General features: G+C 60.1%; 60 protein-coding genes, 1 tRNA gene and 2 pseudogenes (1 of these 63 running past the window's edge). 41 read left to right on the top strand and 22 right to left on the bottom strand.

Annotated elements, in window-relative coordinates; all coding sequences use genetic code 11:
* Together IV098_RS11235 and IV098_RS11230 are read left to right on the top strand one after the other, a co-directional pair.
* Nucleotides 1–903 carry the 3' portion of a V-type ATP synthase subunit B gene (locus IV098_RS11235; protein ID WP_296889134.1) on the top strand. 480 nt of this gene lie to the left of the window's left edge, so 903 of the gene's 1,383 nt are visible here — the last part of the coding sequence; the start codon falls outside the window, past its left edge; it ends in the stop codon at nt 901–903.
* Between the two features lie 94 nt (nt 904–997).
* Nucleotides 998–1,612, top strand: a complete 615-nt coding sequence (locus IV098_RS11230) for a V-type ATP synthase subunit D (RefSeq protein ID WP_296889133.1) — start codon at nt 998–1,000, stop codon at nt 1,610–1,612.
* Here the strand turns inward: IV098_RS11230 and IV098_RS11225 are convergent.
* The gene (locus IV098_RS11225) at nt 1,587–2,558 is read right to left on the bottom strand and encodes a L,D-transpeptidase family protein (RefSeq protein ID WP_296889131.1); all 972 of its coding nucleotides are present in this window, start codon (nt 2,556–2,558) and stop codon (nt 1,587–1,589) included. The genes IV098_RS11230 and IV098_RS11225 overlap by 26 nt on opposite strands.
* Nucleotides 2,559–2,606: 48 nt before the next feature.
* On the opposite strand from IV098_RS11225, the gene IV098_RS11220 reads away from it, so the two are divergent.
* Nucleotides 2,607–3,242 carry a L,D-transpeptidase gene (locus IV098_RS11220; RefSeq protein ID WP_296889130.1) on the top strand — a complete coding sequence of 212 codons (636 nt, stop codon included), beginning with the start codon at nt 2,607–2,609 and terminating at the stop codon, nt 3,240–3,242.
* Nucleotides 3,243–3,278: 36 nt separating this feature from the next.
* Here the strand turns inward: IV098_RS11220 and IV098_RS11215 are convergent, their stop codons facing one another.
* The gene (locus tag IV098_RS11215) at nt 3,279–3,617 is read right to left on the bottom strand and encodes an alanine-zipper protein (protein ID WP_296889129.1); all 339 of its coding nucleotides are present in this window, start codon (nt 3,615–3,617) and stop codon (nt 3,279–3,281) included.
* A 233-nt stretch (nt 3,618–3,850) separates the two neighbouring features.
* A tRNA-Ser gene (locus IV098_RS11210) sits at nt 3,851–3,940 on the bottom strand.
* Between the two features lie 69 nt (nt 3,941–4,009).
* On the opposite strand from IV098_RS11210, the gene mltF reads away from it, so the two are divergent.
* Nucleotides 4,010–5,422 (top strand): membrane-bound lytic murein transglycosylase MltF, encoded by a 1,413-nt coding sequence (gene mltF / locus IV098_RS11205; protein WP_296889128.1) that lies wholly within the window; start codon nt 4,010–4,012, stop codon nt 5,420–5,422.
* 52 nt (nt 5,423–5,474) lie between these two features.
* On the opposite strand, the gene serS is transcribed toward mltF, so the two are convergent.
* Complete coding sequence (gene serS, locus IV098_RS11200) at nt 5,475–6,758, bottom strand: serine--tRNA ligase (protein ID WP_296889127.1); 1,284 nt, start codon at nt 6,756–6,758, stop codon at nt 5,475–5,477.
* A gap of 175 nt (nt 6,759–6,933) precedes the next feature.
* On the opposite strand from serS, the gene purU reads away from it, so the two are divergent.
* The 4 genes from purU (at nt 6,934) to IV098_RS11180 (ending at nt 10,559) form a co-directional block, all read left to right on the top strand.
* On the top strand, nt 6,934–7,794 hold the full coding sequence (gene purU, locus IV098_RS11195) for a formyltetrahydrofolate deformylase (RefSeq protein ID WP_296889125.1): 861 nt from the start codon (nt 6,934–6,936) through the stop codon (nt 7,792–7,794).
* 6 nt (nt 7,795–7,800) lie between these two features.
* Nucleotides 7,801–9,369, top strand: a complete 1,569-nt coding sequence (locus IV098_RS11190) for a hypothetical protein (RefSeq protein WP_296889123.1) — start codon at nt 7,801–7,803, stop codon at nt 9,367–9,369.
* A 235-nt stretch (nt 9,370–9,604) separates the two neighbouring features.
* The gene (wrbA, locus tag IV098_RS11185; protein ID WP_296889121.1) at nt 9,605–10,195 is read left to right on the top strand and encodes an NAD(P)H:quinone oxidoreductase; all 591 of its coding nucleotides are present in this window, start codon (nt 9,605–9,607) and stop codon (nt 10,193–10,195) included.
* A gap of 4 nt (nt 10,196–10,199) precedes the next feature.
* A complete protein-coding gene (locus tag IV098_RS11180) occupies nt 10,200–10,559 on the top strand; it encodes a DUF2069 domain-containing protein (protein WP_296889119.1) in 360 nt (119 codons plus the stop codon).
* Here IV098_RS11180 and IV098_RS11175 read toward each other — a convergent pair.
* Nucleotides 10,556–10,774 carry an RNA-binding S4 domain-containing protein gene (locus tag IV098_RS11175; RefSeq protein WP_296889117.1) on the bottom strand — a complete coding sequence of 73 codons (219 nt, stop codon included), beginning with the start codon at nt 10,772–10,774 and terminating at the stop codon, nt 10,556–10,558. The two genes, IV098_RS11180 and IV098_RS11175, sit on opposite strands and share 4 nt — an antisense overlap.
* A gap of 186 nt (nt 10,775–10,960) precedes the next feature.
* Here IV098_RS11175 and IV098_RS11170 point away from each other — a divergent pair, with 186 nt between their 5' ends.
* The 21 genes from IV098_RS11170 (at nt 10,961) to IV098_RS11070 (ending at nt 28,292) form a co-directional block, all read left to right on the top strand.
* A complete protein-coding gene (locus tag IV098_RS11170) occupies nt 10,961–12,004 on the top strand; it encodes a MoxR family ATPase (RefSeq protein WP_296889115.1) in 1,044 nt (347 codons plus the stop codon).
* A gap of 16 nt (nt 12,005–12,020) precedes the next feature.
* The gene (locus IV098_RS11165) at nt 12,021–12,362 is read left to right on the top strand and encodes a hypothetical protein (RefSeq protein WP_296889113.1); all 342 of its coding nucleotides are present in this window, start codon (nt 12,021–12,023) and stop codon (nt 12,360–12,362) included.
* A 65-nt stretch (nt 12,363–12,427) separates the two neighbouring features.
* Nucleotides 12,428–13,684 (top strand): VWA-like domain-containing protein, encoded by a 1,257-nt coding sequence (locus IV098_RS11160; RefSeq protein WP_296889111.1) that lies wholly within the window; start codon nt 12,428–12,430, stop codon nt 13,682–13,684.
* A gap of 14 nt (nt 13,685–13,698) precedes the next feature.
* Nucleotides 13,699–14,571 (top strand): Hsp33 family molecular chaperone HslO, encoded by an 873-nt coding sequence (locus tag IV098_RS11155; protein WP_296889109.1) that lies wholly within the window; start codon nt 13,699–13,701, stop codon nt 14,569–14,571.
* Nucleotides 14,572–14,629: 58 nt separating this feature from the next.
* A complete protein-coding gene (locus tag IV098_RS11150; RefSeq protein WP_296889106.1) occupies nt 14,630–14,914 on the top strand; it encodes a hypothetical protein in 285 nt (94 codons plus the stop codon).
* Nucleotides 14,915–14,966: 52 nt separating this feature from the next.
* Entirely contained in the window at nt 14,967–16,670 is a 1,704-nt protein-coding gene (locus IV098_RS11145; protein ID WP_296889104.1) for a GspE/PulE family protein, read from the top strand.
* A gap of 2 nt (nt 16,671–16,672) precedes the next feature.
* Entirely contained in the window at nt 16,673–17,902 is a 1,230-nt protein-coding gene (locus IV098_RS11140) for a type II secretion system F family protein (RefSeq protein WP_296889102.1), read from the top strand.
* A 134-nt stretch (nt 17,903–18,036) separates the two neighbouring features.
* Nucleotides 18,037–18,600 carry a type II secretion system protein gene (locus IV098_RS11135; protein ID WP_296889100.1) on the top strand — a complete coding sequence of 188 codons (564 nt, stop codon included), beginning with the start codon at nt 18,037–18,039 and terminating at the stop codon, nt 18,598–18,600.
* Nucleotides 18,601–18,611: 11 nt separating this feature from the next.
* On the top strand, nt 18,612–19,112 hold the full coding sequence (locus tag IV098_RS11130; RefSeq protein ID WP_296889098.1) for a type II secretion system protein: 501 nt from the start codon (nt 18,612–18,614) through the stop codon (nt 19,110–19,112).
* The gene (locus IV098_RS11125; RefSeq protein ID WP_296889096.1) at nt 19,102–19,683 is read left to right on the top strand and encodes a prepilin-type N-terminal cleavage/methylation domain-containing protein; all 582 of its coding nucleotides are present in this window, start codon (nt 19,102–19,104) and stop codon (nt 19,681–19,683) included. The genes IV098_RS11130 and IV098_RS11125 overlap by 11 nt, the downstream gene beginning before the upstream one ends.
* A complete protein-coding gene (locus IV098_RS11120; RefSeq protein ID WP_296889095.1) occupies nt 19,680–20,204 on the top strand; it encodes a prepilin-type N-terminal cleavage/methylation domain-containing protein in 525 nt (174 codons plus the stop codon). Before IV098_RS11125 ends, IV098_RS11120 begins: the two co-directional genes overlap by 4 nt.
* Nucleotides 20,201–20,614, top strand: a complete 414-nt coding sequence (locus tag IV098_RS11115) for a hypothetical protein (RefSeq protein WP_296889093.1) — start codon at nt 20,201–20,203, stop codon at nt 20,612–20,614. The genes IV098_RS11120 and IV098_RS11115 overlap by 4 nt, the downstream gene beginning before the upstream one ends.
* Before the next feature lie 52 nt (nt 20,615–20,666).
* The gene (gene pilM / locus IV098_RS11110; RefSeq protein WP_296889090.1) at nt 20,667–21,590 is read left to right on the top strand and encodes an agglutinin biogenesis protein MshI; all 924 of its coding nucleotides are present in this window, start codon (nt 20,667–20,669) and stop codon (nt 21,588–21,590) included.
* A complete protein-coding gene (locus tag IV098_RS11105; RefSeq protein ID WP_296889088.1) occupies nt 21,587–22,201 on the top strand; it encodes a hypothetical protein in 615 nt (204 codons plus the stop codon). Before pilM ends, IV098_RS11105 begins: the two co-directional genes overlap by 4 nt.
* Nucleotides 22,201–22,881 (top strand): type II secretion system protein GspM, encoded by a 681-nt coding sequence (locus IV098_RS11100; RefSeq protein ID WP_296889086.1) that lies wholly within the window; start codon nt 22,201–22,203, stop codon nt 22,879–22,881. Before IV098_RS11105 ends, IV098_RS11100 begins: the two co-directional genes overlap by 1 nt.
* Nucleotides 22,866–23,186, top strand: coding sequence for a hypothetical protein (locus IV098_RS11095; RefSeq protein ID WP_296889084.1), 321 nt, complete (start codon nt 22,866–22,868; stop codon nt 23,184–23,186). Before IV098_RS11100 ends, IV098_RS11095 begins: the two co-directional genes overlap by 16 nt.
* A 45-nt stretch (nt 23,187–23,231) precedes the next feature.
* Complete coding sequence (locus tag IV098_RS11090; protein ID WP_296889082.1) at nt 23,232–24,884, top strand: pilus (MSHA type) biogenesis protein MshL; 1,653 nt, start codon at nt 23,232–23,234, stop codon at nt 24,882–24,884.
* Nucleotides 24,881–25,774 carry an AAA family ATPase gene (locus IV098_RS11085; RefSeq protein WP_296889080.1) on the top strand — a complete coding sequence of 298 codons (894 nt, stop codon included), beginning with the start codon at nt 24,881–24,883 and terminating at the stop codon, nt 25,772–25,774. The genes IV098_RS11090 and IV098_RS11085 overlap by 4 nt, the downstream gene beginning before the upstream one ends.
* Before the next feature lie 270 nt (nt 25,775–26,044).
* Nucleotides 26,045–26,845, top strand: a complete 801-nt coding sequence (locus tag IV098_RS11080; protein ID WP_296889078.1) for a tetratricopeptide repeat protein — start codon at nt 26,045–26,047, stop codon at nt 26,843–26,845.
* 294 nt (nt 26,846–27,139) lie between these two features.
* Nucleotides 27,140–27,367, top strand: a complete 228-nt coding sequence (locus tag IV098_RS11075; RefSeq protein ID WP_296889076.1) for a hypothetical protein — start codon at nt 27,140–27,142, stop codon at nt 27,365–27,367.
* A gap of 46 nt (nt 27,368–27,413) precedes the next feature.
* Nucleotides 27,414–28,292 carry a PEP-CTERM sorting domain-containing protein gene (locus tag IV098_RS11070; RefSeq protein ID WP_296889073.1) on the top strand — a complete coding sequence of 293 codons (879 nt, stop codon included), beginning with the start codon at nt 27,414–27,416 and terminating at the stop codon, nt 28,290–28,292.
* Here the strand turns inward: IV098_RS11070 and IV098_RS11065 are convergent, their stop codons facing one another.
* The 3 genes from IV098_RS11065 to IV098_RS11055 are packed head-to-tail and all read right to left on the bottom strand — an operon-like array spanning nt 28,293 to nt 31,521.
* Nucleotides 28,293–29,447, bottom strand: a complete 1,155-nt coding sequence (locus tag IV098_RS11065; RefSeq protein ID WP_296889071.1) for a pyridoxal phosphate-dependent aminotransferase — start codon at nt 29,445–29,447, stop codon at nt 28,293–28,295.
* Entirely contained in the window at nt 29,444–30,229 is a 786-nt protein-coding gene (locus IV098_RS11060; RefSeq protein WP_296889068.1) for a zinc-dependent peptidase, read from the bottom strand. The genes IV098_RS11065 and IV098_RS11060 overlap by 4 nt, the downstream gene beginning before the upstream one ends.
* Nucleotides 30,226–31,521: a DNA recombination protein RmuC gene (locus IV098_RS11055; protein ID WP_296889066.1), complete on the bottom strand. Its 1,296-nt coding sequence runs from the start codon at nt 31,519–31,521 to the stop codon at nt 30,226–30,228. Before IV098_RS11055 ends, IV098_RS11060 begins: the two co-directional genes overlap by 4 nt.
* Before the next feature lie 98 nt (nt 31,522–31,619).
* Between IV098_RS11055 and IV098_RS11050 the strand changes: the two genes are divergently transcribed.
* A complete protein-coding gene (locus IV098_RS11050; RefSeq protein WP_296889064.1) occupies nt 31,620–32,279 on the top strand; it encodes a hypothetical protein in 660 nt (219 codons plus the stop codon).
* A 75-nt stretch (nt 32,280–32,354) separates the two neighbouring features.
* On the opposite strand, the gene typA is transcribed toward IV098_RS11050, so the two are convergent.
* From typA to purT, 4 genes are read right to left on the bottom strand one after another with little or no spacing between them, the layout of a single operon-like run.
* Nucleotides 32,355–34,181: a translational GTPase TypA gene (gene typA, locus IV098_RS11045; RefSeq protein ID WP_296889062.1), complete on the bottom strand. Its 1,827-nt coding sequence runs from the start codon at nt 34,179–34,181 to the stop codon at nt 32,355–32,357.
* Between the two features lie 53 nt (nt 34,182–34,234).
* Nucleotides 34,235–35,491 (bottom strand): hypothetical protein, encoded by a 1,257-nt coding sequence (locus IV098_RS11040; RefSeq protein WP_296889060.1) that lies wholly within the window; start codon nt 35,489–35,491, stop codon nt 34,235–34,237.
* Nucleotides 35,488–35,868 (bottom strand): group II truncated hemoglobin, encoded by a 381-nt coding sequence (locus tag IV098_RS11035; protein WP_296889332.1) that lies wholly within the window; start codon nt 35,866–35,868, stop codon nt 35,488–35,490. The genes IV098_RS11040 and IV098_RS11035 overlap by 4 nt, the downstream gene beginning before the upstream one ends.
* Before the next feature lie 15 nt (nt 35,869–35,883).
* Complete coding sequence (gene purT, locus IV098_RS11030) at nt 35,884–37,080, bottom strand: formate-dependent phosphoribosylglycinamide formyltransferase (protein ID WP_296889058.1); 1,197 nt, start codon at nt 37,078–37,080, stop codon at nt 35,884–35,886.
* Between the two features lie 502 nt (nt 37,081–37,582).
* On the opposite strand from purT, the gene IV098_RS11025 reads away from it, so the two are divergent.
* Nucleotides 37,583–37,993, top strand: coding sequence for a DUF4279 domain-containing protein (locus tag IV098_RS11025; RefSeq protein ID WP_296889055.1), 411 nt, complete (start codon nt 37,583–37,585; stop codon nt 37,991–37,993).
* A 371-nt stretch (nt 37,994–38,364) separates the two neighbouring features.
* Here the strand turns inward: IV098_RS11025 and ampD are convergent, their stop codons facing one another.
* Nucleotides 38,365–38,925, bottom strand: a complete 561-nt coding sequence (gene ampD / locus IV098_RS11020) for a 1,6-anhydro-N-acetylmuramyl-L-alanine amidase AmpD (RefSeq protein ID WP_296889053.1) — start codon at nt 38,923–38,925, stop codon at nt 38,365–38,367.
* A 78-nt stretch (nt 38,926–39,003) separates the two neighbouring features.
* Between ampD and IV098_RS11015 the strand changes: the two genes are divergently transcribed.
* The 5 genes from IV098_RS11015 to IV098_RS10995 all read left to right on the top strand — a co-directional run bounded on the left by IV098_RS11015 (nt 39,004) and on the right by IV098_RS10995 (nt 42,531).
* A complete protein-coding gene (locus IV098_RS11015) occupies nt 39,004–39,549 on the top strand; it encodes a hypoxanthine-guanine phosphoribosyltransferase (protein WP_296889051.1) in 546 nt (181 codons plus the stop codon).
* Between the two features lies 1 nt (nt 39,550).
* Nucleotides 39,551–40,312, top strand: coding sequence for an S-methyl-5'-thioinosine phosphorylase (locus IV098_RS11010; protein WP_296889049.1), 762 nt, complete (start codon nt 39,551–39,553; stop codon nt 40,310–40,312).
* A gap of 3 nt (nt 40,313–40,315) precedes the next feature.
* The gene (locus tag IV098_RS11005) at nt 40,316–41,038 is read left to right on the top strand and encodes a pseudouridine synthase (protein ID WP_296889047.1); all 723 of its coding nucleotides are present in this window, start codon (nt 40,316–40,318) and stop codon (nt 41,036–41,038) included.
* On the top strand, nt 41,017–41,550 hold the full coding sequence (gene def / locus IV098_RS11000; protein WP_296889044.1) for a peptide deformylase: 534 nt from the start codon (nt 41,017–41,019) through the stop codon (nt 41,548–41,550). Before IV098_RS11005 ends, def begins: the two co-directional genes overlap by 22 nt.
* A 267-nt stretch (nt 41,551–41,817) precedes the next feature.
* Entirely contained in the window at nt 41,818–42,531 is a 714-nt protein-coding gene (locus IV098_RS10995) for a DUF1566 domain-containing protein (RefSeq protein ID WP_296889042.1), read from the top strand.
* Between the two features lie 50 nt (nt 42,532–42,581).
* Here the strand turns inward: IV098_RS10995 and IV098_RS10990 are convergent, their stop codons facing one another.
* The 7 genes from IV098_RS10990 to IV098_RS10960 all read right to left on the bottom strand — a co-directional run bounded on the left by IV098_RS10990 (nt 42,582) and on the right by IV098_RS10960 (nt 46,811).
* Nucleotides 42,582–43,733: a hypothetical protein gene (locus IV098_RS10990; protein WP_296889039.1), complete on the bottom strand. Its 1,152-nt coding sequence runs from the start codon at nt 43,731–43,733 to the stop codon at nt 42,582–42,584.
* A 59-nt stretch (nt 43,734–43,792) separates the two neighbouring features.
* Nucleotides 43,793–43,996 (bottom strand): hypothetical protein, encoded by a 204-nt coding sequence (locus tag IV098_RS10985; RefSeq protein WP_296889037.1) that lies wholly within the window; start codon nt 43,994–43,996, stop codon nt 43,793–43,795.
* A gap of 2 nt (nt 43,997–43,998) precedes the next feature.
* Complete coding sequence (locus IV098_RS10980; RefSeq protein WP_296889035.1) at nt 43,999–44,493, bottom strand: hypothetical protein; 495 nt, start codon at nt 44,491–44,493, stop codon at nt 43,999–44,001.
* Between the two features lie 153 nt (nt 44,494–44,646).
* Nucleotides 44,647–44,865, bottom strand: a complete 219-nt coding sequence (locus tag IV098_RS10975; protein ID WP_296889033.1) for a hypothetical protein — start codon at nt 44,863–44,865, stop codon at nt 44,647–44,649.
* Nucleotides 44,866–44,867: 2 nt separating this feature from the next.
* The gene (locus IV098_RS10970; protein WP_296889031.1) at nt 44,868–45,323 is read right to left on the bottom strand and encodes a hypothetical protein; all 456 of its coding nucleotides are present in this window, start codon (nt 45,321–45,323) and stop codon (nt 44,868–44,870) included.
* Nucleotides 45,320–45,478, bottom strand: coding sequence for a hypothetical protein (locus tag IV098_RS10965; RefSeq protein ID WP_296889029.1), 159 nt, complete (start codon nt 45,476–45,478; stop codon nt 45,320–45,322). The genes IV098_RS10970 and IV098_RS10965 overlap by 4 nt, the downstream gene beginning before the upstream one ends.
* 349 nt (nt 45,479–45,827) lie before the next feature.
* Nucleotides 45,828–46,811, bottom strand: coding sequence for a site-specific integrase (locus IV098_RS10960; RefSeq protein ID WP_296889027.1), 984 nt, complete (start codon nt 46,809–46,811; stop codon nt 45,828–45,830).
* 86 nt (nt 46,812–46,897) lie between these two features.
* Between IV098_RS10960 and IV098_RS10955 the strand changes: the two are divergent.
* The 3 genes and pseudogenes from IV098_RS10955 to IV098_RS10945 all read left to right on the top strand — a co-directional run.
* Nucleotides 46,898–46,993: pseudogene (locus IV098_RS10955) on the top strand (peptide deformylase); the annotation flags it as partial.
* Nucleotides 46,994–47,109: 116 nt separating this feature from the next.
* On the top strand, nt 47,110–47,493 hold the full coding sequence (locus tag IV098_RS10950) for a flagellar biosynthesis regulator FlaF (protein WP_296889025.1): 384 nt from the start codon (nt 47,110–47,112) through the stop codon (nt 47,491–47,493).
* Nucleotides 47,490–47,711 (top strand): hypothetical protein, encoded by a 222-nt coding sequence (locus tag IV098_RS10945; protein WP_296889023.1) that lies wholly within the window; start codon nt 47,490–47,492, stop codon nt 47,709–47,711. The genes IV098_RS10950 and IV098_RS10945 overlap by 4 nt, the downstream gene beginning before the upstream one ends.
* Before the next feature lie 39 nt (nt 47,712–47,750).
* Here IV098_RS10945 and IV098_RS10940 read toward each other — a convergent pair whose 3' ends face one another.
* Nucleotides 47,751–50,303 (bottom strand): [protein-PII] uridylyltransferase, encoded by a 2,553-nt coding sequence (locus IV098_RS10940; RefSeq protein ID WP_296889021.1) that lies wholly within the window; start codon nt 50,301–50,303, stop codon nt 47,751–47,753.
* Nucleotides 50,300–51,109 carry a type I methionyl aminopeptidase gene (gene map / locus IV098_RS10935; protein ID WP_296889019.1) on the bottom strand — a complete coding sequence of 270 codons (810 nt, stop codon included), beginning with the start codon at nt 51,107–51,109 and terminating at the stop codon, nt 50,300–50,302. Before map ends, IV098_RS10940 begins: the two co-directional genes overlap by 4 nt.
* A 499-nt stretch (nt 51,110–51,608) precedes the next feature.
* On the opposite strand from map, the gene IV098_RS10930 reads away from it, so the two are divergent.
* Together IV098_RS10930 and IV098_RS10925 are read left to right on the top strand one after the other, a co-directional pair.
* The gene (locus IV098_RS10930) at nt 51,609–52,079 is read left to right on the top strand and encodes a helix-turn-helix transcriptional regulator (protein ID WP_296889017.1); all 471 of its coding nucleotides are present in this window, start codon (nt 51,609–51,611) and stop codon (nt 52,077–52,079) included.
* Nucleotides 52,080–52,491: 412 nt separating this feature from the next.
* Nucleotides 52,492–54,492: pseudogene (locus tag IV098_RS10925) on the top strand (hypothetical protein); the annotation flags it as partial.

The following is a 54,492-nucleotide window of genomic DNA, read 5'->3' as shown; positions in this document are numbered from 1 at the left end:
GTGGCGGCGCAGATCGTGCGCCAGGCTAGGCTGCTGGGCGAGGAGGCCGCCGAATTTGTGGTGGTGTTCGCCGCCTTTGGCGCCTCGCACGCCGACGCGCGCTTTTTCCAGGAAAGTTTCGAGGAAAGCGGGGTGCTGAACAAGGTGGTGATGTTCCTCAACCTGGCCGACGAGCCGGTGATCGAACGCCTGCTGACCCCGCGCGCCGCGCTCACCGCCGCCGAATACCTGGCCTTCGACCTCGACTACCACGTGCTGGTGGTGATGACCGACATGACCGCCTACGCCGAAGCGTTGCGCGAAGTGGCGGTGCTGCGCGGCGACGTGCCGGCGCGCAAGGGCTATCCGGGTTATCTGTATTCCGATCTCGCCGAGCTTTACGAGCGGGCCGGGCGCATCAAGAACCGGCGCGGCTCGATCACCATGATCCCGGTGCTGTCGATGCCGTCCGACGACATTACCCACCCGATCCCCGACCTCACCGGCTACATCACCGAAGGACAGATCGTGCTCGGGCGCGAGCTCGCCAACCAGGGCGTGTACCCGCCGGTGACCGTGTTGCCGTCCCTGTCACGATTGATGAAGGACGGCATCGGCAAGAACTTCACCCGCGAGGATCACCCGCACGTCGCCAGCCAGCTGTTTTCCAGTTATGCCAAAGCGCTGGAAGTAAGGGGGCTGGCTGCCATCATCGGCGCCGAGGAATTGAGTGACGCCGACCGCCGTACCCTGGAATTTGCCGACGCCTTCGAGCGCCGTTTCATCGGCCAGGGCGAGGACGAGGACCGCAGCATCCATGAAACGCTTAATCTCGCCTGGGATCTGTTGTCGATGCTGCCGCCGGACACGTTGATCCGTGTTTCGGAAGTCGAGCTGGCGAAGTATCACAAGGGGGCAGCGTGAAACGGGTGAGCAGTGAGCGGGTAGGGGGGAGCGGAAGCCCCAATCTCGGTGCCGCCCTTTCCGCTCACCGCTCACCGCTTACCCTTCACCAACAATGAAAAAACGCCTCTCCGTTCCGCCGACCAAAAGCGCGTTGCTGCAGGTGGGCCGCCAGGCACGCTTCCTGGATCAGGGCCGGCAGATGCTGGAGAAAAAACGCGACTTGCTGACCCGCCTGGTGTACGAGCGGCTGGCGCAATACCGCGAGCTGCGCGCGCAGACCCAGCGTGAACTCACCGAGGCCTATCACTGGCTTGGCATCGTGCAGATGCGCATGGGCGAACAGATGCTGCATCAGGCATCGGTAGGGCTGAAACAGGCGGTGACGATCAAAGTGGTGGCGCGTTCCAGCGTCGGCGTCGAATACCCCAGCGTGACGGCCGAACCGCTGCCTTTGCAGCCCGTGGGACTGATGTGGACCGACGTCAGTTTCGACGAAGCGCGTCTGTGCCTGCGCGATTTGACCGTCACGCTGGCACGGCTGGGCGAGGCGGAAAATGCGTTGTGGCGTTTGCTGGCCGCCAGCCGCAAGACGCAGAAACGCGTCAACGCGCTGAAGTACAACATCATCCCGCGCTACCAGGCGACGGTGCAGCACATCCGCGCTGCGCTGGAAGAAGACGAGCGCAATACGCTGTTCCAGATCAAGGTGCTGCGGGCGCGTCAGTAACCGGTCTGCGCGGCATGTCGGGCGGCATGGCGTCGTTGGCCTCGATGCCGTAGGGCTCGAAGTCGTATTGCGCCGGCTGGATTCGCGCCAGGCTTTCGTCGAGGCTGGGGGCACCCACACTGACAGGCATGGGCACAACACGCTTGGCATCGATCGCCTGTTCCACGCGCTTCCAGTCGACCGGCGCATCGTGAATGGCCAGCGCATCCATCGCCTGTGCGAGCAGGCTGACCTGGCTTTCGGGATAACCATCGACGGGTTCGAACACGCTGAGATACAGCTGCCCGTCACGTGCGCCGGCCAGCACCGCCTGGTTGATGAAGCGCACCGGCGTGCCGACCGCAATCTGCGCAAAGAAATCGGCGGCATGCTCGGGATACAGATGCAGGCAGCCGTGACTGACGCGCATGCCCACGCCCCATGGGCGGTTGGTGCCGTGGATGAAAATCTTTGCGAAGCCGGTTTCCAGGGCCAGCATGCCCATGGGATTGTTGGGACCGGGCGGAAAATATTCCGGAAAATCCAGCTCGCCCTGGCTGTGTTGTTCCGCCTGGATGCTTTTGGGCACGAACCAGGCAGGGTCCTTGTGCTTGCCGGTGATGCGGGTGGTGCCCAGCGGCGTCGGCCAGCCCGGGCGTGCAATTCCGATCGGGAACGTCACCACGGTCGCCGGCTGCTTGCCCGTGCGGCGGGGAAAATAGAACAGCCGTCGCTGCGGGATGTTGACGATGATGCCGGTCCAGGGCGGGGGCGGCAGGATGAATTGGCCGGGCACGACGATCGGGGTGCCTTCACCTGGCAGCCAGACCGAAACGCTGGGGTTGGCGAGGGTGATTTCCTCGTAGCCGAGCTCATAATGTCGGCCAATGTCCAGCAGGGTATTGCGGGCGTCGGCGGTCACGACCTGCAGCTGTCCGACGATATTGCTGCCATCGGTGGGCAGCACAAAGGTCGCGCTCCGGGCGGGGGAAATCCAACATGCAAGCAGCAGAATATGCAGACTGAAAAGTATTCGCACCGCGTTTGCTGCGCCTGGAAGGCATGGCATTTTCATCGTCAAATCACGCAAGCCCTCAAACATGGGCTCGTCGCCCTGATTGTCGCAGCCAGCTTGTGGGCGCCCGCAGCCAGCTGGGCTCAGGCGCCGCAGCCCTGGATTCAGGTGGATACCCGGACGCTGACCCTGACGGTTTTTTCCGCCGGCAATCAAGTCCTGGCCCGTTTCAGCAATATTTCCATCGGCAGCGGCGGCGCTGCCGAAATCCATCGCCGCGGCGACGAAACCACGCCGCTCGGTGTTTTCCACGTAGCCTGGGTCGATCGCCACAGCCGTTACGGCACCTTCTACGGTTTCGATTATCCTTCGGAGGCCATCGCCCGCCGCGCCCATGCCGAAGGCAGCATCAGTCAAGCGCAGCGCGATGCCATCATCGAGGCCCTGCAGCAGCATCGCGTTCCGCCCCAGAACACCCCGCTTGGCGGCCGCCTGGGCATTCATGGCCTCGGCAACGGCGACCCCGATATCCATCGAGCCGTCAACTGGACCGACGGTTGCGTGGCATTGACCAATCCGCAAATCCGGCAGCTTGCGCGCTGGGTGCGCATCGGCACCCGGGTCGTCGTCAACTGAAGCCGGCCGGCCTGCTGCATCACGCAGGCCTGACTGCTACTTCTGCATCGTCTTCTTGAACATGCGGTCGATTTTCTCGGCCAGCCTGTCGACTTCGGCTTTTGCCGCATCGGCCGTCGCTTTGGCTTCGGCGGCCGTCGACTCGGCAGCGGCGGCAGAGGTTTTTGCCTGATCCGCTTTCTGCGATGCCTGGGCGGCGTCTGCCTTGGCTGCACTGGCGCTGGCGCTGGCTTCATTGGCCTTGCTTAATGCGCTGTCTGCCGTGGCTTGCGCCCGGGTCACGCTATCGGTTGAGGCGCATCCGCCCAGCAATGCAACAAAAAGTGCCGAAGCAGCCAGCAGGGAAAGGGATTGGTACGAGCGTGCCTGTTTCATGATGGACTCCGATTTGAGTTGGCTGGGAAATCACGCACGACCTCTGTGAGGCATAGGGCTGGACCGTGCGATCCTGAGTATCGATCATGGGATCAATTCGAACACTGTCTAATAAAACTAGACGAGTTCGGCATGGAAGTGAAGGTACGACAGCACGCGGCCGCAATTTTGGCTGGCGCTAAAGAATGGAGCCAATAAAAAAGCGCCCCGAAAGGCGCTTGATTATTGAATGTTGGCGGAGAGGGTGGGATTCGAACCCACGGTGAACTTGCGCTCACGCCTGATTTCGAGTCAGGTACATTCGACCACTCTGCCACCTCTCCGGGACGCGCATTGTACCCGAGCCGGGCGCTTTACTGGACGAAAAAATCACTCTCGTTCAGACTGCGTGCATGCCCCTGATAAAAATAACGGGATTGTTCGGGAGACTGGCTGCACTGGTGCTGATTGTCGCACTGGCTGGCTGCGGTCGTCCCGCGCCTGCGCCGGAGACAACCGGCGTGTTGCAGGCAGGGGTGCGCAATTCACCGACAACGTATTTTGTGGCGCCCGACGGTGAGCCGGCCGGGTTCGAGCACGATCTGCTGGTGGCGTTTGCCCGGTCACAGGACTGGTCGATCGAGTGGACCGAAGAGCCGCATCCCAATGATTTGTTCGAGCTGCTTGACGCCCATCGCATCAATCTCGCGGCAGCGGCGTTGCCGCGCGCGGTGGTCCGGGATCGCCACCTGATCGCGGGGCCGATTCTGTTCGAGTCGCCGGTGCATATCGTGACCCGCGCCGGCGAGAGGCCGCCGCGCAACGTGGCCCAATTGGCGGGTAAAAAAGTTGCGCTGATCATTGGATCCGGCCACAGCCCGATGTTGATGCGGCTGAAGCGCAAGCATCCCAAGCTGAGCTGGGCCGCGCTGGAAAACGTCTGGCCTGAGGAATTGCTGGTGCAGTTGCAAGCGGGCAAATACGACGCGGTGGTGATCAACGGCATGGATTTCGACCCGATGCGCCATGTCTACCCGGAACTTGGGGTGGCGTTCGATCTGCCCGACAAGCAGCAGATCGTCTGGGCCCTGCCGAAAACCAGTTCGCAAGCGCTGCGCAACGGGCTGGCGCGCTTTATCGAAAAGGCGCGCGCGGATGGCACGATCAAGCGCATTTACGAACGCTATTTTGGCCATCTCAAACGGCTCGACAGCAGCGACATTCTCGGCATTCTGGAGCGCCGCCCGACGCGCCTGCCCGGGCTGCGGCGACATTTCCAGGAAGCGCAAACGCTGACCGGAATCGACTGGCGACTGCTGGCCGCGATCGGTTATCAGGAATCGCAGTGGAACGCGTTCGCCACCTCGCCGACCGGGGTGCGCGGTCTGATGATGCTGACCGGGGAAACCGCCGATCGCATGGGAGTGAGCGACCGCCTGGATGCGCGGCAGAGCATTCTGGGGGGCGCGCGTTATCTGGTGATGATGAAAGAAGCCCTGCCGCCCCGGATTCCCGAGCCGGACCGCACCTGGCTCGCGCTGGCCGCGTATAACCAGGGTCAGGGCCACATGGAGGATGCGCGCCGCATCACGCAGGCGCGCAAGGGCAGTCCCGACAGCTGGGCGGACGTGAAAGAAGCTCTGCCTTACCTGAGCCGGGGCACCTATGCCGCGGCGATGAAATACGGCTATGCGCGCGGCGGCGAAGCGCTGCATTTTGCCGAGAACATCCGCAGCTATTACGACATCCTGCTGCGGCTGGAGCCGGAGTACAAACCCCTGTTCAATCTGGGCCGGCGCAGCGACGCGGACGCGTCGCCGGGTTAATCCAACCAATGCAGCGACGCTGACGCGCCGCCGGGGTGATCCCGTTCAGGGTTCAAGCGGGCGTGAGCTGTTCGATGCCGCCCATCCACGGCCGCAAGGCTTCCGGCACGGTCACGCTGCCGTCGGCGTTCTGGTAGTTCTCCAGCACTGCCACCAGCGTGCGTCCCACCGCCAGCCCCGATCCGTTCAGCGTATGCAGCAATTCCGGCTTGCCCTGGCCGACGCGGAAGCGCGCCTGCATCCGCCGCGACTGGAAAGTCTCGAAGTTGGAGCAGGAAGAAATTTCGCGATAGGTGTTCTGCGCCGGCAACCACACTTCGAGGTCGTAGGTCTTGGCCGCCGAAAAACCCATGTCGCCGCTGCACAAGGCCATTTTCCGGTAGGGCAGGCCGAGCTTTTGCAGAATCGTTTCGGCGTGCGCGGTCAGCGCTTCGAGCGCGGCATAGGAATCTTCCGGGCGTACCATCTGCACCAGCTCCACCTTGTCGAACTGGTGCTGGCGGATCATGCCGCGCGTATCGCGGCCGTAGGAACCCGCCTCCGAGCGGAAGCAGGGCGTGTGCGCGACGAAGCGCAGCGGCAGGCTTTCCGCAGCGACGATTTCGTCGCGCAGCAGGTTGGTCACCGGGACTTCGGCGGTGGGGATGAGGTAGAGCTTTTCGGCGTCGGTACGAGGGACGTGGAACAGGTCTTCCTCGAACTTCGGCAGTTGCCCGGTGCCGCGCATCGAGTCGGCGTTCACCAGATAGGGCACGTAGACCTCGGTGTAGCCGTGCTCGGCGGTATGGGTGTCGAGCATGAACTGCGCCAGCGCCCGGTGCAGCCGCGCCAGGCCGCCGCGCATCACCGAAAAGCGGCTGCCGGTGATTTTGACTGCGGCGGCGAAATCGAGCTGGCCCAGGCTTTCGCCGATGTCGACGTGGTCGCGCACGGCGAAGTCGAAGTTGCGCGGCGTGCCCCAGCGGCTGACTTCGACGTTGGCGGTTTCGTCCTTGCCGGGAGCGACCGATTCGTGCGGCAGGTTAGGCACGCCCATCAGGAAGTCGTTGATCTCGGTTTGCAGCGCCGCCAGCCGTTCTTCCAGCTGCTTGAGTTCGTCACCCAGTCCCGCCACTTCGGCCATCACCGCCGTGGTGTCTTCGCCCTTGCCCTTCATCATGCCGATCTGTTTCGACATGCTGTTGCGATGGCTTTGCGCTTCCTGGGTGCGGGTCTGGATGGTTTTGCGCTCGGCTTCCAGCGCGTCGAAACGCGCGGCATCGAAGGCAAAGCCGCGCGCCGCGAGGCGCTCGGCGACAAGGGCTGCGTCTTTGCGCAGCAGCTGGATATCAAGCATGGGAGTAGGGAGGAAGCGCCAAAACCGCTATTTTCCACGATAGCCGCCGCCTGCGGCTAGGGGGCGCCGAATTTTGCGCAGGCAGTGACGCATTTCACCCGCCCAAGCGCCCCTGCGCATGCCATGGGATTATGGTTATGATTGCGCAAACCCTGTCTATATATGTCCTGCCGCCATGTCCCAGCCCCACACCGCCGTCCTGCTGATTTCCTGCCCCGACCAGAAAGGCCTGGTAGCCGCGATTGCGGAATTCCTGCTGCGCCACGATGCCAACATCCTGCACGCCGACCAGCACCAGGATGCCGAGCTGAAGCTGTTTCTGATGCGGGTGGAATGGGATCTGCATGGCTTCCAGCTGGCGCTGGACGCGTTTTCTGCGGCATTCCAGCCCATCGCCGAACGCTTCGGGATGACCTGGCGCCTCGCCGAATCCAGCCGCAAGCCCCGGCTGGCCGTGTTCGTGTCCAAGTTCGATCATTGCCTGGCCGATCTGCTGTATCGCTACCAGAGCGGCGAACTGCACTGCGAGCTGCCGATCATCGTGTCCAACCACGAAGACACGCGCTGGCTGGCCGAGGCGTACCACATTCCCTATCAGTATCTGGAAGTGAAAAAGGACGCCAAGCATGAAACCGAGCAGATCCAGCTGGCGATCCTGCGCGACCAGAAAATCGATTTCATCGTGCTGGCGCGCTACATGCAGGTGCTGTCACCCGAGTTCATCCGGCATTACCCCAACCGCATCATCAACATCCACCATTCTTTCCTGCCGGCTTTCCACGGCGCCAAGCCCTACCACCGCGCCTTCGAGCGCGGCGTCAAACTGATCGGCGCCACGGCGCACTACGTCACCGAAACCCTCGACGACGGCCCCATCATCGAGCAGGACGTGGCGCGCATGTCGCATCGCGACAGCCTCGGCGACCTCATCAACAAGGGCGCCGATCTGGAAAAGGTGGTGCTGTCGCGCGCGGTGAAATGGCATCTGGACAACCGCGTGCTGGTGTACGCCAACAAGACGGTCGTGTTCGACTGAGGACGCATGCTCACGCTCGGCGTTCCCCGCATCGATCTGTCGATTTCGCGCACGGTCGACACCCGGCCGAAGGCGGTGGCGGCATGGCTGGAGTGCCTGCCTTTCGCCAGTCCGATGGAAAGCGCCCAGCAGCTGGTCACCGCTTTGTACGCGCTCAATCGCAGCCCGCTGGGCGAGACCGTGCGTTACACCCTGATGCAGCTGTATCGCCCAGTCGTGGTGCGCGTGTGCAGGAATCTGGAAACGCTGCTCGCCGGCTTTGGCGTGCCGCCGCGTACCCAGCAACGGCAGCTTGGCGTATTGCTGCGCGAATTGCAGATCGAACACAGCATCGGCTACAAACACCTGCTGCTGGCGCAGATCCAGCCGCGCTCGGGCCGTGTCAACGCCAGACTGCTGGCCGAAATCTCGGCGCAGCTGATGGCTGCGTTGCGCGACATCCAGACCGCCTGCCAGCTGACCCGTACCCTGACCACGCCCGGGCTGTGGCAGGAACTGCATGCGCTTTACGCCTATGCGCAGACCGCCAGGCTGGCCGACAGCGCGACAAACGATACGCCTGCCCTCAGTCTGGCTTACCGGCAGGCTGTGTTGATGGCGTTGGCCGATCCGCCACGCATGCGTCACGCCGAGATTACCTTCACCCGTCACGTGCTGGATCGATTCGCCGGGCTGGCGCAGTTGTGCGACGCGCCCGTCGACCGGCATCGCGGTTTTGCGGTTCCGACCGCGGGCGACGCCGCCCCCAGCCATTACGCACCGGGCCGCCATTCCGGCAGTGCCTGGCTCGACACCGAGACGCTGTGCTTCCAGTTGCACGAAACCGTCCTCGAACTGCGTGACGGCGCGTCGCTGCGCCGGGTGGGGCTGGCGCCGGAAATGGAAGCCGAATTCAGCCTGAGCACCTGCATCCGCTTGCTCAAGCAATGGAGCAGCGGGGCCGCGCGCACTTACAAGCGCTACCCCACGCCTGGCCGCGCGGCACAGACGGTGGCGGGGGTGAGCGCCATACACCGTCTGCTGGAAAAAGCGGCGCAGGCGAGACGGCCCGCATCGCTGGAATCGGATGCGCACCATATCCACATCATCGAACCTTCGTTCGCCGGAGCGGCTGGCGCCAGCACGGCCCACTGGATCAGCAGCAACGACAGCGCCGTGGGGCTGGCCCTCAACGGTGCGCCGGACGTGCCTTTGAACCTGAAAGTGGGCGATGCGCTGGCGGTGCGCGTAGGCAATGCCGCAGACTGGTCGCTGGGCGTGATTCGCTGGAGCCGGATGCGCGACGCGCAGCAGGTCGAGCTTGGTGTCGAGCGGCTTGCGCCGCAGGTCGAGCCGGCGTGGGTGCGCCCCTTGCGTGGCGGCAAACTGGCGGAGCCCGCTTTATTCGTTCCCGGACTTGCCGCACTCAGGCAAAATGACCGCCTGTTGCTGCCCCATCATCTCTATCAGGTCGGGATGGACGCCGAGGTCGTGCACGCCCACCATCGCTACATGCTGACTTTCGGCAAGCGTTTCGAACATACGCCGAGCTTCGACCTGATCGACTTCACGATTTTTGCCGACCTTCCTACATGATCCTAGAAACCGCAGTTGACCGCGCCCTTGTCTTGCGAGACCAGCATGAATACTGACTTTTTTGCCTTCGATGACGTTCACCGCCTAGGTGAGAGCGCTACGCACCCGCTGGCGCGCCAGCTCGTGCGCCTGTCTTTGTCGCGCCTCCTTGCGGGCCCCGGCCCGCAGCGTCGTTGCTTCGCGACAGCCACCCGATCTAACGCACCATCGAGTGCGTTCAACTGCGGTTTCTAGGATGATCGAAATTCTAGTGTTGTATTACAGCGCCCACGGCAGCGTGCGCGAAATGGCGCAGCTGGTTGCGCGCGGCGTCAACCAGGCCGGTGCAGTGGCGCGGCTGCGCAGCGTGCCGCCGGTGGCCCCGCGCACCCAGGTGGCCGAGCCGCCGGTGCCGGAGGATGGCGCGCCCTATGTCGAACTGGCCGATCTCGAGCAGTGCGCGGGACTGGTACTGGGCTCGCCGACGCGTTTCGGCAACATGGCGGCGCCACTGAAGTATTTTCTCGACACCACCGGCGCGCTGTGGGCCAAGGGCGCGCTGGTCGGCAAGCCGGCTGCCGTGTTTACCTCCACTGCCAGCCTGCACGGCGGCCAGGAAACCACGCTTACCAGCATGATGACCCCGCTGCTGCATCACGGCATGCTGATACTCGGCTTGCCGTACACGCTGCCCGAAGTGAATCTCACTGCCAGCGGCGGCACGCCCTACGGCGCCAGCCATTGGGCCGGGCCTGCCGACGACAAGCCGCTGACCGACGACGAGCGCAGCCTGTGCATCGCGTTGGGCAAACGGCTGGCCGAAACCGCCATGAAGCTGGCAGCGTGAACGCATGAAAGCCTTGCAAATGATTTCAAGCGTCAGCCTGATCGGGCTGATCTTTCTCTGCCTGGCATGGGAGTTGTGGCTGGCGCCGGTGCGCCCGGGCGGCTCCTGGTTGGTGCTGAAAACCCTGCCCTTGCTGGTGCCGCTGATGGGCATCCTCAAAGGCCGCCGCTACACCTACCAATGGGCGCCGATGCTGCTGCTGTTCTATTTCAGCGAAGGCGTGATGCGTGCCTGGAGCGATAGTGGCTTGTCGGCGCAACTGGGCTTGGCCGAGGTCGTGCTGTCCGTGGTGTTTTTCTTTGCCGCGATCTACTACGCCAAATTCAGCGCGCCGTCGCGGCAAGCATCGCCGCATCAAGTTTAAGCAGCGACGACCCGAATCTCCTGTCCGAGGCAGCGCACGGTCTGGTTGGCGCGGATTTTGGCGGTTTTGCGGCTCTCGGGCTGGCCGTCGACCGTCGCTTCGCCGTTGGCGATCATGAGCTTGGCCTGGCCGCCGCTGTCGGCGATGCCGATCAGTTTGAGCAGATCGCACAGCGCGATGTATTCGCCGCTGAGTTTGAATTCCTGGGTGTTCATGCTGGATTCTGCTGTCGGGCGGGTGGGGCAGCGAGTTTAACCCCGTCGGGCGCGGGCTGGATGATCGACATGCCAGTGGGTGTTACCCGTACCGGCCGGCGGGTTTTGGGTTCCACCCAAACCGGCGAGCGTTTATCATTCGGCACACCTTTGCTGTCCTGACCCTCGCTGTCTTGAACCGATACCATGCGCCCCTCACATATTGAAATCATCCTCGACCGCGAATTCGAAAGCGCGGCCGACGGCCACCATACGCCCGTGATGCTGTGGGGTCCGCCCGGCGTTGGCAAGTCGCAGATCGTCGCCAAGATTGCCCAGCAGCACAGCGTGCCGTTGATCGATATCCGGCTGTCGCAGATGGAGCCGACCGACCTGCGCGGGATTCCGTTTCGCAACGGCGATCTGGTCGAATGGTCGATCCCCTCGGTGCTGCCGGATGCCGAACGCCACGGCCCGGCCGGCATTCTGTTTCTCGACGAGATCACCTCGGCGCCGCCGACCGTATCGGCCGCCGCGTATCAGCTGATCCTCGACCGTCGCCTCGGCGAATACCGGGTACCCGACGGTTGGGTGATCTTCGCGGCGGGCAACCGTCAGGGCGATCGCGGCGTGACCTACGCCATGCCGGCGCCGCTGGCCAACCGCTTCACCCACTACGAAGTCGAAGTGAACCTCGACGACTGGGTGGACTGGGCGAACAGCGAGGACATCGATCCGCGCGTGATCGCTTTCCTGCGCTTCCGCCCCGATCTGCTGTTCAGCTTCGATCCGGCGCATACGCCGATCGCCTTTCCCAGCCCGCGTTCGTGGGAATACGCGCACCGCGCGCTGCAAAAATTCGACAAGACCACCTTGCTCGCCGATTCGCTCGTCGCCTGCGTGGGGCAATCGGCCGGACTGGAGCTGAAAACCTTCGTCGACAACATGGCGCAGATGCCCGACATCGACGCGATCATCGACGGCCAGGACGCCGAGGTGCCGCAGGGTGTCGACCTGCAATACGGCGTCGCCGCCGCGCTGGTGCGCAAGGCGGTGCAGGCCGCCGACAGCGGCAATGCGGCGACCATCTACGGCAACATCCTGAAGTACGCGCACCGGTTCCCGCAGCGCGAACTGGGCGTGATGCTGGTGTCCGACCTCCATCGCGCTGTCGGCCGGCCGCTGTTCGCCGTGCCGGCCTTCGCCGAATGGGCGAACAGCATTGCCGACCTCGTTCTCTACGAACACTGAGTGAGTCGCCACACTCATGGCCATTGTTGATCGAATCACCTACGCACTCATTGGGGCCCTGTTTGGGGCTCTCGTTGGTGTTGCTTGTTGGTGGCTCTATGGCCTCGCACACTCCCTGAATTACCATGGCCCAAGTATCGATCCAGTCCTACGGCATTGGGTCACATACGCCGGGTGGGCCTTTGCGGCTATTGGTTTTTTATTTCGCCAACGCTTAGCCAATGTAATCGGCGACACGATCAACGCCATCTTTCACTTTGAGGTCGATATAGCGCCTGATGAGCGGCGTGGCCTTGTTGTCGGCTTGGTGTTCTTGGTAATTATCGTCGCAGCCATTTGGTTTACTGTGCCAACGTGAGCTATGCCTGCTAACTCATCATTTTTCAAGCGGGACGCGCTAAAGCGCGCCCCTTAACTCAAACGATGTCTGACGCTGACGACGCCGCACTCGCGCCGATCCTCACCAAGCTTGCGGCCGCCCGCACGCGGCTCATCATGGAGCGGCCTTTTCTCGGTTCGCTGGTGATGCATCTGCCGCTGAAACCCGCGCCCGAGTGGTGCAAAACCACCGGCACCGATGCCAAGGCGTTCTATTTCAATCCCGTTTTCATCGACAACCTCAGCCTCGCGCAGACGCAGTTCGTGCTGGCGCATGAGGCCATGCACTGCGCGATGGGTCACGACCACCGCCGCAACGGGCGCATCAAGCGGCGCTGGGACGTGGCGTGCGAACACGCGGTCAACCTGATCCTGATCGAGGACGGCATGAAGCCGCCGCTGCACGGCATTCTCGCCGACCAGAATTTCATGACGCTGTCGGCGGAGGAAATCTATCCGCTGATCCCCGAAGACACGCCGGAAGAATCCTTCGACGAGCATCTGTTCGACAGCGACAACGAGACTGGCGCCAGCCCCGACGAGAATCAGCGCCAGGACGATCCGGACGCCGGCAGTTCGGGCGGGCAGGGCAAGGAAGGCCAGAGCGAGGCCGAGGAACGCGAGGGCAGCGGCAGCCAGGTTTCGCAAAAGCCCGATCCGCTGTCGCAAAGCGAGCGCGAGGAACTGGCCGAGCAGTGGAAAAACCGGCTCGCCGCCGCTGCGCAGTCGGCACGCCAGGCGGGCAAGCTGTCACAGTCGATGCAACGCTGGGTCGACGGCCTGCTGGCGCCCAGCTTGCCGTGGCGCGCACTGCTGGCGCGTTTTTTCGCGGTCAACCAGCGCGACGATTATTCGTGGCGGCGGCCTTCGCGCCGCGAAGGCGCAGCGATCCTGCCGCGGCTGTCGAGCGAAGGACTGGAAGTGATTGCCGCGATCGACACCAGCGGCTCGATCAACGACGACGAACTGCGCGAATTCGTCAGCGAACTCGATGCGCTCAAAGGCCAGGTACGCGCCAGGGTCACGCTGCTGGCCTGTGACAACCATGTCGCCGACAATGCACCGTGGGAATTCGAACCCTGGGATGCCATGCAGCTGCCGAACGATATCGAAGGCGGCGGCGGCACCGATTTCCGCCCGGTGTTCGAGTGGGTCGAAGCCGAAAACCGCAGCCCCAACATCCTGGTGTATTTCACCGATGCAGAAGGCGATTTTCCGAAAACGCCGCCAAACTACCCGGTGATCTGGCTGGTGAAGGGCAAGGGCGGCGTGCCCTGGGGCGAACGGGTACAACTCAATTGAACGCAGAAAACCTGATGCCAGAATCCACACACGCGATCGCTTCGTCCAGTCGCGTCCGCAGCTTCTTTTTCGAGCAGCTCGACATCCGCGGCGCCTGGGTGCAACTGGGCCCGGCCTGGCGCGAGATGACTGCCGGACGCAATTATCCGGAACCTGCGCTGGATCTGCTGGGCCAGCTGGCGGCCGTGACGACGCTGCTCGGCGCCAATCTCAAGCAGCGCGGGCGGCTCGGTTTTCAGCTGCGCGGCGCAGGGAAAATCTCCCAGCTGGTGATGGATTGCGACGAGCAATTGCGTCTGCGCGGCATGGTTCATACGGCGGCGCGCCTGCCGGCCGGTAGCCTGTCCGCCTTGCTGGGCGACGGCGCGCTGACCCTGACGCTCGATACCGAAGGCATGCGCCAGCCTTATCAAAGCCATGTGCCCCTGCAGGGCGATACCCTGGCGGCGGTGTTCGAACATTACCTGGAACAATCCGAACAGCAGCCCACCCGTTTGTGGTTGGCGGCCAACCATGAAACGGCAGCGGGCCTGTTCCTGCAGGCCTTGCCGGGCGCCGCGCTGCGCGATGCCGACGGCTGGAACCGGGTGCAGATCCTGGCCGGCACGGTGCAGCCGGAGGAATTGCTGGGCTTGGGGTCGATCAAGTTGATCGAGCGCCTGTTCCCGGAAGAGGACGTGCGGGTATACGACCCGCGCCCGGTCAGTTACCACTGCCCGTATGATCTGGCCAAGGTGGAGTCGATGCTGCAAAGCGTGGGGCAGGCCGAATGCGAATCCATCCTGGCCGAACAGGGTGAAATCCGCGTGCATGACGATATTTGCAACCATTCCTACGTGCTGGATGCGGCCGCGGTGGCTGCCCTGTTCGCGCCGGCACCCGATTGATTCGCCATCCCGGACAGGCCGCACAGGCTGCAGCCGGACTTGAACGAAAGGACGCGCGATGCTTAAACATGGGCTGATGTTGGGATTGCTGGCACTTGCAACTCAAGCGCTGGCTGAAGATGGACGTTATGAAGCCTTGCCGCTGGCAGTTGCCGACGGCGGCAAAGGCGGCGGACGGGCGCTGATTGTCGATACCCGTGACGGCCATGTCTGGGTCTGGAGCGAAAACGAGCTCCTGACCTCGCCAGGCGGCCAGCGCCGTTACGGCTCGGGCTTTATTTACCAAGGCAAGTTGCGCCCGGGTACGCATCCCGGCGAGATTATCGAACAGCAGTCCCGCTAACCGGATGGCGCGCGTTTCGCGGCCATTCATCACAATGATCTGGATCTGATGCATGGCGCGCCCCGAAAAAATTCGTCTTGGTGATTTGCTGGTTAAGGAAGGCCTGATTTCGTCGGCCGTTCTGGACACGGCGCTGGCCGAGCAGAAAAAATCGGGACGGCGGCTGGGGCGGGTGCTGGTCGATTCCATGCTGGTCACCGAAGAGGCGATCGGCAAGGCGCTGGCGCGCCAGCTGGGCGCGCCCTTTGTCGACCTCAAGCAATCGCCGGTCGATCCGGCTGCGCTGAAGCTGCTGCCCGAAAGCCCCGCGCGGCGCTTGCGCGTGATGCCGCTCAAGGTGCTGCCGGAAGGCCTGCTGGTCGGCATGTCCGATCCCGGCGACCTGTTCGCCTACGACGAGCTGGCGCGCCTCACCAATCTCGACATCCATGTCGCCGTGGTCACCGAAAGCGACCTGCTGACCGCCTACGACCGACACTACCGCCGCACCGAGGAAATCGGCGGCTACGCCAAGGAACTGGAGCAATCGCTCAAAGGCAGCGACGACACCCTGCTGGATGCGCTGAACGCCGAAGCCGGTTCGCTCGACGCGCCGGTGGTGCGCCTGATCCAGACCCTATTCGAGGATGCACTGCAGGTGCGCGCCTCCGACATCCATATCGAACCCCAGGAAAAGAAGCTGATCATCCGCTTCCGCATCGACGGCATCCTGCATGTGCAGACCGAGGCCGAGCCCACCGTGGCACAGGCCTTGTCGATGCGCCTGAAAATCATCTCGGGGCTGGACATCTCGGAAAAGCGCCTGCCGCAGGATGGCCGCTTCCACCTCACCATCAAGGGGCGGCCGCTCGATATCCGCCTGTCGACGCTGCCGACCCAGCATGGCGAATCGATCGTCATGCGCCTGCTGGCAACCGATGGCGGCATGCTGGATCTGGAACGCATCGGCATGCCCGATGCCATGCTGGCCCGCTATCGCAGCATCATCGCCCGCCCCAACGGTCTGGTCCTGGTGACCGGCCCCACCGGCAGCGGTAAAACCACCACGCTCTACGCCTCGCTGAACACGTTGAACAAGGTGGATAGCAAGCTCATCACGGTCGAAGACCCGGTCGAATACCGCCTGCCCGGCGTGATGCAGGTGCAGGTCAACGAAAAAATCGACATGAGTTTTTCGCGCGCGTTGCGCTCCATCCTGCGGCAGGACCCCGACGTCGTGCTTATCGGCGAAATGCGCGATGCGGAAACTGCGCAAATCGGTTTGCGCGCCGCACTGACCGGTCACCTGGTGTTTTCCACCCTGCACACCAACGACGCCGCCAGCACCCCCGTGCGGCTGATCGACATGGGCGCGCCGCGTTTCATGGTGGCCACAGCCCTGCAGGCGGTGGTGGCGCAGCGGCTGGTGCGGCAAGTGTGCTGGCATTGCGGGCAGCCGCATACACCCACCCCGCATGAAATGAACTGGCTCGAAAGCATGGGCGCAGGAGCTGATCCCACCGGATTCACGGTGGGCGCCGGTTGCCAACAATGCAATCACACCGGCTATCGTGGCCGCATGGCGGTGTACGAAATGCTGGAAATGACGTCTGCCTTGGCGCAAGCCGCCAACCAGCCCGATCCGCGCGAGTTTCTTACCGCCGCACGGCTGGCAATGGCAGGGCAGACCCTTGGACACCACGCGCTGGCGCTGGCGCGCAGCGGAAAAACCAGTCTGGCCGAAGCCGCTAAGGTCAGCAATCAGGGTGACGATTGAGTATGGGGCTGTTTCATTATCAGGCACGCACGGGTAAGGGAGAACTGCAAAAAGGCCGTTTTGAGGGTGCCAATTCGGCCGAAGTGGCCGACCATTTGCTGGCTGCCGGCCTGATTCCAGTCGATATCAGTGCCTTGCCCGATCCGGTTGAATTCAACCTCGGCGAAGTGCTGGGCAAGAACCGCGCGCAGTCGATCGGCATCGTCGAATTGCAGCTGTTTTCGCGCCAGCTTCACACCATGCTGCGCGCCGGCGTGCCGATCTTGCGCGCGCTGACCAGCTTGCGCGAGTCCAGTATCAATCCCGGGTTCGCCCGCGTGCTGGCCGACATCAACGATGGTCTGGGGCAGGGGCGCGAACTGTCGATGTGCCTGGCGCGCCACCCCAAGATTTTCGACAGCTTTTATCTGGCGATGGTCCGCGTCGGCGAAATGACTGGCCGCCTCGACAACGTGCTGGACCGTCTCGCCGTGCATCTGGATTTCGAACGCCGCGCACGCGAAATGGTGAAAGGCGCGATCCGCTATCCGCTGTTCGTCGTCATCGCGCTGATGGTGGCCATGCTGGTGATCAATCTGTTCGTCATTCCCGCGTTTTCCAAGGTCTATGCCGGGATGAATGCCGAACTGCCGCTTATGACGCGCTTCCTGATCGCCACGTCCACGTTTACCCGGGAATACATTCATTTCCTGATTGCCGGGGCAGGCATGGCGCTGCTTGGCTTCATCGGCTGGAGAGGCACCGACCGGGGACGCTACAACTGGGACCGCTTCAAGCTGAGGATACCCATCGTCGGCAAAATCCTGCGCAAATCGGCGCTGGCACGTTTTGCCCGCAGCTTCGCGCTGGCCTCCAAATCGGGCGTGCCGATCCTGCAGGTGCTGACCGTGGTCGCCGCCGTCGCCGACAATCGCTACTACGCCGACAAGATCGGCAACATGCGCGAAGGCATCGAGCGCGGCGAATCGCTGCTGCGTACCGCTACCCTGACCGGCGTCTTTACCCCGGTGGTGCTGCAGATGCTGGCCGTCGGCGAAGAAACCGGCGAACTCGACAACCTGCTGCAGGAAATCGCCGTCATGTACGAGCAGGAAGTCGAATACGAAATTTCCACCCTGTCGCAGCAGATCGAGCCCATTCTCATCACCGCGCTGGGCGCGATGGTGCTGGTGCTGGCCTTGGGGGTTTTCCTGCCGATCTGGGATATGGGATCGAAAACCTTCGGTCATTAAACCGTTTCGAATGCAGGCACGCATTTTCCGTGCCTGTTTTGCCGGAGCGCACTGAAAAAGCCTCAAGTCCCTTGCAGCGTCGCCGATAAGACTTCCATGCACCGTATGGGTGTGGATAAATTTCGGAGAACGCAATGAAGATTCAATCGCTTACTCAAGGCCATCGGATGCGTGGTTTCACCATGATCGAACTCATCGTGGTGATCGTCATTCTCGGTATTCTGGCTGCGGTCGCATTGCCGCGCTTTACCAACATCCAGCGCGATGCGCGGATTGCCAAGCTTAATGCGGCACGCGGTGCGGTGCAGGCGGCGGCGGCGATGGTTTATGGCACGGTGCAGGCACGCGGCGGGATTCCTGATGCGGGAGCTTGCGCTGGGGCGGGTTTCGCAGGTTTGGCTAACAATGCCGCAAACGGCACGGTCTGCACCCAAAGCGGCCGGGTTCAGCTTGCTAACTTTTACCCTACTCGCGCAGGATGGAACGGTATCGTCAACGCTGCCGGGCTGACTTCGCAATGGGTTACGGCTAATGCCGGCGCCGGTGGCCTCAATAATGAGGGTTACAACTATGCACCCGGTACCGGCACATTTCAGGTATTAGGCGGCCCAGTCCCGGCCAACTGCTCGTTTACGTATACCAACGCGCCGCTGAATGGTGCACCTGCAATCAGTGCAGTCAACATCGCTGGCTGCTGACCGAGGCTGTCATGTTCAATCTGAACCGCGGCGCATGCCGCGGTTTTACCTTCGTGGAACTGGTTCTGGTGCTGACCATCGCAGGTGTGCTGGCGGCGGTAGCGGGGCCGCGCATGGTCGATCGCACGGCATTCCAGACGCACGGTGGTGCAGCTGAAATCCGCACCGCCTTGCGCTATGCGCAAAAACTGGCGCTGGCAAAAAATCGCGAGGTGTGCGTGACCCTGATGCCCACGGGTTTGGCACTGATGCTGGAGGAACCCGTGGTGCCTGGGGCCACTATCTGCACTCAGGATGTGCAACGTATCGGTGGCAATCCTTCCCCTACGCCCCCTCCGCCTTCTGTGACAACCTATACGGTGACGCTGCCTGCCGGGATTGGTCTGACCTATTCTGTGCCCAATTTCAGCTTCGACCGCATGGGGAGCCCCAACCCCAATGGCATCGTAAATTTGACCGTGGGCGGTAGCGCGCCGGTAACAGTGGAGCCGGATACCGGTTATGTGCACTGATTCGCCGATCCGGAAAGTTGTCCAGCGCGGTCTTACGCTGATCGAGCTACTCATATTCATTGTCATCGTCGGCGTTGCGGCGACGGCTATTTTGGGTGTGTTCGGCAACCTCACCCGCAGTTCTGCTAGCCTGCTGCCGGACAAGCAGGCGCAAGCCATCGCCGCCAGCATGCTGCAAGAAGTCCTGGCACAGCCATTTACCTTTTGCGATCCAAACGATCCGGCTGCGCCTACCGCTGCAGCACCTGGCGGTTGTGCCGATCCGGAAACCCCTATGACTTCAGAGCCTGGTGAAACCCGCACCGGGCCATCACGCTTCGATAATGTCAATGATTACAACAGTGGGGTAGATCTTCCCGTTGTTCTTCCAAATCAACTGCCAGCCACGGGCGCAACGGCTTTGGCGGGCTTACCCAATTACACCTATCGGATAACAGTTGCGCCTACCAATGCACTGCCCAATGTAGCGCCGAATGACGCTTTGCGGGTCACCGTAGTCGTTACCGGGCTGAATGGGGCGACAGCACAACTCCAAGGCGTGCGCATTCGCTATGCGCCCAACTCGATATGAAGCGCGTGATGAGGCGATTTGACTCCAAACGCTGCGCTGGCTTTTCGCTCATCGAAATGGTCGTGGCGATCACCGTACTGGGGGTTCTGAGTGGCTCCGCGGCGGTATTCCTGCGTGGGCCGATAACCAGTTATTTCGATACTGAACGACGGGTCGATCTTTCGGATGCGGGGGGGCTGGCAATGGAGAAACTGACGCAGGATATTGCTCGTGCAGAACCTGCAAACAACGTCAACGTTACGGTTGCAGGCGCGAGCGGCTTCCCTTTGACTTTTGTTCCACGCTTGAACCCGGCTCAGCCAATAACTTATAGCTGTGTTGCAAGTGCGATCAACCCGGGGCGACGCGATCTACGCCGAAATCCAGGTAACGCATTGCTGGCTACCAACCTTGTCACTTGTCAGGCACGTCGCTTCCCCGCTGCCGGTACGCCTGCGCGCTGGGTCACGCTCGTGCTCGGTTTCGATAGCGCGGGAGATCGTTTGACGCTTTATCACACCATACGTATTGATTTGCCATGAAGCTTCGACAATTGAAACGCTCCGAGCAAGGATTTGCGCTGATTGCTGCCATTGTGCTGATCGTGATTCTGGCCGCAATGGCTGGTTTTGTGGCGACGATGGTGTCCGGGCAAAGTGCTGGACAACAACTCGAACGCATGTCTGGGGTGGCGGATCGAGCTGCACAAACCGGGGTGGAGTGGGGAGCGTATCAGGTGTTGCGACAGTCTCCTGGCGTTTGCCCCTTTGTACCTGCCGTGCAACCGCTTTCCGTGCCGGGCACGCCCGTTGGAATGACGGTTGCGGTGAGCTGCGCGCCGGGGGCGGTGCCAGCGACTTACCAGATTACCGCCACTGCCATCTTTGACGCGCCTGCGAGTCCGGCGGGTCTGAATTACGTGGAACGCGTCAAAACGGCGGTCTTCCCGTGAAGGACGCAAACCTGATCATGCTTGTTATACTCGCCAGCACTTATCCCCATCCATGACTTCTCGTTTGTTGACCTGGTTCAAACGCAAGCAGCAGAACGGCTATCTGGCGATTCAGGCCGGGGCGGGTTTGCTATCCCATGCTGAACTGAGTTGGCAAAATGGCCGCCCGAATCTGAATTCATGCATCAGCCGTCCGGAAGATGGCGATTTGGTGAAAAGCTGGAGCGTGTTCGGCAGTTCGCCGGTGCCGGTTGGGGTGGTGCTGTCGGCGGGCGAGTATCAGCTGCTGCCGATCGATGCGCCGCCGGTTCCGCCGGAAGAAATGAAAATGGCGGTGCGCTGGAAAATCAAGGATCAAATCGAATTCCCAGTCGACGACGCCACGGTGGACGTGATCCGCCTGGAATCGGGCGCGGAGGCGAGCGGCAAGCTGCTCGCCGTGGTAGCGCACAACCGCGTGCTGAAAAAATACATGGAACTGTCCGAGCGCGCCCACTTCAATCTGGTGGCGATCGATATTCCCGAACTGGCACAGCGCAATATCGCGGCGCTGCTGGAAACCCCGGACCGGGTGCTGGCGCTGCTCTCGTTCACTCCGCAGGGCGGCCTGCTGACGGTGACCCGTAACGGCGAGCTGTGTTTCCACCGCCGGCTGGAGTGCAATCCGGTTGAGTTGATGGAGCAGGATGCCGAGCGCCGCAGCGTGGTGTTCGATCGCCTCGCGCTGGAGCTGCAGCGCAGTCTCGATCACATCGAACGGCAGCACAGCGGCTGGCACCTCGACAAGATCGTGCTGGCGCCGCCGCCCGTCGTCCCCGGGATGGCAGACTACCTGCGGCAGCAGCTTTATTTGCCGCTCGAACTGGCCGATCTTGCTGCGCTGTTTCCCGGCCAGCTCCCGGACGATGCAGACAAGCTTTCAGCGTGCTGGTTTGCGCTGGGCGGTGCATTGCGACGCGAGGATAAGGCGCTGTGAGCCTGCAACAGATCAATCTGCTGAACCCGCAGCTGCTCACGCCGCAGGTTGCCTTTTCCAGCAAAACCATCGCGTGGATGCTGCTGGGCGTGGTGGCGGTTGGCCTGCTGGTTTACGGCTGGGTGGAGCGCAATGCCGGCGACATCCAGCAACAGCAGGACAAGGTGCAAGCGGTGCGCGACGAATTGCAGGCCAAGATCGATGCGCAAAGCCAGCCATCCGAGGAGGGCGTCACGCCGGAAGACCAGCACAGTCAGGCGGTTGCTGAAGAAAAGCGCCGGCTGGTGCAATTGCAGAAGTTGCAGATGGCGCTGGGCGGAGTGAAGGGCGAAGTCGGGTTTTCCGCGCGTTTGCACGCTTTGGCCAACGAGGGTTTAACCGGCGTGTGGCTGACCGACATCGAATTCGGCCGTGCGGATTTTCACCTGATGGGGCGCGCACTGGAGCCGGCACGCATTCCCGATTACCTGGCGTTGCTGTCACGGCAGCCGGGCTTGCAGGATTTGCCGCTGAGCCGCTTCGACATTCTGCCGCGCAATGAGGAGACCGGCGAGACGGTGGCTGTCCCGGGCGTTGCCTTTGCGGTCAACCAATCAGGGGAAGCCGAATAATGGATTCGCTCAAGCTGGCCTGGAAAACCTGGTCGATGCGGATCGACGCGATGAGCTTTCGCGAACGCATCCTGGTGTTTGTGGCGGTGGCGGGCGTGGCCATGAGCCTGATGTTTGTCGGCTTGATCGAGCCTGCGCTCAAGCGCCAGGAGCAGATGCTGATGAACAGCGCGGCCTTGCAGGAAGAAATTTTCACCCTGCGCGGGCAACTGGCCAGTCTTGATCCGGCGAATCAAAGCGGCGCCAATACCGAACTGGGACGCTTGCGCGCGCAGGCCAAACTGATCGAGCAACAGGTCAAGGCCCGTGAAAGCGGCCTGATCGGGCCGGAAAAAATGATTGCGGCGCTCAAGACCTTGATGTCAGACCAGTCAGGTTTGACGCTCGTTTCCCTGGAAAACGTGCCCGGCAAACCTGCCGTGACGACAAGCGATACTGATGCGACCACCGACACGCCTGCTCCGCCCCCGCTTCCCGTCGAACTGTACTACACGCACGGCGTCACCTTGCGCCTGCAAGGCAGCTATGCCGAACTGACGCGTTACGTGGAGCGGCTGGAGGCCTTGCCCTGGACCCTGCAATGGGAGTCGGTGCGTCTGGATGCGAATGCGCATCCGCGGATCGAGCTCACGCTCAAACTGAATACGCTGAGCCGGGAGGCGACATGGGCGCGGCTGTGAAGCAGTCAAGCCGGCAATTCCATTTGGCGCTGCTGCTTGCGCTGGCAACGGCCTGGGCTGAGGCGGCATTCGACCCGATGGCGCCGCCCACGACTTCGGCAACAGCCGCCGCGGTCCCACAAGACAGTACGTTGGCCTGGATACGGATGAATGGACGGCAGTCCATCGCCTGGTATGGCGGGGCAGCGGTCAGGGTGGGGGATGCGGTCAACGGCGGTCGGGTAAGCGCCATCCGTGAAGATCATATTGTCATTTCGGGTAAGGGCGGAAGCCGCACAATCTATCTGCTCGAACGCATGCATTGATACGCGCAGATGGATACGCGCAGAAGAAACGGGGAACTGAACATAATGAATAAATACATCGTCTTGGCTTGTCTGGTTTTGACGGGATGTGCCACCCCGGTCGGGCAGCAAGGTGCTGAAGCCATCCAGGCAGCGCTTGACCTGCCGGCAACAGCGCCGGTTGCCGCGCCGCCGGCTTCCGTGCAGCAGGCGGTGATGGACGCCGTGCGCGACAAGCCGGTTGCTGCAAAACCCGCTGGCAGCGAGCCGCGCTTTAGTTTGAACGTGAACAATGCCAAGGCGTCCGAGGTTTTCATGGGGATGGTGACGGGCACGCCTTACAGCATGCTGGTCCACCCGGATGTAAGTGGCAACCTGACGCTCAATCTGAAAAACGTGACGGTGCCCGAGGCGATGGAAGCCGTGCGCTCTCTGTATGGCTACGAATACGAGGTTCAGGGCAAGCGCATCATCGTGCCATCGCCCGCCATGCAGGCCCGCGTGTATCAGTTGAATGCCCTTGCGATGCTGCGCCAGGGCAAATCGGACACGCGCGTGGTGTCCGGCTCGGTCAGCCTGAGCAATGGCGGGGGTGGGGGCGGCGGAACCGACTCAGCACCTGCCAGTGCGTCCAAATCACTGGAAACCAGCAGTGTGCAAACCTCGACTGATTCCAAGTTTTGGGAAGAGATCACCAACTCACTGCAAACGCTGGTCGGCGAAGCGGGCAGCGTCGTGGTCAGTCCGCAGTCCGGCATCATCATTGTGAAAGCGGCACCGGCCAACCTGTTCATGGTGGAGAAATATTTGCGCGCATCAGAACTGATAAGTGCCCGCCAGGTAATGCTGGAAGCCAAGATTCTGGAAGTGGAATTGAACGATGGCTTCCAGTCGGGCATCAACTGGGCAGGACTGAATAACAATGGCCAAACCGCAGTCGGTCAGGATGGACTCAATGTGGGGACGGTGAACGGGGTGACCGTTAGCGGGTCCATCACGAACATGCTGGCGGGTGCGATACCGGGTGCCGCTGGCAGCTTGTTTGGTGTGTCCTTCAACGATGGAAATTTTGGCGTGGTCATCAATTTGTTGAAAACCCAAGGTGCGGTGCATGTTTTGTCCAGTCCGCGTATTGCGACCATCAACAATCAGAAAGCCGTGTTGCGCGTAGGAACCGATGACTTTTTTGTCACCGAGGTGACAGTGGGTACGGCGGGAACCCAAACCGTTACAGCCACGCCTTCGACGGTAACGGTTGAACCGTTCTTTTCGGGGGTTGCGCTGGATGTCACCCCGCAAATCGACGACAAGGACAACATTACGCTGCACGTGCGCCCATCGGTCAGCAAGGTTGTGGAGAAGACTAAAACAGTCAACTTGGGCGTGCAGGGCGGCACGCTTGTCCTGCCATTGGCATCCAGCACCATTTCTGAAACCGATAGCGTGGTGCGTCTCAAGGACGGTCAGATCGTGGCCATAGGCGGTCTGATGAGTCAGGTTAACGACGATAGTGACAACCGGGTTCCGCTACTGGGCGATATCCCCTATTTTGGCCAGCTGTTCGGCAATACCAGCCGCGCCAACCGCAAACGCGAGATGGTGGTATTGATTAAAACCACGCTGATTCGTGACAGTCAGGATTGGAACCGCGACCTGAATGACACCCAGCGGCGCTTCAAAACCTACGATCTTCCGGATTCCCAGCCCTTTCCCGAATGACCAGCTGGTGGGGGCATTTTGGCCTGCGTGAGCCGGCGTTTGGACTGACTCCGGATACCAGCTTCTATTTTCCGGCACTGCCGCATCGGGATGCCCATGAAACCCTGCTATACGCATTGAATGCAGGGGAAGGGTTTCTGGTCGTCGAGGGCGAAGTCGGAACCGGGAAAACCCTGCTGCTGCGGCGCTTGTTGAACAGTCTCCCGCCGCGCCTGCAGGCGGCTTTCGTTCCCAATCCCGGACTTGATCCGCGCGGTTTATACGCCGCCATCGCACTTGAATTCGGCTTGCCGGGCGAAGGAGGCAGCGAAGTGTTGCTGCATCGCCTGGAACGCCATTTCATCTCGCTGGCGCAAAACGACCGGCAGCCGGTTGTGCTGATCGATGAAGCGCAGGCCCTGCCGGCCGATACGCTGGAGGCCGTGCGCTTGCTGACCAATCTGGAAACCGAAAAACGCAAGCTGTTGCAAGTCGTGCTGTTTGGCCAGCCTGAGTTGATGGTGCGCCTGAGCGGGCAAAGCACCCGGCAGATACTGACCCGAATCAGCTTTCATGCGGCTTTGCGCCCACTCGTGAGACATGAAGTGGCGGCGTATGTACGGCATCGCTTGCAGGTGGCAGGCAGCGATCATGCCGTGTTTACCCGTTGCGCCCTGTTCGCGCTCTGGCGCGCATCGAGGGGCTTGCCGCGCCTAATCAACATCCTCGCGGCCAAAGCCATGATGCTGGCGTACGGGCGTGGGGTAGCGCAGGTCAATTGCAGACATGTGCTCGGCGCAGCCCGCGACACTCTGGCTACCCGCAAGCACGCTTGGTTGCCGTGGTTGTGGATGGCGGGTTTGCTCGGTTTGACGGTTGCAATGCTCAGCATCATGCGTGCGTTGGGATAGGAGCGGGACGAGGCGATGAGCGTCATCAATCAAATGTTGCGCGAGCTGGATGCCCGCGGGAGCGCGTCCAGCGATGCGCCAGAGACGCTGGCACGCGCTCCGGCGTCTCCCCGCAGTTCACGCAAACTGGCGGCTATGGGGTTGTTGCTGGCGCTAGTCGTGGGCCTCGGATACTGGATGCTGAATCCACCCCCGCAACGGCATGAGTCCGTCGCAGCCATACCGACCTTGCCCCATCTGCCGGATGCGCCGCCCGCACCGCGTGCACGCGTGCCGCCAGCAGACAGCCCGAATCCCTCACCTGTGCCGCGTGCTGTGAAGAGAGATACGATCGGAAAGCCCGGGCCGGCGAATATTCCGCTGATCCAGATGGCCACTTCACTGTCTATTGTCCCGTCCCAGCCTGCCGCCAAAGCAGGGCTGCCTGTTTCGTCGCCTGCATATTTGCCTGTCCGGGCGCAATCCGAGCCTGCAGACAGCAAAAAATCCTCGGTGGTCAAGAAAATGACCGAGCTGTCTCCAGAGGCGGAGGCGCAGCAGTTGTTCGACGAGGCCCAGGTTTTGCGCCGTGCCGGTCAAACCGAAGCCGCCATCGGCAAATACCGGAAGGCCCTGATACGCGATCCCGGGATGCGTTCCGCACGGCTCCAACTGGCAGGACTGCTACAGGATGCGGGTCAGTTCGATAAGGCCTTACTGGTTCTGACGACCGGTTATGAGCAACAGCCCGATGACGCATTGGCTATTGCGGCAGGGCGCATGCTGGCGGATCAGGGGCAGCGCGAAGAAGCGCTGAACTGGCTGAAGCGCGGGCAGGCGGGCATGCGTCCGGCGGATATTGCCTTGATGGGTGCCTTGCTTTCGCAAATGCAGCGCTACGAAGAGTCGGCGAGGGCCTATCAGCGTGCACTGGCAGCCGACCCCAGCCAGGGTGGGTGGCTGCTGGGTCTGGGCTTGGCGCTCGAAGCGCTGGGACGGATGGACGAGGCGCGGGTGGCTTATCGAAAAGCACTGGAACGGGGTGATTTCAAGCCCGAAGTGATCGATTTTTTACAGAAAAAAACCGCTTGATCGGAATCGCAACCAGACCTATTTACCCAAAAAGCGTTTTTGAGTTGTAATAAAACAACGCATTCGCGGTGAAGCAGAAGAAGTTCAATAGATAGTGGAATTGTCGGGCCGATTTGTTAAAATTCCGCGCGTCGGCTGGATCTCAAGTCCCGGACCGATCTCTGGTGTGGGTTTTTATATATGTGTACGAAAAGGGAAATACAATGAAATATTCCGTCCTCCTGGCTGCTCTGCTGGCTGTTTCCATGACCGCTTGTTCCAAAGAAGAAGCGCCTGCTGCTGAAGCGCCTGCTGTTGAAGCGCCGGCTGCTGAAGCTGCTGCTCCGGTGGAAGCTGCACCTGCTGAAGCTGCTCCCGCTGAAGCTGCACCTGCTGACGCTGCTGCACCTGCTGCTGATGCCGCTGCACCTGCTGCTCCCGCTCCCGCTGCCCAGTAATTCCGGGCTAAGGAATAAAGAAACCGGCCTTTGGGCCGGTTTTTTTTTCGTCTGTACGCCGGGTGAAGATCAACGTTTCTGCTGAAAGCCCAACGCTTCTTGCCATGCCGTGATCGATACGGCAGAAGCACATGGCAGCAATATCCCCAAACGGCAAGTTTGGCAGTTCATTCTCGTCTGGCCTGCGTTTCGCTGAGCCCAAGCTATCAATCACATTGACTCAAAGGGCTGCCATGCGCCTGCTTTCCATTTTGTCCGCTGTGCTCACCATGGCCTTTGCGATGCCGGCTGCGGCTTATACGATCGATGCCGATCTGTCTGACTGGGGTTTGCAGCGAAACGGCAACGTAGCGGACTGGACGCCTCATGCGCTGGCCAAGGCCTGGACGGTTGAGGACCAGACTGGCGGCCGGGGGATATATCTGACCCCTGGATATGGAGGGCAGGATTACGATGTCGAGGCCTTGTATGTCGATTACGACGCTTCCTATCTGTATCTGGCGCTGGTGACAGGTCACAGTCCGCTGACGTCCAATAGCGGCGGGAACTATGCGCCAGGCGACTTCGGCATCGATTTTGGTCGGGATGGCAGCTATGAATTCGGCCTGGAAACAACGGGCAGCAATGGGAAAGTTTCAGGCGGCCTGTACGCGGTGAGTACATGGGGTGCAGGTTTGTGGGGAGCGGCGAACGAGGGACCGACTTCCGTTCTGAATGGCACCCTGCTCGGGATGGGCGAAGTGGAATACAGCACAGTTGGCGTGGCCAATATGGGTACGTACATTTCCGACAAGCATTACTTCTACGAGGCGCGCATTCCGGTTGCGCTTTTCGGTTCGTATTGGGGAAACGGGGAGGCCTTCGCTGCGCACTGGACGATGAATTGCGCTAACGATTCGCTGATCGTCGATCCGGTTCCAGACGCCCACGTTCCCGAACCCGGTACGCTGGCATTGTTGCCGCTGGGTTTGCTGGGCATTTTCGGACTGGCGCGTCGCCGTCGCGGCTGATCAGCGGGCCAGGAAGTTTTCGAGTCTTGCGATGGCTTCTTTCAGACGCGGAAGCGGCTGGGTATAGGCAATCCGCAGATAGTGCTGCGCGTGATGCTGGCCGAAGTCCAGTCCCGGGGTGGTCGCTACCCCGATTGTTTCAAGCAGGGTCTGGGCCAGAATGAAACTGTCCTCCGTTAACGTCCGGCAGTCTGCATATATATAAAAAGCACCTTGCGGCTGTACCGGTATGCCGAATCCGCAGGCACGCAATGCCGGCATCAAGTAATCACGACGTGCATGCAGTTCGGCTTTGCGGCTTTCGAGCTCTTTAAGGCTGGCACTTGAGAATGCCGCCAGGGCAGCATGCTGCGCCGGGGTGGAGGCAGCCAGAAACAGGTTTTGCGCCAGCCTTTCCAGGCCCTCCAAGGCCCAGGCGGGCGCCACCAGCCAGCCCAGCCGCCAGCCAGTCATCAGGAAGTATTTCGAGAAGCTGTTGACGATAAAGACATCGTCCCAGCGAGCGGCACTGTGTTCGTCGCCGTCGTAGGTCAGCGCCAGATAAATCTCGTCCACGATCAAGGCCACGCCATGTGCACCGCACCAGTCATGGATGCGTGCAAGTTCTGCAGCGGAGATGGCGGTCCCGGTGGGGTTGGACGGGCTGGCAATGAGTACGGCGCGCGTGGCGGGGGTGGCGTGTCGCTCGATGTGCTGCAGCGTGAGCTGAAAGCCGCTGTCGGCATCGACCGGGATGGTGATGGCGCGGGCATCGCAAAACTGGGCGAAATGACGGTTGCAGGGGTAGCCGGGGTCGGCCATCAGCACGTCGTCGCCTGGCCCGGCCAGCAAACCCAAGGCCAGCAACAGGGCGCCGGATGCGCCCGGGGTGACGAGGATGTGCGTCGGCGCGACGGTTGCCTGCCAGCGCGTGTCATAAAACCCGGCGATCGCTTCACGCAGGGCGGGCAGGCCGAGTGCGCCGGTGTAGTGCGTGTGGCCTGCGCGCAAGGCGGCGATCCCCGCCTCAATGATGGGCTGCGGTGTGGCAAAGTCGGGCTCGCCGATTTCCAGATGGATGATGTCGCGCCCGGCAGCTTGCAGCGTCTGGGCGCGCGCCAGAATATCCATGACGTGGAATGGCGCAATGCCATCCATGCGGGCAGCCGTTTTCATGCTGATCTCCCTATTCCATCAGGTAGTCGTAGCAGCGGGTGCTGGCGGTAAAACAGGCACATCTGCTGGTAAACCGCCGGGTATTCCTGTTGCAGCAAGGCGGGAGTTTCGAAGAACACCTCGCTCAGCACGGCAAAAAATTCCGCCGGGTCGGAGGCTGCGTAAGGGTCGATCTCGGTGTCTTCTCCGGCGTCGATGCGCGCGCACAGGTCTGCATAGGCCGTGCTGAAATCGCGTGCCCAGGTAGCCGCATCCATGCCGCGATGCAGCGGCGGAAAGCCGTTGGCGTCGCCATTGAGCATGTCGAGCTTGTGGGCGAATTCGTGCAGCACAACGTTGACGCCATCGGCCTGCCCGCTGGCTTCGACGTCGGCAATCGACAGCACCAGCGGGCCGCCAAGCCAGGATTCGCCGGCCAGGATGTCGCGCGAATGGTGCACGATGCCGGCCTCGTCGACTTCTTCACGCAGTCGCAGAAACTCGTCCGGATAGAGAATGATTTCATTCCAGCTCCGGTAGCTGGCTTCGTCCAGCTGCAGGATCATCAGGCAGGCTTGGAGGGCGATCTTGAGTTGAGTGGTGGTGTCGACTTCTGCGCCCCCCGCCGCCGCAAAACTTTTGCCGTGGAGGAACAGGCTGGTGGTTTCGTGCAGGTGATTCAGCTCGGCCGCAGACAGGCCGTGCAGGATCGGTAGTTGCCCGACTGCCGTCTCGAAGTCGGCGCGTGGAACGGGGTGGCGTTTGAGGATGCGGGTGCGGCGCCAGCGGGCAAACCAGTTCATTCGTCGCTGTCGGGGTGCGGCAGGGCGACACCCACCGGGGGATGGTCGAGTTCAACCCGTTCGATCTGTGCGAAGCGTTTGCTGATCTTGTCGCTGGAGATGCGTACTTCGCCGACATCCTTGCTGGCCTGATCGATGTGGGAGGCGAGCTTTTTCATGCGCTCGTCGAAGCGCGCGAAGTCCTTCGCCAGTTTGCCGAGTTCGTCCTTGATCACGTGTGCCATGCGACGGGTTTCCGAATCGCGGATCACCGCGCGCGCGGTGTTCAGCACCGCCATCAGCGTGGTGGGCGAGGTGAGCCAGACGCGCCTTTTCTGTGCGTGCTCGACCAGGTCGGGGTGATAGGCGTGGATCTCGGCGAACACCGCTTCGGCGGGCAGGAACATCACGGCGCCGTCGGAGGTTTCGCCCGCGACGATGTACTTGGCGGCGATATCGTCGACATGCTTCTTTACGTCCATCTTGAACTGCCGGCGTGCACCGTCGCGTTCCACTGCCGCCAGGCTGTCGTCGAACATGCGGCTGTAGTTTTCCAGCGGAAATTTGGAATCGACGCATACGGTTCCGGTCGGCTCCGGCAGGATCAGCACGCAGTCGGCTCGCGCGCCGCTTTTCAGCGTGTGCTGGAAGGCATAGGCGTCGGGCGGCAGGCTGTTGCGCACCAGCGCTTCGAGCTGGACTTCGCCGAAGGCGCCGCGCGAGCGCTTGTCGCCCAGGATTTCCTGCAGCGACACGACGTTGCTCGCCAGGCCCTCGATCTTTTTCTGCGCTTCGTCGATCACTGCCAGCCGCGACATCACCGAGGTGAAGGTTTCATTGGTTTTCTTGAAGCCTTCGTCGAGCCGCTCGGCCACCTTGCCGGAGATTTCATTGAGTCGGCCATCGACCGTTTGCGAGAGTTGTTGCACCCGTTCGTTGAAGTGCGCCGTCATGCCTTTCAGCGTGTCCTGCAGCAGACTTTGCTCGGCACGCCCCTGTTCGATCAGTTTTTCCAGCATGGCGGTCTGGAACTGGCTGAACTGTCCGGTGACGGTTTCACGCGTTTCCGCCAGCCGCTCGGTCTGTGCCACTTGCAAGCTAGCCAGTTGCGTCTGCATGCGGTCGGACTGCTGCGACAGCCCGCTGTGCAGGTCGGTCAGCACGGCGCGGTGGCGGGCTTCCATGTCCTGCGCAAGCTGGGCAGGAAACTGGTTAAGGCTGCGCTGTTGCTGGCGCTGGAATCCGAGCAGTGCCAGGACCAGCACGATCAGCAGAATGAGTGCGGCAAGCAGGGCAAGTGTGGCGATGGGCATGGCCGGATTATACGGCGCAGGGCAGGGCGCTCGCGCGTGCGGAAGACCCCTGCAACGGATTATTGATATCCTCGGAAAAACCCAGGCAAGGAGTGCCGATGAAGCTGATTCTGTTTACTTTATTGCTGCTGACAGCGGGCATCGTCGCTCAGCGCGTCTGGCGTAATCATGCGCAGCAGGTACGGCTGGAGATGATCCGTGCCTACCCGTTTTCGCAGTCGATGCGGCTGAAATTTCGCGACGTGCGACCCGATCTCGATTCGGCTCAGGAGCAACAGGTATTCGAAGGATTGCGCGATTATTTCATCCTGTGCGCACAGGCGCGGGGCCGCTTTGTTTCGATGCCGTCGCAGGTCGCGGACGATGCCTGGCACGCGTTCATTTTGCACACGCGGGTGTATCAGGATTTCTGCAACAAGGCCTTTGGCCGCTTTCTGCACCACACGCCGGCCGAAGCCATGAGAACGCCGACGCTGGCGACCGAAGGAATCCGGCGGGCCTGGCGCTTGGCTTGCGCATTAGAGAAGATCAATCCGGAGCAGCCGAGTCGCCTACCGCGACTGTTTGCCCTGGATGGCGCACTGTCTATTCCGAATGGTTTTCGTTACGACACGCGCTGCAGACCGGGCTCGGGCAGTTATTGCGCCAGCGATATCGGCTGCGGTTCGGGGTGTGGTGGGGGCAGCGTATCAGATAGTACAGGCGCCGGTTGCGGCAGCGGTGGCGACGGTGGAGGGGGATGTGGCGGCGGGGATTGATCCCGGCAGACAACAAAAAACCCGGCTGATACCGGGTTTTTTGTTTGGCCTGCAGGCGCAAGCGCCAGCAGATTATTAACCGCGATTCGCTTTCTTGCGCTCATGCTCCTGCAGGAAGCGCTTGCGGATACGGATCGACTTCGGCGTGATTTCGACCAGTTCGTCGTCGTCGATGAATTCCACCGCGGATTCCAGCGTCAGCTTGATCGGCGTGGTCAGGCGCACGGCTTCGTCGGTGCCCGAGGAGCGCACGTTGGTCAGCTGTTTGCCCTTGATCGGGTTGACCACCAGGTCGTTGTCGCGGCTGTGGATGCCGATGATCATGCCTTCATACAGCTTGTCGCCGGGCGAGACGAACATGCGGCCGCGATCTTCCAGTTTCCACAGCGCGTAGGCCACGGCTTCGCCGTTGTCCTGCGAAATCAGCACGCCGTTGTGGCGACCGGGCAGGTCGGCTTTCACCGGACCGTAGTCGTCGAACACGTGGCTCATCAGGCCGGTGCCGCGCGTCATGGTCATGAAGTCGGACTGGAAGCCGATCAGACCGCGTGCGGGAATGTGGTATTCGAGGCGGGTACGGCCGTTGCCGTCCGATTCCATGTTGGTCAGTTCGCCGCGACGGCGGCCGATTTCTTCCATCACCGCGCCCTGGGTGTCGTCTTCCAGGTCGATGGTGAGGTTTTCGTAGGGCTCGCACTTCTCGCCGTCGATTTCCTTGTAGACCACACGCGGCTTGCCGACAGCCATTTCGAAGCCTTCGCGGCGCATGTTCTCCAGCAGGATGGTCAGGTGGAGTTCGCCGCGACCGGAGACGCGGAAGATGTCGGCCTCGCCGGTTTCGTCGACGCGCAGCGCGACGTTGACTAGCAGCTCCTTGGTCAGACGATCGCGGATCTGGCGGGTGGTGACGAACTTGCCCTCGGTGCCGGCCAGCGGCGAGGAGTTGACCATGAAGTCCATGTTGAGTGTCGGCTCGTCGACCGGCAACACCGGCAGGCCAACTGGATTGTCCTTGTCGCAAATGGTGACGCCGATGCCGATGTCATCGAGTCCGGAAATGATGATGATGTCGCCGGCTTCGGCTTCGTCAACCAGTACGCGTTCCAGGCCGCGGAAACCCATGACCTGATTGATACGGCCGGTGGCAACCTGTTCTTCGTGGTTCATCACCGCGACCGGCATGCCGGGTTTGATGCGGCCGTTGAGCACGCGGCCAACGCCGAGACGACCGGTGTAGGTCGAGTAGTCCAGCGCGGCGATTTGCAGTTGCAACGGCGCGTCGGGCGAGCCGGGCGGAGTCGGGACGTGCGCGATCACGGTGTCGAACAGGGTCGTCATGTTGTCGGCCGAGCCACCTTGCGAGGGGGCGTCCTTCAGATCCAGACAGGCCCAGCCATTGAGGCCGGAGGCGTAGATGATCGGGAAATCGAGTTGCTCGTCGGTAGCGTGCAGTTTGTCGAACAGGTCAAAGGTTTGATCGACAACCCAGTCCGGACGTGCGCCGGGGCGGTCCACCTTGTTGATCACGACGATCGGCTTCAAGCCCAGCGCCAGCGCTTTCTTGGTGACGAAGCGGGTCTGCGGCATCGGGCCTTCGACCGCATCGACCAGCAGTACCACGCCGTCGACCATGCCGAGCACGCGCTCGACTTCGCCGCCGAAGTCGGCGTGGCCCGGGGTGTCGACGATATTGATGTGGTATTCGCCGTACGTAATGGCGGTGTTCTTCGCCAGAATGGTGATGCCGCGTTCCTTCTCCAGATCGTTCGAGTCCATCACGCGCTCGTCGACTGCCTGGTTTTCGCGGAAGGTGCCGGATTGCTTGAGGAGCTGGTCGACCAGCGTGGTTTTGCCATGGTCGACGTGCGCGATGATGGCGATGTTGCGGAGTTTGCGGGACATGATGACGGTCGGATTACGGAAAACCCGGCATTATAACAGGCTTGTCTGACTTCTTATTGTGTCAGTGGATGCGCGTCGAGCCGGGCGTCGATGCTGGCGATGACGGCTTGATAGCGCGCGCTGCCGACCGGGCCGAAGCGGCGGTCGAATTCTGCTTGCGGCATGAATTCAGGCAGGTCGCGTATATCCGGCAAAAGATCGGCATCGGTGCGGGCGGCGGCGAGTTGCTGGCGGACGCGTGCTGCCGTGTCGCCGGTGGCGCGCTCGCCCAGGCGCACCCCGGCGAGGTCGGCAGCCAGATCGGTGAAGCTGAAGCCGGAACCTTTGCCCGCATCCTCTTCCTCCTTCATCAAGCCGATGGCTTTGGCCAGTTGGCTGCCGCCGTTGATGCTGAGCGCGGCAGACAGGGTGAAATGCTCGGCCAGGTCGCGCCGCCCGTAGAGCGACAACAGCACCGGCGGCGCACGGTAGATCGAGCGGCTATCGCCGGCTAGCAGCCTGGGCAGGCTGACGCCGCCCAGATAGGCTGCCAGCGCGGTCAAGGCCGCACGGTTTTCGATGCGCGGGTCGCCGCCGGCTTGCAGGGCATGCGCGAACAGCGGCGAGACGATCTGCGCCAGCGGAATCTTGCTGCCGTGCGGGTAGGGTTTCAGCAGCACGTTCAACTGCTCGGCATAGACCAGCATGCGCGCCTGGTCTTCCGCGGGGATCAGGAGCTCGACGCTCTTGCGCTCGAGTCGGGTCAGCAATTCGGGATGCCAGCGGTAATCCAGCGTGGCCTGATTTTCGGCAAAGTCCACCCGGGAAAACGCGTCGGCCATCGCGGCATAGGTGGAATCCCGCAACAACTGGCGGTGAAACTGGCGGGCAACCCAGTCGGCCAGTGCGCCCGGCAAGGGCAGGCTGCCCAGTTGCAGGCTCTGGATCTGGATGCCGCCGGGCGCTTCTGCCACTTCGGCCGTGATGTTCAGGTATCGGCCAAACGGATTATCTGGCACGGTCAGGGTGGCTGTGAGCGTAGCCTGGCCGGGCGTGAGCTCGGCGGCAATGCCGCTGACGCGGGGCAGTTTCATCGCGTAATTGAGCACGCGATTGAGTTCGGCCTCGTCGAGCCGGATGCTGTGCAGCATGTCGGGCGTTTGCCGGCGCGGGTCGTGTTTCTGGAACAGGGATTTGATTCCTGCCAGATCCGTGCGCTGAAACTCGGCCGGTGGCTCGATCGCCGGTGCGTTGTCCAGCATCAGCCAGGGCAGCACGGTCAATGCGGCCAATACGGCAAACAGCACGCTCCAGGCGAACAGGCGTCTCATTCGGGCTGGTTGCGCATGAAATCGGCGGTTTGGAAAAATGCATCAGCCAGTTCCTGTTGCATGGCTGCGTCCAGATCCACATCCTGCATGGCGCGCAGCATGCAGCCCATCCACTGGTCGCGCTCGCTCACGCCAACCGCAAATGGCAGATGCCGACGGCGCAGGAATGGATGGCCGAAGCGGTCGACATAATCCGGCGGTCCGCCCATCCAGCCGTTGAGGAACCACGCCAGTTTGTTGCGCGATTCGCCGAGGTCTTGCGGATGCAGCTTGCGGATGCCGTAGTAGTCCGGGTCTTCGTCCATCAGGTCGTAAAAGCGATCGACCAGCCGGCGAATGACCGCGCTGCCACCGATGCGTTCGTAATGGGTTTGCATGTTCATTTGGAAAACTCAGGGTTTCACCGGTTTGACACAGGCGGCTGCGGCCTTGGCGCGTTCGCGCGCGCCATCGGTCGTGGCTGCGGTGGCGAGCGCCACCCCCATGCGGCGGCGGGTGAAGCTTTCGGGCTTGCCAAACAGCCGGATGTCGATACCCGGTGCAGCGAGCGCCTCGGCCACGCCGTCAAAGGCAATGCCGGCCGCGTCCAGGCCACCGTAAATCACCGCAGAAGCGCCCGCTTCGCGCAAGCTCACATCGACCGGCAGGCCGAGTATGGCCCGCGCGTGCAGCTCGAATTCGTTCTGGCGCTGGGTGGTCATGGTCACCATGCCGGTGTCGTGCGGACGCGGGCTGACTTCGGAAAACCATACGACGTCGCCTTTGACGAACAGTTCCACGCCGAACAGGCCGCGCCCGCCGAGATTGCCGGTGACGGCGGCGGCGATGTCCTGCGCGCGCTTGAGGGCAGCAGGCGACATCGGCTGCGGCTGCCACGATTCGACGTAGTCGCCCTTCACCTGCACATGGCCGATGGGCGCACAGAAATACGTTTCAGTCTGCCCCTCGCGATTGCGCGCCCGCACCGTCAGCAGCGTGATTTCGTAGTCGAAGTCGATCACGCCTTCGACGATGACGCGGCCCTTGTCCACCCGCCCGCCGCTGGCCGCATAGTCCCACGCAGCTTGCAGTTGGCCGGTCGCGTCCACCCGCGACTGCCCCTTGCCGGAGGACGACATGACCGGCTTGATAATCACCGGATAGCCCAACTTTTCTGCCGCTGCGCGCATGTCGGCCAGACTATCGGCAAACACATAGGGCGAGGTCGGCAGCCCCAGCGTCTCGGCGGCCAGCCGGCGGATGCCTTCGCGGTTCATCGTCAGATTGGTTGCACGCGCAGTAGGGATGATTTCTGCCAGACCCGCTGCTTCGATTTCCAACAGGGTTTCGGTGGCGATGGCCTCGATTTCTGGGACCACCAGATGCGGTTTTTCTGCTTCGATCAGTGCGCGCAAAGCTTTGCCGTCGCTCATGTCGATCACGTGTGCGCGGTGCGCGACCTGATGGCCGGGCGCATTCGCGTAACGGTCCACTGCAATGACCTCAACCCCTAGCCGCTGCAGGGCGATGATGACTTCCTTGCCGAGTTCACCTGCGCCCAGCAGCATGACGCGGGTGGCGGAGGGCGAGAGCGGGGTGCCTAGACGCATGGGGGGAATCCTGATGTTTGGAGGAGGGATTTTAACGTGGGTGGGGGGTGTTTCGTTGGGCTGGGGGTCGTTGGCCGGGGGTAGCCCGGCGGCTAGTCACTTTCTTTTGGTTTCGCCAAAAGAAAGTAACCAAAGAAAAGGCGACCCCGCTCATCCCCGAAACCCCGGAAATTGAGCCTGCCGGGTGGGCGTCAAAGAACTCGCCCCGCTTTTGTAATATTGATTGATTTTGTGAGCGGGGCTTCAGACACCTTTGCCGCTGATCCACCCGACAGGCTCAATTTTCGGCGGGGCTGAGAGGGGGAAGGTCAAAACCAGGGCGGTGATGACTGGGCGTTTGTGGTTATTATTTGGGCATCATATCGGCTCATTAGGCGAACTGGTTACATGGTAATTTTGCCGCTGGATTAACGTTGGATCTAACGAAAATGGCTCAGCTCTCACGCTCCCGAGCTTCACTGCGTCTCTTTGGCGATGACCTCCAGCCTGAAAAATTTCCAAGTTGCTTGGGTGCGCACCAACGAAAGCATGGTTAAAAGGCCATGTCGAAGTAAGTATGTCCGGACGTGATTTCGTCAAAAAAGCTGGTGGCTGGCTCCTGCATGCAAGTGACACTGAGCCAGAAAACTTGGATGGCCAAGTTTCAGAGTTGCTCACAAAACTCACAAGCGATCTAAGAATATGGTCCGCGCTGGCGCAGCGCTTCCAAGTAGATTTGTTCTGCGGGTGGTTTATGGAGGGCTCTAATGAAGGCGTTTCCATTTCAACAGCAACAATGCGTGCCCTCGGAGAACGCGGTATTGAGCTGTCTCTAGACATCTATGGTCCCGACAGCAAGAGTGAGCTTGAGTCAGTATCGGCCCAACCAGGTGCTCAAGACGACGGTCTCGCTGCCGGCGGACAAGCAGCTTAGCCTGCGTAGGGCGTATAGCCGCAGTGCCGGATGAGTGAAGTTTAAATAGTAACCACAAACGTCTCGTTACCACCGCCTTGGTTTTGACCTGCCTCCCCTCTCAGCCCCGCCGGAAATTGAGCCTGTTGGGTGGCTCAGCGGCAAAGGTGTTTGAGCCCCGCTCACAAAAAATCAAATTAAAAACAGCAAAAGCGGGGCGAGTTCTTTGCCGCCCGCCCGGCGGGCTCGGTTTCCGGGGTTTCGGGGATGTCGGGGTGCGTTTTCTTTGGTTACTTTCTTTGTCGCATTGACAAAGAAAGTGACTAGCTGCCGGGCTACCCCCGGCCAACCAGCCGTCGCCAAGTAATAGCACCACAATCAGGCCAAACGTCTCAAGCGTCCAATCCCCGCACCCGTTCCCACTCAAAACACACCCCCGGATCCGTCTTGCGCCCCGGCGCAATCTCGCTATGCCCCACCACCGCCCGAATCGGATAAGCCTCTTTAATCGATTGCAGCAACGGGATCAGGCTGGCGTACTGCGCTTCGGTAAAGGGCTGATCATCCGTGCCTTCCAGCTCAATGCCGATGGAAAAATCATTGCAGCGTTCACGCTCGCACCAGCTCGATACACCGGCATGCCAGGCGCGCAGGCCACACGGCACAAACTGGATCAGGCTGCCGTCGCGGCGGATGAAAAAATGCGCCGACACCTTGATACCGCGGATGCCCTGGTAATACGGATGCGCGTCCCAGTCGAGCTGATTTAAGAACAGCTCGATCACCGCATCGCCGTCGAACACGCCGGGCGGCAGCGAGATGTTGTGGATGACGATAAGCTCGATGGCCGTGCCGTCAGGACGGGCGTCGCAGTTGGGCGAAGGCAGCTGGTGGGCGCCGACCAGCCAGCCAGCGGCATCGAAACGGTCAGGTGCGAAAGGAGGAGCAGGCATGGCTCAAGCTTACCCGACCCGCGCATGCCCCGGAAACTTCGCTTAGACTTCCGGCTTTCGTCGAATTACGAGTCCGTCATGTCTCCGCTTGAAGCGCAACAACTGCTGGAGGGTGCTGAATGCATCGTGCCGGAATCGGATGTGCAGGCTGCGCTGGATCGTCTGGCGGGCGAAATCGCCCTGGCCCTGGGTGAGGCGTTTCCGCTGGTGCTGCCGGTGATGGGGGGCGCGGTGGTATTTGCCGGGCAGTTGCTGCCGAAGCTGGACTTTCCGCTGGAGTTCGATTATCTGCATGTCACCCGCTATCGCGGCAAGACCCACGGCGGCGAGATCGAATGGAAGGTGTTGCCGGGACAGAGCGTGGCGGGCCGCCATGTGCTGGTGCTTGACGATATTCTGGACGAGGGCGAAACGCTGGCGGCGATCCGCGACAAGCTGCTGGAAATGGGCGCCGCCCGGGTGTGGTCGGCGGTGCTGACCGATAAAATCAATGGCCTGGACAAACCGATCCGGGCCGATTTCGTGGGACTGGAAGTGCCCAACCGCTACGTGTTCGGCTGCGGCATGGACGCTTACGGGATGTGGCGCAATCTGCCCGCCATTTACGCTTTAAAGGATAAATAAAATGTTGGGAATCATCGGGGGAACCGGGCTGACGCAGCTCGCCAATCTGGAAATCACTCACCGCAAGGTGGGCCGCACGCCTTACGGCGAGCCGTCCGGCGCGCTGACTTTCGGCCATATTTGCGACCAGGAAGTGATTTTTCTGGCACGCCACGGCTACGGTCACACGATCCCGCCGCACGAGGTGAACTACCGCGCCAATCTGTGGGCTTTGAAGGAGCATGGGGTGGACCGCGTGGTGTCGGTGGCGACGGTAGGCGGGATTCATCCCGAACTGCTCCCCGGCATGCTGGTGATCCCGGACCAGATCATCGACTACACGCATGGCCGCGCCTCGACTTATTTTGTTGGTGGCGACAAGCCGGTAACTCACCTCGATTTCACTTTTCCCTATTGCGGCGCCATGCGCGCTGCCCTGTTGCAGGCCGCGATCGACGCCGGCATCCGGCTGCGCGACGGCGGTGTGTATGGCGCGGTGCAGGGCCCGCGTCTGGAAACAGCCGCCGAAATCAACCGCATGGAGCGCGACGGCGCCGACATGGTGGGGATGACCGGCATGCCGGAGGCCTACCTCGCGCGCGAACTCGATCTTTGCTATGCCGCAGTGGGTGTGGTGGTCAACTATGCGGCAGGGCGTGGCTCGTCGGCCGACGGCATCCAGATGGAAGAAATCCAGGCGGTGCTGGGCGAATCGATGCTGCAGGTGCGGCACCTGCTTGAGCAGGTGGTGACCAACGACGCCGCATCTGCGTGCGCGGTCTGAATCATGTGGCTGGCGCGCGCGTTGCAATCGCAGGGGTTTGGTTCACGCAAAGGTTGTGTATTGCGGGTGCGCTCGGGCGCTGTCTCGATCAACGGCGTGGTGTGCGACGACCCCGAACACGAAGTGGATCCGGCCGGTCTGGAACTGACCATAGACGGCGTGACCTGGCCGTATCGTGAAAAGGCTTACGTGCTGCTGCACAAACCGGCCGGCTACGAATGTTCGCAAAAACCCAAGCATCATCCCAGCGTGTATTCCCTGTTGCCGTCGCCGCTGATCGAGCGCGACGTGCAATGCGTGGGGCGGCTGGATCAGGACACCACCGGCCTGCTGCTGCTGTCCGACGATGGTCAGTTCATACACCGCATGACTTCGCCGAAGAAAGGCGTCGCCAAGGTCTATCGCGCCACCTGTGCCGACCCGGTGACCGATGCCGCGCTGGCTGCCCTGCGCAATGGCGTGCTGCTCAACGACGAACCCGCGCCGATTGCGGCGCTGGCGTGCGAGGCGCTGGATACGCACACCCTGCAGCTGACCCTGGCGGAAGGCAAATACCATCAGGTCAAACGCATGATCGCCGCCACCGGCAACCGGGTGGAACGCCTGCACCGCGTCGCCATCGGCGCGTTTTCCCTGCCCGCGACGCTTGCACCCGGCAGCTGGTGCTGGCTGGAAGCCGCCGACCTGCAGCAACTGGAGACCCCATGGCCATCCGCGAAGTCCTGAAAATGGGCGATCCGCGCCTGCTGGCCCCGGCTTTGCCGGTGGAGGACTTTGCGTCTCCCGAACTCGCGCAGCTGATCGTCGACATGCACGACACCATGCGCGCGTTGAACGGCGCGGGGCTGGCTGCACCGCAAATCGGGGTGGGGCTGCAGGTGGTGATATTTGAAGTGGCGGCGAATCCCCGCTACCCGGACGCTGAAAGCGTGCCGTATACCGTGCTGATCAATCCGCTGCTCACGCCGCTGTCGGACGAACTGGAAGACGGCTGGGAAGGCTGCCTGTCGGTTCCCGGCATGCGCGGCCTGGTACCGCGCCACACGGCCTTGCGCTATCAGGGATTCGACGCCGCGGGACAGCCCGTCGACCGCAGCGTCAGCGCGTTTCATGCGCGCGTGGTGCAGCACGAGGTCGATCATCTGCACGGCGTGCTGTACCCCATGCGGATACGCGATCTGCGCTACTTCGGCTTCACCGATACCCTGTTTCCCGGACAGAACCTGCAGGACGATTGATATTAATCAACTACTTAGCTAGGTTCCGACGAACCCATACAGACAGACAGCCGAAGAGCTTATCTATGCCTATATGTAGAAAACCATAGCACAGTTGGCACAGAATTGACACGGAATTATTCTGTAAGTGTTTGAAGACAAAGGGTTATCAGGAAAATGCAGGTATGGGGGGCAAGGGGGGTGCCGGCCTGTGCTGTATATATTGCAATCGACCCCTAATTTTTCTTACAGAAATTCCTGAACCAATGCTACTAGGACTCACCAGAAGTGATTCTGAGCGACTTAAACCGCTGGGGGTACACTACCCTAGCAACGAAAAACAACGAAAAGAAAAGGGGTGGGGAAATGATTACAAGAACAGTGCTGTTCGTTGGGGCTTTAATGCTTGCTGGAACTGCTAATGCTGCCCTGCATGATCGGGGTAGTGGTCTGATCTATGACGATGAGCAGAACATCACTTGGTTGCAGGATGCCAACTACGCCAAGACTTCTGGGTATGACGCTAATGGCGTTATGGTATGGAATGAGGCTATGGTTTGGGCTTCAAGCCTTAGTTATGGTGGCGTGAGCGGGTGGCGACTACCTACAACGACACAGCCTGATTCTGGGTGTGCAAGCCAATTAGCAGGGGGTCAAGGGTACGGGGGCGGCTGCACAGCAAGTGAGCTAGGGCACCTGTTTTACCTTGATCTGGGTGGCGTAGATGGTCAGTCAATTGTGACCACGCACAATGCCAACTTCAATTTGTTCCAGAATATCCAAACTGAGTTTTACTGGTCTGAAACGGAATACAACGCAAGTCAGGCATGGAACTTCTACATGACCAATGGCTATCAGTATGCGGATAACAAATTTGAGCCAAACAGTCGATACGCTTGGGCTGTCAGGGATGGTGATGTAGCTGCTATCCCTGAACCTGAAACCTACGTCATGTTCCTAGCCGGACTTGGACTAGTTGCTTACCGTACCTTTAAAAGATAACCCGTTAGTAATGGAGGGAGGATCACCAAGACCTTCCGACTAGATACCTGTTACTTAATAGAAGGATGTATCAGAAAGATATTGTAGAAAGCTTCGTCCATTGCTTCGCGTAGTTCCATCACGTATTTCTCACTGACGATAAACGAATCGTGGATAGGCAAACAAGCTATGCCTGCTTCAGTCATCCGCTTAAGGATTCTTTCAGCTAGCCACGCATCTGTATTCTGTAGCGTCATCCCGAACCCCGGATTGTAGAAGCTGTCCTTAATGGCTTCGTGCTTCTGTTCAATCATGGAAAGCAACAACTCAGCTCCCTTGATGTGAAACTCAGACCGTACTGTTCTCAAGGCATGTTCCCGGTCTTTGCAGTTGAACAGGACAAGAAATGCTCTCTTTACGTCGCTACGTTCACACCCATCAATAAGATAGGGGTCTTCCGTTAGTGGAATGCCTTTGAAGGCGTAAGCAATCGTCGGATGAATCGCCACGTAATCCAGTTCGACAACTGGCCCTTTTTGCAGCAGCAGCTTTAATCTGTCCTGCTTCGGCATGTTCTCCCAGAATCCACCGTAAAACCTTCCGCCACCTTCATTAATGCTGTCACCTTGGAAAATCCGTTTAACAGTGATGGCTGTCGGGTCTGCCACTCCCCGTAGATCAACCGCTTCCGTGTTTATGTCAGATTGTCGAAGGAAGGCGTTATAGATATGCAGGTCATTCCGCATTTCATCGGTGAATCTGTCATCTGTGTAGTCTATTTGCCGTTTGTCTTTGTCCCGAAGAATGATTACTTCTTCTTCTGGGGCTTCCGGGTCGCGTTCAATCTTCGCAATATCAAATCCGGTAAGAAGCTCTAACAGCTTTTTGGTTGCCCGGATTCGGGTTTGAAATCCTCTGCCTTTCTGCTTATCGAAGAACCCCCGCTTCTCTTCGATGTAACCAAGCTTCGCTAGGTCATCCAGCACACCCATTAAAAGGGCATGTTTAAGATAAAGCTTTCTATATCGGGTTTCCTGTCTGTAATCGGTTTCGTTGCGGCTCACCATCCGCCATGGTGATGGGTAGTAATTCGCGGCCACCCACAAATCAAGAACCAATACATCTAGATGCTTCTTTACCCGTCCTGCTTTCCTGAGTTGTTGATTACGTCCCACCCTCAGTGCAACTACCTCCCCAAACAATCCAGCCAACTGCTCAGCCATTGGGGGGTAATCCGTTTTCCTGTGAACCTGTAGCGGAATCGCTTCGCGTAGGTCGTCACTCAAAGTTCTTCGTCCTCTTCAGTACCTGGGTGTAGCTCTTTCCAATGTGCTGCCAGCATTTCCGGGGTTAGGTAACTTTCGTCTTCACCCGGCCACCACTCATCATGAAGCTGTTCTATCTCTTCTTCAGGGACAGCCGTGCTAACAACAGGCTTTGCTTTAAACAGCGCAGCATCCCGCGCCTCTCTGTATCGATCATCCATTTTCAATGTATCCCCATAACAATATGATCCGGGAACAGTTCGTAGGGCAAGTCTACAAATCCATTCCCAAAGTGTGCTTTATTCAGAATCTCAGGGTATGCAACCAACTGAGCACCACAGCTTTTCAAATCTATAAGACATGAGCACATTAGTTGTCCCGGTTCGTCGTCTGCTACGCTGTACAACAAGTAGTCGGCATAGTCAGCACTTTGGGCCATCACCTTTTCCAACTCAGATAAGTGCCCGTTTTTCTTTGATGTACGAAGGGTGAAACCTTTTCGCCAATAGTCATGGTCGGATTGCTTTCTTACCCGATAGGCTAGCTTTAGACGCGAAATATCGATATACGTATCGACGCCGGATATTGCATCCTCAGCGTAGGTAGGCGGCGTGAACACAACGCTGATGAGGTTCTTCTCCAAAAGCAGCCCACACGCTATTTGATTCTGCTGAGGTAGGTATGCGTCAGCCCAATTGCGGGACGTTTGATAACTCATACCCATCGACTCCGCGTAGTACCGCTATGCTTTTGGATGGGTAAGTCCTTCGCCTTCAATGACAGCAGAACAAGCCGAAGCTGTTCAATGGCGCTGCTATCTAATCGAAAGGTGTGTTTAATTTTGGCTAGTAATTTCTCTTCTTCGGTAATCTCAGTTGGGGTGTTTTTCATAGGGGGAAATTTTTAAAGTAAAACGGGGGACAATCCCCGCTTGCTGCATGTATCTAGAAATTGCTGTCTGGTTCCACGGTTTACCATTTGATGGATTGGGAATCTCACGTTCGTTAAGAATTGTGGCTATCCCATGCTGCCCAAACGACCGGGCTAGCAAGGCCACCAACGGAATAAGATATTCATCGTTGGCGCTCACGATCATTTCCCTTTCAGATGAAACGCTAGCCCAAGTTGCGCTTTATCCGTCTTCATCTGGCGTTGCACCTCAACAGACCAGTAAGCTGGTGCATCATTACGCTGAAGCTCAGCATAGAAAGATTTGTTGCGAATAGGGGTACGAAGTACCTCAGCAATCCGCGCTTTTTCTGCCTGCATAATTTCATTCATGCGTTGATATTTAACTTCGGCTACATAAGCTTCCCGGGCACTACGGATACGGAACTTTTCCGCCATATCCTTTGCGTTTAGCAACATGCCTGCCCAGTCAGGCTCCCCGTTATTAACTGCCTTTGTCTGGTGAAACGCACTTGCATTCTTGGCTAGCTTGTCGCGGGTATCAATCTTCGGTGCAGGTGGCTCTTCAACTTCGGGTGTGGTGAAGATGGATGGTTCTACCGGCTGTCCGGTGAGGGGGTCGTATTCGTATTCGCTCATGATTGTTTCTTCTCCAAATCTTGTTTTTGTTTTAGTGCTGCTTGCTTCTCTGCTTCAATTTCCTCCGCCTTGCGCTTCATGGCAATAAAGGGAATTTGATCTTCTTCGGTTAGGGGAAGCCCAACCATATTTTTTAAGTTGTTACCAAAGTTCATTATTTTATTGACTCCGTCTATTTCATGTGTAATAATTCCAAAAGATATGTCTAAAAGGCGTAATCTTTTCTACACAAGCTATTATTATAGCACGTCTGATTAGACTTGTCAACAAATATTTTTATTATTTTTCGATGCGGTTGTCTTAATTTGTTTGTTGATAAGAATGGCAATCAGGCTGTATCCCTTTAAACAAGCCATTCTTGCTATATTTTGTATGTGGGAACTTGGGTTAGGATTCATTGCAGAAAGACAATTGCAATAATTGACGGCTAGGGTAGTGTGGGCCGCATGAGTTAAACCCCGTAGCGGCCTTCCTAGTGAGCCTAAACAGCATTCCTGAAGGTCGTCAGACCGATGAGGCCTGCCTATTCATTTTTCGTAGAAGGTCTTCAGGCTTCAGGTGTGTGTACCGCTTTAAATGTTGAAGGGTCTTGTGCCCTGACACCGCCGCGACTTCCATTACATTCATGTCCCGCTCAAATAGACGGCTTACAGCTTCATGGCGTAAGTCGTGCCAATGAAAATCCTCAATCCCTGCTTTCTTTAGTGCAGCTTCAAAAGCACTACGGGGGAATGTTCGGAACAGTCTTCCAATTCCCCTTGGGGGTAGAACAGCTAAAGCCTTTTCTGTAAGTGGAATAATTCGACCGTCACCGTTTTTGCTGTCATCTTTCTTTATGACCGACCGGGAAAGGTCAATCTCAGACCACGTTAACGAAACAATTTCCCCCCGCCTCATAGCCGTTTCAAGCGACAGAACAACCATTGAATATAAGTGGCGGGTTCTTGATTCGCTACATGCAGTAAGAAGACGTGATTCCTCATCACCTTCTAATCGCCTTGTGCGGGCATTGTTCACAGTGGGCTTGCGTATTGATTGAATTGGATTGACCACAGACAGTCCCCATTCCTGTATTGCAATGGTGAACAGGTGAGATATGACACCCAGTTCTAGACGTACCGTGGCTGCAGCTGCCTTCGCTTCAAGGCGCTTGTCCCGATATGCAGCAAAGTCAGAAGGTTTGAGCGAAGCGATGGAACGACACGCCAAGTCAGATCGAAGCCATTTAGCAATCCGGTTATCTTCCCTGATTGCCCCTTTCTTTTTGGGGGTGACTTCACGCCGGTATCGTTCAAGGGCACTGGCTAGGGTTGTAGCTTCCGCTTCGCTACGATCTACCCATACACCGCGATCTAATTCTGATTCAGTGATTCTTCCCCACTTATCGGCGTCAGCTTTATTGATGAATGTTTTAGTGATCGTAGGTGATCCACGACGAATGATTCTTACGTTCCACTTACCGGATGGAAGTTTGCGAATTGAAGCCATGATTTACGCCCCTGTTGGCACGTAGTTGACATATCAAGGTCGATCATGGAACTAAAGCCCTGTTTCTATGGGGTTTATTCCAGACTCTGCACGGCGTGCTGTACCCCATGCGGATACGCGATCTGCGCTACTTCGGCTTCACCGATACCCTGTTTCCCGGACAGAACCTGCAGGACGATTGACCCGGTTTTGTGTGTGCTGGCACGCATTTAGCATGCCTAAAGTTGTGTAGGGCATTGCCGCTAACTTGAAGCGTAACCGTGGGCAAGGTGCCCCGGCGCAAGCAGCAAGGACAATAATGAGCGCGCAAAATTCGACCGGACAAGCTCGGCATCGTGTTCACCCATATGAAGGGATGATCAGCGAGGTGGCGCAGCTGGACAACATCGCGATCCGGCTGCTCAAAGTGCAGCAGCAATGGAACGACCCCAACCGTGTCAGCCAGCTGGCCGATGTTCTGGCGGCCAGTCGCGAAGTCTGGCATGGCATTCAAACCGCGCTTGCAGAAAACGCTCTGGCGGTTCCGCTGGAAGTGCAGCACAACCTCCTGATTCTCTCGGTCTATGCCGACGGCAAGATCAGCGCCTGCGAAGCCGAACCCAGCACCGAGGGGGTAGGCAGCCTGGCCGCGCTGACGCGCACGCTGGCAGGGAGCCTCAAGGAATGGCGGGTAGCAGCATGAAAGCGACCCAATCGAATGAAATGAAGCGGGAAATCAGTCTGGCCGATGCGACCGTGGGCGGCGGAGTGCGACCGGGGCGCAGCGGTACCCGCGTGAAAACCGGGCTGGACCCGAAAGTCAAAAAACCGGCCGAAGGCACGCGCAAGAAAGCCCCCCCGGCGCGCAAGGCGCCGACGCGTGGCCGCTATGTGGATGAGTACGCCAGTCCTGCACCGTAATTCCGCCGCGGTCGCCTGACCCCGCATTACTGCAAGGTATTACTGCAACACGCCGAGTATTTCCGCTTCCAGCGCCTGCACGCTGGCAGGCGACTGCAATACCTCCCCCCGCACCAGAAACGTATCTTCGACGCGCTCGCCCAGCGTGTCGATCCTGGCGGCATAGACGCTCACCTCATGCCGCATCAAAACCTCCGCTACCGCAAACAGCAAGCCGCCGCGGTCGGCACAGGTGATGCTCAGCATATGGCCTCGGCCTTGCGCGTCGGCTTCCAGGCGAACCGTGGCCGGGTAGGGGTGGTGGCGCTGGTGGCGCGACAGGCGGCCGCGCGGCGCGGCCTGCATCGGGCGCGCGGGGTCGAGGTCGCGCGCAAGTTCGTGTTCCACGTAGCTGAGGAAATCGCGGTAATGGATGCCGCGGTTGGCCAGATCCATCACCTGAAAACTATCCAGTGCGTAGCCATGTTGCGTGGTGTGGATCTTGGCTTCGAGGATGGTGTACTGGATGCGCGCGAAAAAGCCGCAGATGCGGGCGAACAGGTCGGGGCGGTCGGGCGTGTAGACCAGCACCTGGATGCCTTCCCCCACCGGCGACAGGCGCGCCTGCACGACCGCATCCGGGGTATGGGTGCGACGCCACAGCATGCGCGCCTGCCAGGCGATGTCGCGGACCTCGTAACGCACGAAATAGCGTTCGTCGAGGTGTTGCCACAGCGCATCGGCTGCACTGTTGGGCAGGCCGTAGAGGGCGAGCCTGATGCGTGCCTCGGCCTGCTTGGCGGCGATGCCGGCCATGGCCTGGGTGCCGCCTGACAGGCTGGCCAGCGTGGCGTGGTAGAGATCTTCCAGTAGCTTGCCTTTCCAGGCGTTCCAGACCTTGGGGCTGGTGCCGCGGATGTCGGCCACGGTCAGCAGGTAGAGCGCGGTCAGCCGGCGGCTGTCGCCCACGCGTGCGGCAAACGCGGCAATCACCTCCGGATCGCTGGTGTCCTCTTTTTGCGAGGTGCGCGACATCACCAGATGCATGCCCACCATCCAGGCGACCAGTTCGCTGTCGGTCTTGTCGAGCCCGTGATGGCGGCAGAACCGGCGCGCATCGACCAGCCCGAGCTCGGAATGGTCGCCGCCCCGGCCTTTGGCAATATCGTGAAACAGCGCGGCCAGATAAAGCAGTTCCGGCTTGTCGAACGACTGGATCAACCGGCTGGCGAGCGGAAATTCGTGTGCCAGTGCGGGCACCGTAAAGCGCCGCATGTTGCGCAACACCATCAGGATGTGTTCATCCACGGTGTAGATGTGGAACAGGTCGTGCTGCATCTGCCCGACGATGCGGCCGAACGCCGGGATATAGCGCGCCAGCAGGCCGAACCGGTGCATCGCGCGCAGCGCCCGGGTAATGCCTAGTGGCTGCCGCAGCAGCGTCATGAACAGCGCGCAATGTGCAGGATCGGCGCGGAAGGCGGCATTGATCTGCAGGCTGCCGCGCCACAGCGCACGCAGGGTCGTGGGCTCGAAGCCGTCGACCAGCGGGTGCTGCGCGTAGACGATGAAAATGCGCAGCAAGGCGTCGGGCTTGCGCTCGAACAGTTCGGGATCGCGCGCTTCGAGCAGATTGGCGCGCAGCAGGAAATCGGCGTCGATCGGCTGCGGCGGCGCGTTCACCGGAAACAGTCGCACCCGCAGCGACTGGATCAGGATGTCGTTGGCGCGCTGGATCAGCTTGGCTGCCCGGAAATACGTCTGCATCAGGCGTTCGCCGGCGCGCTTGTGCGCCGTGGCGGCGAGCCCCAGCCGTTCGGCAAGTTCGGTCTGGTAGTCGAAGGCCAGGCGGTCGTCGCGCCGCCCGGCCAGAATATGCAGATGGATGCGCAGCGCCGCCACGCTGCGTTCGGCTTGCGCAATGCGGCGGGCCTCGGCGTGGGTCAGCAGTCCAGCACAGGCCAGGCCATTCCAGCCGCCGCTGATGCCGCACGCCTGCGCCAGCCAGTGAATCGTGTGCAGATCGCGCAGCCCGCCCGGACTGTCTTTCAGGTTGGGTTCGAGCTTGTAGGCGCTGTCGTCGAAGCGGGCGTGGCGTGCGCGCTGCTCGGCCAGCTTGCCGTCGAAAAACGGCTGGGCGTCGAAGCGCGCCTGGAAAGCGCTTTCGAATTGGCCGAACAGGGCCTGGCTGCCCCACAGGAAGCGCGCTTCCAGCAGGTTGGTTTCCACCGTGATATCGGCGGCCGCCTCGGCCACGCAGGCCTCGACAGTGCGCACGCTGTGGCCGATTTCCAGCCCGATGTCCCAACATGCCTGCACCCAGTTTTCCAGCGTGGCCTGTTGCGCGGCGTCGGGCTCATGTGGCAGCAGCAGCAACAGATCGACGTCCGAGCCGGGGAACAACTCGCCGCGCCCGTAGCCGCCCACCGCGGCGAGACAAAAGCTGCCGGGCAGCGCCAGCCCGGCGCAGATGTCCGCCAGCACGCCGTCCACCAGACCGGCGTGGCGCGTCAGATAAAGCGAAACCGCGGGTTTTTTGAGATACGCCGCAACCAGCGCCGCGCGGCGGGATTTCAGCCGTTCGCGCAGGCCGGCAAGCAGCGGACGGTTCACACCGCCAGACGCGAGAGATCGGGGACGGCCGGGCTGCCCGCCGATAGCGTCATCACCTCGAACCCGCTGTCGGTGACCAGCACCGTGTGTTCCCACTGCGCCGACAGGCTGCGATCCTTGGTCACGATCGTCCAGCCGTCCGGCATCTGGCGAATATCGCGCCTGCCCGCATTGATCATCGGCTCGATGGTGAACGTCATGCCGGTTTCCAGCAGCAGACCCGTGCCGGGCTTGCCGTAGTGCAGTACCTGCGGGTCTTCGTGGAACCCCCGGCCGATGCCGTGGCCGCAGAACTCGCGCACCACGCTGTAGCCGCTCTTTTCGGCAAAACGCTGGATCGCGTGGCCGATGTCGCCCAGCCGCGCGCCGGGTTTCACCTGATGGATGCCGATCCACATCGCCTCATACGTGATCTGGATCAACCGCCGCGCCTGCGGCGTCGTCTCGCCCGCAACGAACATGCGGCTGGTGTCGCCGTGCCAGCCGTCCTTGATCACCGTAATGTCCAGATTCACGATGTCGCCGTTTTTCAGCACCTTGTCGCTCGGCACGCCGTGGCAGACCTGATTGTTGATCGAGGTGCAGATGGATTTGGGGTAAGGCACATGGCCGGACGGCGCGTAATTCAGCGGCGCCGGGATCGTGCCCTGTACGTTCACCATGTAGTCGTGGCACAGCCGGTCAAGCTCGCCCGTGGTGACGCCGGGTTTGACGAAGGGGGTGATGTAGTCGAGCACTTCCGCGCCAAGGCGGCCCGCAACGCGCATGCTTTCGATTTCAGCGCCGGTTTTGATGGTGACAGTCATGGGGGGAATTGCGAATCAGTAAAGCCGCATTCTAGCGCGGCTGCCGGGTAGGCAAACAGATGACGCGTTGATGCGTGTGTGGCGGAAGCCGTAATGGGGGGCGAATTCTTGCGGGACCTGTAATTCAAATAGCTAGTGGGCGGCGTCATTTCCATAGGGAATGCTCGCAACAGACAAGCCCGCAAGCTTATGGATCATGGACGGATTAATGCACGCTTCATACAGCAGACATCGATTTCGATATAGATTTCGGGAAAAATAAACTTATTTATCAATAATATCAATAAGATATTGATGTATACAACTAAAGTTGTATAGACAAATCAAAAGACGTTCTTGCAGAGTCCAGCAAATCCCTAAGTGCAGCACTTGGGGATTAATAAAAGCAGGGGGAGTCCATGCATCGCATACGTACCAATCACCGCGTGGAAAACACGCGGGCCGCTCAACGTGTCCATTGTCCCTGCAACTTTTATCGGTTGTGCGGAGAGCACTACCTATGAGCAAGGAGAAGAATAACAAGCCGAAGTTGCCTCGTTTAGTTGGTTCCGGCAATGAAATCGATAAAAGCCTGGATGCAGGAATGAAAACCATCGGGCTGACATCGCGCGAGATACAGATTCTGCGGCAACTTGCCCAGGGTAAAGGCGACAAGAAGATTGCTATCGATCTGCTGATAAGCGTCAAGACAGTCAACCATCACGTCAGCAACATCATGCTCAAGCTCAACGCAACAAACCGAACGCATGCGGTCGCAAAGGCGCTGTTAGCCAGGCAAATCGAAATACGAACCACCGATATCCCCGCCCAACTATGTAACAGACGTATGGGTGACCGGGACAAAATGAGCAAGGGGGATGTTGCCAACATGATGCAGGTGGATGTGGGGTATCAGATACCAAGGCACGTAGAGGAAGCTTTGCCCCGGCCTGCGTCCGTAGACACCATTCAATCACTGGCTGCGATATAGGTAATCTTCCCGATGTGGGGGCGAGGATAGCTGGGTAGAGTGCAGACTCAACTGAGTCTTTACTTGGACTCTTGCTGGAGGCAGTAGCCCACCCTGGCGATGTGATGTTGAGGGTGGACGTTTGGTGGGAACAAAGTCTGGAATAGAAGGCAGATAAGAATGATTCAAGCAATGGGTAGGGCGGGCGAGGATTAAATCAAACTGACCGCGAGAGTGGCTACACCGTTGCCAATTTGATTGTAACGCTCTGAAACTACCCTCTCAATTGATTAATCGTGTCTGAACTGACCCTATTTATCCCGCCATTTATCCATTAGTGCCGTAAGCGATTTTTAACTAGACGAACAGTATTGAGGCCTGACCCCGATGCATGCGATGCACTCGGTATTTATTTCGCGATAAGGAGAAAATGATGGCTTTGGGAAGCATTTATTCATACGTTGGCAAAAATAGTTCAGTTACTGCAAGCCCAGATGGAACCGTCAGTTTTTCAATCAAAACCGGGCCAATCAGTAATGACGTTTCTGTCAGCCAAACAAGTGACGGCTTGGAAATTACCAGTGGAAGCGCCAGCGCTTCTTATGGCTCAGAGACTTATGGGAAGGTGAAAGTATCCGGGGGCACCACAACGACCACAGCCCCCGATGGAACGGTTACTACCACAGGTAATGGTATTACCATCGGATATAGCAATAAGGCTGGCGGGTTGGGGGTGGGGATAAATATCAAGTCTGGTCCCATGGTGCCTCACCCAACAGATCCTCACGCTGCGCCAATCCCTTCTGCAACAATCACACCTGAGATGAGTATCGGGGGTATCAAAATAAAAGGGGATTCGGTAAACATATCGCCGGATGATATTTTTGACCCTGAAGCAGGTGGACCTTGGGGCGGAGGGCTCCTTGGCAACGCTTACAACAAACTACGCCACCGTGATCGCGATATTGATGCAGCCGTGGACGGTAATTTAACCGCCGCCACCAACTTTCGCCAACCAGTCGACCCCCTCACCTTCGACCTCGACGGCGACGGCATCGAAACCGTCGGCATCAACACCGCCGCCCCCATCCTCTTCGACCACAACGGCGACGGCGTTAAAACCGCTACCGGCTGGGTTGCCCCCGACGACGGCTTCCTCGTCCTCGACCGCAACAATAACGGCACCATCGACAGCGGACGCGAACTCTTCGGCGATTCCACCTCCCTGGCCGCAGGCGGCAATGCAGTCGACGGCTTTGCTGCGCTGGTGCAGGAAGACACCAACCTTGATGGCAAGGTGAATGCGGCAGATGCCCGCTTTGCCGACTTGCGCATCTGGCGCGATCTTAATCAGGATGGTGTCAGCCAGGCAGGAGAACTCTCGACCCTGGCCGCGCTGGGCATCGCCTCCATCAACGTCACCAAGACACAAAACAGCACCCTGCTGGGCAACGGCAACGTCATTGCCGACCTCGGCACCTACACCAAAACCGACGGCAGCATTGGCACCCTCGGTGACACCGCCCAACTGGGTGACGTGAATCTTGCCTCGAACAGCTTCATCAGCCAGTTTACCGACAGCGTACCGATCACCGCCCAGGCTGCTGCCTTGCCCGACATGCAGGGCAGCGGACAAGTGCGCGACCTGCGCGAGGCTGCCAGCCTGTCTGCTTCGCTGGTAACGGCGTTGAGCAGCTATGCAGCCGGCGCCACCCGAGACGCACAGATCACCCAACTCGATTCTCTGCTCAAAGCCTGGAGCGACACCAGCACCATGGCCACCACCGCCACCGGCGCCTACGCTGGGCATGCGCTGACAGTCAATTTTGCTGGGATCACCAGCGGCAGCGCGGCGTATCAGGCATGGCTGGACAAGCTCACCGTTCTTGAGCGGTTCAATGGCCGCACCTTCCAGACAGTGCCCACCGGCACCGCCCCGGTCACCCTGAATATCAGCAGCGGACAGATGAACCTGCTGAATCAGAGCTATGCCGCCTTGGAGAATTCGGTCTATGGCGCGCTGGTGTTGCAAACGCGATTCAAGCCGTTGATCGAGAGCATCGGCCTGGTGCTGACGGCGGATGGGATTGAGCTGGATTTCAGTGCGGTGCAGCAGACATTGCAGACACGGATCGATACCAGTGCTGCGGATGGATTGAAGGATTTGATTGATTTCAATCGATTTAGCGGGCTGTCGGGAGCTGGGTGGGATGGCTGGACAATGTTGGGAAATGCGATGAGTAACGCACCCGGCACGGTAGTCGATGCGGTATTGGATGAAATGAAATTACGCGTGTCAGCTAATTTCAATGGTACGGCTGGAGATGATTTCGCATTTGCCACAAATGGCAATGACTATCTCAGCGGCAACGCAGGCGCCGACACGCTGTTTGGCCAGGACGGCACCGACACCCTGAACGGCGGTGCGGGTGCC

Origin of the sequence: Thiobacillus sp., from assembly GCF_018780105.1 — a bacterium.
In the GTDB taxonomy this organism is placed as follows: Bacteria; Pseudomonadota; Gammaproteobacteria; order Burkholderiales; family Thiobacillaceae; genus Thiobacillus.
This window is presented reverse-complemented; position numbering and strand designations above follow the sequence as displayed.

Excerpts from the sequence above, each read along its gene's own strand:
- IV098_RS11095 (WP_296889084.1), top strand. The coding sequence starts at position 22,866 with ATGGGCGCGGCTGTGAAGCAGTCAAGCCGGCAATTCCATTTGGCGCTG.
- IV098_RS10945 (WP_296889023.1), top strand. The coding sequence starts at position 47,490 with ATGAAAGCGACCCAATCGAATGAAATGAAGCGGGAAATCAGTCTGGCC.
- IV098_RS10980 (WP_296889035.1), bottom strand. The coding sequence starts at position 44,493 with ATGAGTTATCAAACGTCCCGCAATTGGGCTGACGCATACCTACCTCAG.
- IV098_RS11230 (WP_296889133.1), top strand. The coding sequence starts at position 998 with ATGAAAAAACGCCTCTCCGTTCCGCCGACCAAAAGCGCGTTGCTGCAG.
- IV098_RS11070 (WP_296889073.1), top strand. The coding sequence starts at position 27,414 with ATGGCAGCAATATCCCCAAACGGCAAGTTTGGCAGTTCATTCTCGTCT.
- IV098_RS11120 (WP_296889095.1), top strand. The coding sequence starts at position 19,680 with ATGAAGCGCGTGATGAGGCGATTTGACTCCAAACGCTGCGCTGGCTTT.
- IV098_RS10965 (WP_296889029.1), bottom strand. The coding sequence starts at position 45,478 with ATGAACTTTGGTAACAACTTAAAAAATATGGTTGGGCTTCCCCTAACC.
- IV098_RS11170 (WP_296889115.1), top strand. The coding sequence starts at position 10,961 with ATGCGCCCCTCACATATTGAAATCATCCTCGACCGCGAATTCGAAAGC.
- IV098_RS11060 (WP_296889068.1), bottom strand. The coding sequence starts at position 30,229 with ATGAACTGGTTTGCCCGCTGGCGCCGCACCCGCATCCTCAAACGCCAC.
- map (WP_296889019.1), bottom strand. The coding sequence starts at position 51,109 with ATGACTGTCACCATCAAAACCGGCGCTGAAATCGAAAGCATGCGCGTT.
- typA (WP_296889062.1), bottom strand. The coding sequence starts at position 34,181 with ATGTCCCGCAAACTCCGCAACATCGCCATCATCGCGCACGTCGACCAT.
- IV098_RS11165 (WP_296889113.1), top strand. The coding sequence starts at position 12,021 with ATGGCCATTGTTGATCGAATCACCTACGCACTCATTGGGGCCCTGTTT.
- IV098_RS11130 (WP_296889098.1), top strand. The coding sequence starts at position 18,612 with ATGTTCAATCTGAACCGCGGCGCATGCCGCGGTTTTACCTTCGTGGAA.
- IV098_RS11010 (WP_296889049.1), top strand. The coding sequence starts at position 39,551 with ATGTTGGGAATCATCGGGGGAACCGGGCTGACGCAGCTCGCCAATCTG.
- IV098_RS11090 (WP_296889082.1), top strand. The coding sequence starts at position 23,232 with ATGAATAAATACATCGTCTTGGCTTGTCTGGTTTTGACGGGATGTGCC.
- IV098_RS11085 (WP_296889080.1), top strand. The coding sequence starts at position 24,881 with ATGACCAGCTGGTGGGGGCATTTTGGCCTGCGTGAGCCGGCGTTTGGA.
- IV098_RS10985 (WP_296889037.1), bottom strand. The coding sequence starts at position 43,996 with ATGGATGATCGATACAGAGAGGCGCGGGATGCTGCGCTGTTTAAAGCA.
- pilM (WP_296889090.1), top strand. The coding sequence starts at position 20,667 with ATGACTTCTCGTTTGTTGACCTGGTTCAAACGCAAGCAGCAGAACGGC.
- IV098_RS11150 (WP_296889106.1), top strand. The coding sequence starts at position 14,630 with ATGCTTAAACATGGGCTGATGTTGGGATTGCTGGCACTTGCAACTCAA.
- wrbA (WP_296889121.1), top strand. The coding sequence starts at position 9,605 with ATGATCGAAATTCTAGTGTTGTATTACAGCGCCCACGGCAGCGTGCGC.
- mltF (WP_296889128.1), top strand. The coding sequence starts at position 4,010 with ATGCCCCTGATAAAAATAACGGGATTGTTCGGGAGACTGGCTGCACTG.
- IV098_RS11220 (WP_296889130.1), top strand. The coding sequence starts at position 2,607 with ATGCAGACTGAAAAGTATTCGCACCGCGTTTGCTGCGCCTGGAAGGCA.
- ampD (WP_296889053.1), bottom strand. The coding sequence starts at position 38,925 with ATGCCTGCTCCTCCTTTCGCACCTGACCGTTTCGATGCCGCTGGCTGG.
- IV098_RS11035 (WP_296889332.1), bottom strand. The coding sequence starts at position 35,868 with ATGCAAACCCATTACGAACGCATCGGTGGCAGCGCGGTCATTCGCCGG.
- IV098_RS11115 (WP_296889093.1), top strand. The coding sequence starts at position 20,201 with ATGAAGCTTCGACAATTGAAACGCTCCGAGCAAGGATTTGCGCTGATT.
- IV098_RS11155 (WP_296889109.1), top strand. The coding sequence starts at position 13,699 with ATGCCAGAATCCACACACGCGATCGCTTCGTCCAGTCGCGTCCGCAGC.
- IV098_RS11215 (WP_296889129.1), bottom strand. The coding sequence starts at position 3,617 with ATGAAACAGGCACGCTCGTACCAATCCCTTTCCCTGCTGGCTGCTTCG.
- def (WP_296889044.1), top strand. The coding sequence starts at position 41,017 with ATGGCCATCCGCGAAGTCCTGAAAATGGGCGATCCGCGCCTGCTGGCC.
- IV098_RS11005 (WP_296889047.1), top strand. The coding sequence starts at position 40,316 with ATGTGGCTGGCGCGCGCGTTGCAATCGCAGGGGTTTGGTTCACGCAAA.
- IV098_RS11100 (WP_296889086.1), top strand. The coding sequence starts at position 22,201 with ATGGATTCGCTCAAGCTGGCCTGGAAAACCTGGTCGATGCGGATCGAC.
- IV098_RS11055 (WP_296889066.1), bottom strand. The coding sequence starts at position 31,521 with ATGCCCATCGCCACACTTGCCCTGCTTGCCGCACTCATTCTGCTGATC.
- purT (WP_296889058.1), bottom strand. The coding sequence starts at position 37,080 with ATGCGTCTAGGCACCCCGCTCTCGCCCTCCGCCACCCGCGTCATGCTG.
- IV098_RS11160 (WP_296889111.1), top strand. The coding sequence starts at position 12,428 with ATGTCTGACGCTGACGACGCCGCACTCGCGCCGATCCTCACCAAGCTT.
- IV098_RS10930 (WP_296889017.1), top strand. The coding sequence starts at position 51,609 with ATGAGCAAGGAGAAGAATAACAAGCCGAAGTTGCCTCGTTTAGTTGGT.
- serS (WP_296889127.1), bottom strand. The coding sequence starts at position 6,758 with ATGCTTGATATCCAGCTGCTGCGCAAAGACGCAGCCCTTGTCGCCGAG.
- IV098_RS11040 (WP_296889060.1), bottom strand. The coding sequence starts at position 35,491 with ATGAGACGCCTGTTCGCCTGGAGCGTGCTGTTTGCCGTATTGGCCGCA.
- IV098_RS11140 (WP_296889102.1), top strand. The coding sequence starts at position 16,673 with ATGGGGCTGTTTCATTATCAGGCACGCACGGGTAAGGGAGAACTGCAA.
- IV098_RS11015 (WP_296889051.1), top strand. The coding sequence starts at position 39,004 with ATGTCTCCGCTTGAAGCGCAACAACTGCTGGAGGGTGCTGAATGCATC.
- IV098_RS11175 (WP_296889117.1), bottom strand. The coding sequence starts at position 10,774 with ATGAACACCCAGGAATTCAAACTCAGCGGCGAATACATCGCGCTGTGC.
- IV098_RS11145 (WP_296889104.1), top strand. The coding sequence starts at position 14,967 with ATGGCGCGCCCCGAAAAAATTCGTCTTGGTGATTTGCTGGTTAAGGAA.
- IV098_RS11125 (WP_296889096.1), top strand. The coding sequence starts at position 19,102 with ATGTGCACTGATTCGCCGATCCGGAAAGTTGTCCAGCGCGGTCTTACG.
- IV098_RS10960 (WP_296889027.1), bottom strand. The coding sequence starts at position 46,811 with ATGGCTTCAATTCGCAAACTTCCATCCGGTAAGTGGAACGTAAGAATC.
- IV098_RS10950 (WP_296889025.1), top strand. The coding sequence starts at position 47,110 with ATGAGCGCGCAAAATTCGACCGGACAAGCTCGGCATCGTGTTCACCCA.
- IV098_RS11135 (WP_296889100.1), top strand. The coding sequence starts at position 18,037 with ATGAAGATTCAATCGCTTACTCAAGGCCATCGGATGCGTGGTTTCACC.
- IV098_RS10970 (WP_296889031.1), bottom strand. The coding sequence starts at position 45,323 with ATGAGCGAATACGAATACGACCCCCTCACCGGACAGCCGGTAGAACCA.
- IV098_RS11065 (WP_296889071.1), bottom strand. The coding sequence starts at position 29,447 with ATGAAAACGGCTGCCCGCATGGATGGCATTGCGCCATTCCACGTCATG.
- purU (WP_296889125.1), top strand. The coding sequence starts at position 6,934 with ATGTCCCAGCCCCACACCGCCGTCCTGCTGATTTCCTGCCCCGACCAG.
- IV098_RS11190 (WP_296889123.1), top strand. The coding sequence starts at position 7,801 with ATGCTCACGCTCGGCGTTCCCCGCATCGATCTGTCGATTTCGCGCACG.
- IV098_RS11180 (WP_296889119.1), top strand. The coding sequence starts at position 10,200 with ATGAAAGCCTTGCAAATGATTTCAAGCGTCAGCCTGATCGGGCTGATC.
- IV098_RS11050 (WP_296889064.1), top strand. The coding sequence starts at position 31,620 with ATGAAGCTGATTCTGTTTACTTTATTGCTGCTGACAGCGGGCATCGTC.
- IV098_RS10990 (WP_296889039.1), bottom strand. The coding sequence starts at position 43,733 with ATGGCTGAGCAGTTGGCTGGATTGTTTGGGGAGGTAGTTGCACTGAGG.